Below are 55943 nucleotides of genomic sequence, written 5' to 3'. Positions count from 1 at the left end.
GGCCTCGGCTCGATCACGTTCGAGAACGAGGCGCCCGCCGGGGCCACCGGATACCAGGGGTCGGTCAAGCGCTTCGCGTCGCTGTCGATCCACCGCGACCTCGCGGGACCCTGGGTGCTCGCGTTCGCGACGCTGGCGACCCTCGGTCTGCTCGCGGCGCTGTTCGTGCCGCGCCGACGCATGTGGGTCAAGGCGACGACGCAGGGCGACACCGTGCAGGTGGAGTACGCCGGCCTCGCCCGCGGCGAGGACCCCACCCTCGCCGCCGCCGTCGACCAGATGGTCGAACGGCATCGCTCCTCGCTCCCGGCTCCGGACGACCAGAGCCGCCCCGACACCGGAAAAGTAGACTGACACCATGCCCGGAACCGATCCGATCCTCCTCGACGAGATCTCCCTGCTCCTGGTGTGGACGTCCGTCGCGATCTACGTGCTCGCGTTCATCGCGTACGCGATCGATCTCGCCCGGCGCTCCGACCTCGCGCTGAAGGCGAAAGACGAGGTCGTCGCGCGCGAGCTCGTCACCGCGGGCGGGGGCGGCGTGCTCGGCGGATCCGCTGGGTCGACGGCATCCGGAACCCCCGCGGCGAAGCCGCGCTACGTGTGGGCCCGCATGGGCACGGCGCTGACCGCCCTCGGCTTCCTGTTCCACCTCGGCGCGACGGTGTTGCGCGGGGTCGCGGCCGAGCGCGTGCCGTGGTCGAACATGTACGAATTCGCCCTCACCGGCGTGCTGCTCGTCGTGGCGGTGTACCTCGCCGTGCTCACCCGCTACGACCTGCGCTTCCTCGGCTCGCTCATCACGGGCCTCGCGGTCGTGCTGCTGGGCGGCGCGACGCTGGCGTTCCACGTCGAGGTCGTGCCGCTGGCCGACCCGCTGAAGTCGGTGTGGCTCGTCATCCACGTGTTCGTCGCCTCGCTGGCCACCGCCCTGTTCGCCCTCGCGTTCGGTCTGTCGGTGATGCAGCTGCTGCAGGCGCGGCGTGAGCGCAAGGTCGCCGCCGCCGCGTCGGAGGGTGCTGCTCCGCGCCGGAGCTTCCTGCAGACGCTCCCGACCGCCGACGCGCTGGAGTCGCTGGCCTACCGCTTCGCGATCGTCGGGTTCATCTTCTGGACCTTCACGCTCATCGCCGGCTCCATCTGGGCCAACGACGCGTGGGGTCGGTTCTGGGGCTTCGACACCAAGGAAGTCTGGACGTTCGTCATCTGGGTGCTCTACGCCGGATACATCCACGCCCGCGCGACGCGCGGCTGGCGCGGAACCCGCTCGGCGTGGCTGTCGATCATCGGCTTCGCCGCGGTGCTGTTCAACTTCACGATCGTCAACGTCTTCTTCAAGGGCCTCCACGCCTACTCCGGCCTAACGTCCTAGCCCCCCCCCGGCCCCGCCCCCCCGCCCCCCCGCTGAGTGTCCAAGACACGCCGCATCGGGGCCGTGGCATCCGGTGTCTTCTGGACACTCGCCTGTCGGGCAAGGGGCGTCACCTCGCGCGCGCGAGGAGAGCACGCCGAACCGGGGCGATGATGTCGCGATCGGGTGACTCGAGGTGGTGCGACAGGACACGCACGAGGATCCATCCCGCCTCGGCGATGGCCCGCCACCGGTCGGCATCGCGTCGGAATTGATCCGGTTGCGCGTGCTGCCGCCCGTCGTACTCGACCGCGACCCGAGCGTCGGGGTAGGCCATGTCGAGGCGTGCGACGAAGAGCCCCTCCGAGCGGAGGGTCCAGTTCAGCGCGGGCTCCGGCAGCCCGGCGTCGATCAGGAGAAGCCGGACCGCGGTCTCGCGGGGCGACTCCACGCCCGGCCGGATCCGTTCGCACGCGCGACGGAGAGACACCGCTCCCCGGCCGACGAAGGCCGCAGCCGCGGCGTCGAGCGTCGCCTTCGGGATGCCGTGGGACAGCATCCAGTCGCCGATCGCGACGAGGGGGGTTTCGGGGAGCGAATCCGCGAGATGCGTCCACGTCGCCACGGGCGTGGTGAGGGGGAGTCCGTGTGCGCGCGTGACGTCGGCTGGTTCGAGCGCGATCCGGTGTCCGACGACACCCACGGTCCGCGGTTCGCGAGCGGGGGGTGCGGCGCTCACGTGCAGCGCGTCCGAAAGGGATCGGAGCGGGAGAGGCGCCTCCCACAACGCGGCCGCGGTCTCATGACTGAACACCTGGCCGGGGCGGAGTCGCGGCGCGTAAAGACGGCACCGGTCGAGAGTGTCCCGTGCAGGCGTTCCGATCCGCGCGCGGACGCCGTGGAACGGGGACTGCAGGTCGGTGGCGACCAACCGTCGTCGGGGAACGCCGAGGCGGTCGGCATCCTGAACGTGGAAGGCCTCGGGGAGATGCTCGGGAAGGGGCCGGGGTTTCACCGTCCCATCACAGACGCTCCCGTGCCGCGGCGCGCAGATCCCTCCACATGAGGGCTTCTGTGGAGGAGCCGTCGCGCGGGTCTCCCACGTGCGAGTGTCCAAGACACGCCGCGCCGCCGAGGGGCGATGCGGCGTGTCTTGGACACTCAGCGGGGGGAGGGGGGGCTACGCGGGCTGGGCGGCGGCGCGGACGCTCGTCGTGCGGCGCCGCACCACGACGAGGGTTGTCACGATCAGCGCGAGCGCGGCCCAGACCAGTAGCCCCACGACGCCGGCCGCGATCCCGCCGGACGAGGCGAGGGCGCCGAGCATCGAGGCGTACGCCGGGGAGGTGGGCAGCAGCGTCGACAGGGCCGCGAGGAACGGCGGGACGGTCGAGACGATGTTGGCGGCGACGGCCAGTGCCCCGATGATCGCGGCGATCCAGCGCCCCGCGCCACCGAACACGGCGACGAGCGCCTGATTCACGGCGGCGAAGGCCACACCGGCGACGACGCAGACGAGGGCGAACAGCGCCCAGTCGCTCCAGTCGTACCCGGATGCCACCTGCACCACGCCCGCGACCAGGATTCCCTGTGCGGCGCCGATGATCCCCGCGGGGAGGTAGCCGCGGAGGGCGACGAGGCCGGACGCGCGACGGCTCACGAGCGCGCGGGCCGAGACCGCCTGGAAGACCACGAACGAGGCGAGACCGCCGAACCACAGCACGGCCATCGCCAGCAGCGGCACCGCCGCGGTACCGAAGAGCGAGTCGCTCACGCCGGTGGTCGAGACCGGGTCGGCGACGATGTCGGCGAGGTTCTTCGCCTGATCGTCGGTGTAGGTGGGCAGCTGCTGCACGGCGGTGTCGAGACCGTCGGCGAGGGAGGTGGTGCCCGAGGCGACCTGCGAGACGCCGTCGGAGAGCTGACCCGCGCCGGTCTCTGCGTCGGAGGCCCCGGATGCCAGCTGTGCCGAGCCGGAGCTGAGACCCGCGGCGCCCGCACCGAGCTGGCGTGTCCCCGTGGCGAGCTCGTTGGCGCCCCCGGCGAGGCCGTCGATGCTCCCGGCGATCGTGTTCAGGCCCGCGGCCGCCTTCGTGGCTCCGCCCGCAAGACCACGCGCACCGTCAGCGAGCTGCTGGTTGGCGGCGGCAATGGCGCGGATGCCGGCGGGAAGCTGGGCGGCCTCCCCGGCGAGAACGCCGATCTGGGTGACGGTCTCGGTGGCCTGAGGGAGGGCGGCGTTGGCATCGGCGGAGGCCTGGCGCAGCGCGGCGCACTGCTCGGGTGTGCCGATGCAATTATCGGCGGCCTGCTGCAGCGCGGCCGCGGCCTTGACGAGGGCATCGTTCACCTCGGGGGCGGCCTGCGACAGGTCGGTGGCGACCTGTGCGAAGTCCGGGGGAATCTGGTTCGCGATGCCGGTGACGGTGGCGGCGAGTTGTTCGTTGCCCTGTGCGATTCCCTCGGCCCCACCGGCGAGATCGCCCACGCCCGTGGCGGCCTCCCGGGTGCCGTCGGCGAGGGCCGTGGCCCCACCGGCGAGCTGGGAGGCGCCGTTGGCGAGCGGTCCCGTCCCTGCGGCGAGCTGCTGCGCACCCGTGGCCAGTTCCGACGCGCCGTTCGAGAGGGCGCCGAGACCGTCCTGCAACCCGGTCGCGCCGCTCGCGGCCTGACCCGCCCCGTCGGCGAGCTGGTGCGCGCCGTCGGCCGCCGTGCCCAGCTGTTGGCCCAGGGTGGTGAAGCCGAGGAAGACGTTCGTGAGGTACTGCGACGACAGCTCGCTGCCGAAGACGGAAGAAGCGGTGGATGCCAGCTGTGCGGTGATCGCGCCATCGACGACGCGCGCGTCGGGCGCGGTCTCGACGCCGATGGTGGCGCGCTCGGGAGTCTCGCCGGGGCGGGTCGACAGAGCGGCGGCGGTGAAGTTCTCGGTGATGGTCACGACGGCGGTGTAGGTGCCGTCCTCCAGCCCCGTGGCGGCATCCGCGTCGTTCGAGATGACCCAGTCGATGTTGCTCGGCTGGTCGTCGGCGCCCTTGACGAGGCCGCCGGTGAGCTGGCGGCCCAGCGGCACGAGCTGACCGTTGAGTTCGACGGCCTTGTCGTCGTTGACGATCGCGGCCGTGATGTTCTCGAGGCGGTCGGTGGGGTTGTACAGCGCGCCCACCAGGATGCCGCCGATCACGGCGGGCAGGAGCAGCACGCCGATCAGGGTCAGCCAGGTGACGGGGCGGCGCGAGCGGGAGCGCTCGACGGGGACGGTCATGCGAACACCTCGGAGAGATCGGCGGAGGACTCGGGTTCGGGACGGTTACGGTGCGGCGAGGGCAGCGCCAGCGACGTCACGTCGGGGCGGTGCGCGTCGGCGAGGAGCGAGAGCGCCCGGCGTTCGTCGCGGGCGGAGACGACGAGCGTGAACGGCGAGGAGGCGTCGCCGGAGCGTTCCTTCGCCTCGACGGCCGCGCGCCGGAGAACCTCGGCGACATCCGCGCGTGCGTCGTCGTCGAGACGGTCGACGTCGGAGATGACGACCACGCGCGTGCCCCCGGCGACAGCCCGGGCGACCTCGTCGGATGCCGCGGTGTCGTCGTCGAGGAGGGCGACACCGACGCGCGAGCGAACGGCGCCGGCGCGCTCGGGCACGAGGAGTCCGTCCACGCGCAGTCGACCGTCGACCGCCGACACGCGACCGGAAAGTGCCAGCAGGAGGGGGCGGGTGACACGCGTCTCGCCCGTCACGAGCAGGGTGTCCCCGTAGCCGACGCGCAGGTGCACGTCGGAGAAGATGCGCTCGCCTCCCTCGGTCGTCGCGGCGCCCAGGTCGTCGGCCGCGATCGCGATCGCGGGTCCTTCCGGCCAGGCGGTGAGGCCGAGCTCGCGCTGGACGGCCTCGCCCTCGACGTCGAGCTTGGGCAGCAGTCGGTCGAGCCAGCGCGGCATCCACCAGGCCTTCGCTCCGAGCAGCGCGAGCACCGCCGGGACGAGGGTCATGCGAACGAGGAACGCGTCGACCGCGACGCCGACCGCGAGGCCCAGCGCGATGGGCTTGAGGCTCGAGTCGCCCTCGGGCACGAACGCGACGAAGACCGAGAACATGATGACGGCCGCGGCCACGACCACGCGGGCCGATCCCCGGAAGCCGCTGCGGACGGCGCCGAGAGCGATCTCGCGCGGCGTGCGCCCCTCCCGCGCGGCGTGCACGTAGTCCTCGCGCATCCGCGAGACGAGGAACACCTGGTAGTCCATCGCGAGACCGAACAGCACGCCCATCAGCACGATCGGCATGAAGCTGATGATGGGACCGACCTTCGCCACGTGCAGGGCGTCGGCGAACCAGCCCCACTCGAACACCGCGGCGACGACACCGAAGGATGCCGCGACCGAGAGCAGGTATCCGCCGGCGGCGGTCAGGGGCACCCAGATCGAACGGAAGACGATCATGAGGAGGATCAGGGAGAGACCGACGACGAAGATGCCGAAGGGGAGGAGCGCCGCCCCCAGCTGGTCGGAGATGTCGATCGTCACGGCGGTGTAGCCGGTGACGAGCAGCCGCACGCCGAACTCGTCGTACAGCCGATCCTCCTGCGCGCGGAGGTCGCGCACGAGGTCGGCGGTGCGCGGGTCTTCGGGGCCCGTTTCGGGGACGATCTGCACGATGCCGGTGTCCGCGGTCTCGTTGGGGGTGGCGAGGGCCACTTCGGCGACACCGGGGATCTTCGCGACCTCATCGCCGATGTTCTGCATGAGGGTCAGCGGATCGTCGGAGGTGACGATGGTGCCGGTCATGATGAGCGGGCCGTTGGCGCCCGGACCGAAGTACTCCTCGGTGAGCTCGTACGTGGTACGCGCCTCGTTGCCGGGGGGAAGCTGCCCCGCGGTGGGGAGCGTCAGGGCGAGGCTTCCGGCGGGGATGGCAGCGACACCCAGCAGCGCGACGACCGAGACCGAGGTGACGACGGGGTGCTTCGTGACCAGGCCCACCCAGCGGGCAGCGGGGCCGTGCGACCGCGTCTCGGCGGTCGCGGCCTTGCGGCGCCGCCAGCCGACGACCCGGCCCTTGGCGAAGCCGAGGAAGGCGGGGGTGAGGGTCAGCGCGATGCACACCGCGATGGCGACGGCCACGGCCGCGGCGATGCCCATCGTGGTCAGGAAGGGGATGTTGGCGAAGCCCAGACCGATGAGCGCGATGAGCACGGTGATGCCGGCGAACACCACCGCCGACCCGGCCGTTCCGGTGGCGCGGGCGGCGGACTCCTCGGGGTCCATGCCCTCGCGTACCTGATCCTGATGTCGGGACACGATGAACAGGGCGTAGTCGATGCCGACCGCGAGCCCCAGCATCACCGCCAGGAGCGGTGTGGTCGAGGACACCGTCGCGAACCCGGTGGAGATGAAGATCAGGGCCACGGAGAGGGCTACGCCGAGGATGGCGGTGGCCAGGGGCATCCAGGCCAACCGGAGCGAGCGGAAGGTGAGCATGAGCACGATGGCCGCGATGACGACGCCCAGGGCTTCAGTGATGCTCGCGCCCGGGACCTCGTTGGCGAACAGCTGCCCGCCGAGCACGGCCTGGGAGCCACTCGGGAGCGCCGCGCCGAGCGTCTGCGCGTCTTCGCGGAGCCCGTCCTCGGTGGCGGTGGGCACTGCGGTGGCCTCGCCCGAGAACTGGACGTTGATGATCGCCGCGCGGTTGTCGTCGGAGACGCCGCCGGAGACGCGCGCGTCGTAGGGGTTGCTGACGGCCTCGACGAAGTCGAGAGTGCCGATGTCGTCGATGGCGGTGCCGATGGCATCCTGATAATCCTGGTCGCGCACGGACGCCCCGTCGGCGGCGACGACCACGATGGTGGCGCTCGCGCCGCTGACCTGGGGGAACGTGCGCGAGAGCATCTCGAGCCCGGCCTGCGACTCGGTGCCGGGGATGGTGAAGGTGTTGTCGGTGCCCTTGGCCAGGAGCGCGACACCGCCGATGCTGAGGGCGAGGATCACCAACCACGCCGAGAGGACGCGCCACGGGTGGCGGAACGACCAACGGCCCAGGGTGTACAGGAAAGTAGACACGGCGGCGGCTCCCACGTTCGGCGGACAGTCGATACAACACCGTATCGGATACAAGACTGTATCGTAGCGGGGGAGGGCGCGCGCGAACCTGAGTCTCGCCCCTGAACCGAGGGGGACGCATGACGGACACGGCACCGACGCCGTCGCGTCGACGCGAGAACACCCGCACCCGGTTGATGGATGCCGCCGCCCAGCTCTTCGCCGAGGTGGGCATCGAGGCCGCCTCGGTCGAGGCCGTCAGCGAGCGGGCCGGATTCACCCGGGGGGCGTACTACTCGAACTTCGCCTCGAAGGAAGAGCTGTTTCTCGCCCTGTGCGAGCGCTCTGCCGAAAGCACGATTGCCGCGGTGCGCGAACGCGTCGCCTCGATCGAGATCCGCGGCCTCGACGCCGACGGCGAGGTTCTGAACCTCGTGCAGGAGGTGCTCGAGGTGACCGCCCACGATCGTCTCGACGTCCTTCTGACCGCCGAGATCCGGGTGCAGGCGCTGCGCAACGCCGACTTCGCCGAGGCCTACCTGGCGCTGGACCGGGGGCTCTCCGAGAACGTCGCGCAGCTCGTGCACGACATCGCCGAGGCCCGCGGTCTGACGCTGCGGCTTCCGGTCGAGGGAGCGACCGAACTGCTGCTGTCGACGTGGATCTCGATCAGCGAGCGTTCCCTCATGACGCGCCAGGAGGCGACGGCGGCGCGCCGCGAGCTCGCCGAGCGCCTGTCGCACCTCGTGACGCTCATCCTCGAGTGAGCCCGATCTCGAGCGCGCGGTAGCACCGCCCGAGGCGGTCGAACCACCACTCCCTCCGCTCCTCCGGGGCGGCCACGCGGTCGAGGTCGGCGGACGACGGCTCCGGTCGGGTGAGCGCGAGTACCCCGCCCCGGGGCCGCAGAGGCTCGGCGACCACATCCGCCGTGAACAACGCGGCCGTGCCGAGGCCGCAGTCGTAGTCGAGGTCGGGCAGGGCGGCGGCGAGGGCGACGCCCATTGACAGGCCGATCGAGGTGTCCAACGCGCTTGAGACGACCGCGGGAAGCCCCGCCTCTGCGACGATGGCGAGGGCCGTGTGCACGCCGCCGAGCGGTTGCGCCTTGATCACGAGCAGGTCGGCGGCGCCGGCGCGCGCCACTCGCAGGGGGTCGGCGGCCTTGCGGACGCTCTCGTCGGCGGCGAGGGGGATGTCGAGGTACCCGATGCGCTCCCGGAGCTCCGCGAGCTCCTCCACCCGGGCGCAGGGCTGCTCGACGTACTCGAGGTCGAACTCCGCCAGCGCGTGCACGGCGCGTTCGGCCTCGTCGACGTTCCAGGCGCCGTTGGCGTCGACCCGCAGGCGTCCCTCGGGGCCGAGATGGTGCCGCACCGCCCGCACGCGCGCGACGTCGTCGGCGAGCGTCTGTCCCGGTTCAGCGACTTTCACCTTGGCCGTGCGGCATCCATCGAACCGCGCGAGCACGGCCTCGACCTCCGACGCGGCGACGGCGGGCACGGTCGCATTCACGGGGATGCTGTCCCGCCGGGCGGGGGGCGCGGGGTGCCAGCCGAAGTCGATCGCGGCGGCCAGCCACGTCGCCGCCTCGGCGTCGTCGTACTCGACGAACGGGGAGAACTCCGTCCACCCCTGCGGACCCTCGAACACCACGGCCTCGCGTGTACGGATGCCGCGGAACCGGGTCGCCAGGGGGAGGGCGACGACGCGGGCCGTGGACCGGATGTCGGCGAGGGCGGGGAGGGTGCTCATCGTCCCATCCTGGCCTCCGCCGAAGGCGCCGGGAATAGGCTGGCCGCATGCTCTTCGATACCCCGGTTCGGCTCGGCGTCCAGATCCAGCCGCAGCACGTGCAGTACTCCGACATTCGCGACGCCGTCCTTCGTCTGGAGGAGATGGGTGTCGATGTCCTGTTCAACTGGGACCACTTCTTCCCGCTCTACGGCGACCCCGACGGCGAGCACTTCGAGGCGTGGACGATGCTGGCCGCGTGGGCCGAGCAGACCGAGCGCGTGGAGTTCGGCGCCCTGGTGAACTGCAACAGCTACCGCGGCCCCGATCTGCAGGCCGACATGGCTCGCACGATCGACCACATCAGTGCCAAAGGCAGCGACACCGGCCGCTTCATCTTCGGCACCGGATCGGGCTGGTTCGAGCGCGACTACGCCGAGTACGGCTACGAGTTCGGCACGGCAGGCTCCCGCCTGAACGCGCTCGCGAGCGACCTCGACCGCATCGTCGACCGCTGGGGCAAGCTCAACCCCGCACCCACCCGCGCGATCCCCGTCATGATCGGCGGCAAGGGCGAGCAGAAGACGCTGCGCATCGTGGCCCGTCACGCCGACATCTGGCACAGCTTCGTCGCCCCCGACGAGCTCCCGCACAAGTTCGGCGTCATCGAGCGCTGGGCCGAGACCGAGGGGCGCGACCTGTCGGGCCTGGTCGTCTCGAACGAGCTGAAGGACCGCGACGAAGACATGGCCGACGCGCTCTTCGACGCCGGGACGCGCCTGTTCACGCTCGGCTTCTCGGGACCCGACTGGGACTACTCGCTCGTCGAGCGCTGGCTCGCCTGGCGGGATGCCAAGAACGCCTGATCCCATGACCGTCTCTGACATCTTCGATCCCGCCGAGTGGACCCTGGCCCCCGGGGCCGAGGAGTACACCGACATCACCGCGCACGTCACCCACGACGGCCGCGTCGCGCGCATCGCGTTCGACCGCCCGGAGGTGCGCAACGCCTTCCGCCCCCACACCGTCGACGAGCTCTACCGGGCGCTCGACATCGCCCGGCAAGACCACCGCATCGGCGTCGTGCTGCTCACCGGCAACGGGCCGAGCCCGAAGGACGGCGGGTGGGCGTTCTGCTCCGGCGGCGACCAGCGCATCCGCGGGCGCGACGGGTACAAGTACTCCGAGCACGAGGATGCCGTCGCCGACCACGGCCGCGCCGGGCGCCTGCACATCCTCGAGGTGCAGCGGCTGATCCGCTTCATGCCGAAGGTCGTCATCGCGGTCGTCCCGGGATGGGCCGCCGGGGGCGGACACTCGCTCAACGTCGTGTGCGACCTCTCGATCGCCAGCGCCGAGCACGGTCGCTTCAAGCAGACCGACGCCGACGTCGGCTCGTTCGACGCCGGGTACGGCTCCGCCTACTTCGCGCGCCAGATCGGGCAGAAGTTCGCGCGGGAGGTCTTTTTCCTCGCCGAGGAGTACTCCGCGCAGCGCGCGTACGAGCTGGGCGCGGTCAACCGGGTGGTCCCGCACGCGGAACTCGAACGCGAGGCCCTCGCGATGGCCCGCACGATCCTCACCAAGTCGCCGACGGCGATCCGCATGCTCAAGTTCGCCTTCAACGCCGTCGATGACGGCCTGGTGGGCCAGCAGCTCTTCGCGGGTGAGGCGACGCGGCTCGCGTACGGCACCGATGAGGCCGCCGAGGGGCGCGACTCGTTCCTCGAGAAGCGCGACCCCGACTGGTCCGACGTCCCATGGCACTACTGAGCACCGGATGCCGTCGGCCGGGCCGCTCGTGAGGCTCGCGTCGGTGGTATCCGACGATCCGCGCGACGTGCTGCGGGCGCTGCGCCACGCGGTGCTGGGTGCCGGGCCCGCTCTTGCCCTGGGGGCCGGAACCGGGATGCCGGGGGAGGTGCCCGCCGGGACGGCCGTCGTCATCACGACGTCGGGGTCGACGGGCGTGCCCAAGTCGGTCGCGATCGGGCGAAACGCCCTCATCTCGAGCGCGTTCGCGACCTCCGCCCGCCTCGGTGAGGGAGCGTGGCTGCTGGCGGTGCCGGCAACCTACGTCGCCGGGGTGCAGGTGCTCGTGCGCGCTCTCGTTGCCGGCCGAGAGCCCGCGGTGCTCTCGGGGCACTTCCGCCCCGAGTCCTTCACGGCGGCGGCACTCGGTATGGCCTCGCACGAGAACGGCGCACGCGTGCCGACGTACACCTCTCTCGTTCCGGCGCAGCTGCAGCGGCTGCTCGAGGCCGCCGAGAGCGAGCCGCAGGTCGCCCGGGCGCTGCGGTCGTTCGAGGCCATCCTCGTCGGCGGGCAGGCGCTGGCGCCGTCCGTGCGGGAGCGCGCCGCCGCCGCCGGGGCGCGGATCGTCCGCACCTACGGCTCCACCGAGACGAGCGGGGGCTGTGTGTACGACGGCGTTCCGCTCGACGGCGTCGATCTCGCGATCGTCGACGGCGAGGTACGGGTCGCTGGCCCCACCCTGGCCGACGGGTACCTCGGCGAGCCGGAGCGCACGGCCGAGGCCTTCGTGACGGATGCCGCCGGCACCCGGTGGTACCGCACGGGAGACGGCGGCGAGATCGTCGACGGCGTGCTGGCGATCACGGGGCGGCTCGACAACGTCATCGTCTCGGGCGGTATCAACGTTTCGCTCGACCGCGTCGAGTCTGCGGTGCGGGCGCTGCCCGGGCTCGAGTCGGCCGTCGTCGTGCCCGTCGACGATGAGCGGTGGGGCCAGGGGTCGGCGGTCGTCGTCTCCGCGGCGCCCGGCCTCGACGAGGAGCTGCTGCTCGACCGTGTCCGCGACGCCGTCGCCGCGGACGTCGGCGCGGTCGCCCGGCCGGCGCGCGTCATCCTGGTCGAGGCGCTTCCGCTCCTGGCATCCGGGAAGCCCGACCGCGCTACGCTCCGGCGTCGGTTCGGCTCCGCGAAGAATTAGGATGACCCTCCGTGTCAGCACAGTCTCGTAAGCGCTCGCGTCCGGCCCCGAAACGTCGCCCCGGCGGGAACCCCCAGAAGCCGAAGAGTGCCGCCCCGCAGGCGGTGGCCCCGGCGACGGCCCGCGACTGGATCGCCGCCGCGCGCCTGCGCACGCTGCCGCTCGCGATCACGCCGGTGCTCATCGGCACGGGCGCCGCGACCCTCGTCGACGAGAACCTGCACTGGGTGATCGCCCTGGCCTGCCTCGCCGTGGCCTTCGCCCTGCAGATCGGGGTCAACTACGCCAACGACTACAGCGACGGCATCCGGGGGACCGATGACGTCCGCGTGGGCCCCGGCCGGCTCACGGGTGGACGCAAGGCCCGCCCGCGCACCGTGCTGCTCGTCGCGCTGGCGTTCTTCGCGCTCGCCGCGGTCATCGGCCTCACGCTGGTGGTGCGCACGGAGCAGTGGTGGCTCCTCGCGGTCGGGGCGCTGTGCATCGTCGCGGCGTGGTTCTACACCGGCGGAAAACGTCCCTACGGCTACAACGCGATGGGCGAGCTGTTCGTCTTCGTCTTCTTCGGTCTGGTCGCCACCCTCGGAACGACCTGGCTCCAGGTCGGGTCGCTGCCGCAGGAGGCCTGGTTCGGCGCGGTCGCCGCGGGCCTGCTCGCGTGCGCCGTGCTGCTGGCGAACAACCTGCGCGACATCGATCAGGACCGCCTCGCCGGAAAGCGCACCCTGTCGGTGCTCATCGGCCGCCGCGCGACACAGGTGCTCTTCACGCTGTTCGTGCTGGCGCCGTTCGGGATCGCGGTCTTCCTCGCGCTGGTGTATCCCGTGGCGTGGCTCACCCTGATCGCGCTGCTGGGGGCACTCTCGGCGATCCTCATCGTGTGGACCTATCGCGCCCCGCGCGAACTGATCGTCGCGCTGCAGGTGACGAGCTTCACCTCGGTCGCCTACGGCGCGCTGCTGTTCTGGGCGTTCGTGGCCTGAGCGCTCAGCGCGCGGCGTCGGGCTCGTCGTCGCGGCGCGGGGCGTCGAAGACCGCGTCCTCGGCGTCGGCGTCGACCTCCGCGCCCGTGCGGCGGTTCGCCGCCCGGCGCGCTTCGCGGCGCTCGGCGAGAACGCCGGTCACGTCGTCGAGCGGGCGGCGCAGGAACAGCAGCGACAGGCTCAGCCCGATCAGTGCCGCGAAGACCGCGGCCAGCCACGGCAGTTCGCGGAAGATCGGGAACAGCAGCAGGATGCCGAGGGGCACGAGGAAGGCGAGCAGGCGCAGCACCGTATAGACCAGGGCGGAACGGGCACGCATCGCCCCAGTCTACGGCGGCCGTGCGACCACCCGGCGCCCGGCCCGTGTCCAGGGAGCACACGTAGAATCGGGACATGGCACGCCTGTTGCTGATCACCGCGCTCGTGGCGACCGCGTTCTGGGTCTACACGATCGTCGATTGCGCCGTCCAACCGGCCGCCCGTCATCGCGGGGTCAGCAAGCCCGCGTGGATGGTGATCGTGATCGTGCTGCCCGTGCTCGGCGGCATCCTGTGGTTCGTCATCGGTCGCGGACGCGCCGGCACTCCCGTGCGGCGACGCGCCCCCGACGACGACCCCGAGTTCCTCGGCGGCCTGTCCGAGCAGGCGCGCGCCGAGCAGGACGAGCGTATCCGCCGCCTCGAGGAGGAGCTCGCGCACCTCGATTCCGAGGCCGACGACCCACGCGGGGTCCCGCCGGAGACGAAGCCGACGACCGACGGTGACTCCGACGGCACGCCCGGCAAGGGCGACGACGACACGCGCGGTCAGCGCGGCGCCGTCGGCTGACCGTGGGCACGACCGAGCGGGGCGTCCGGGCCCCGGCCACGGACGCGGCTGCCGCGCTGCTGTCGGGTTTTGTCGCCCGCGGGGTGCGTCACCTCGTGGTGAGTCCCGGGTCGCGCTCGCAGGCGCTCGCCCTGGTCGCCGCCGAGCTCGAGAAGGCCGGCCTCGTTCGCCTGCACGTGCGCATCGACGAGCGCGTCGCGGGGTTCACCGCCCTCGGCATCGGTCGCGAGACAGGGATGCCGGCCGCCGTGATCTGCACGTCCGGCACGGCCGTGGCCAACCTCCTCCCCGCCGCTCTCGAAGCCCACCACTCCGGCATCCCGCTGCTGCTGCTGACCGCCGACCGGCCCCCGGAGCTACGCGGGGTCGGAGCCAACCAGACCACGCGCCAGCCGGGGTTGTTCCGCTCGGCCGTCCGGTTCGAGGCTGACCTGCCCGTCCCCGAGGTCGGCGACCCCGACGGCGCCACGGAGCAGACCGCCGAGTTCGACGCCCTCGCGGCCACCGCGCTTTCCGCAGCCCGCGGCGAGGGCGCCCGTCCGGCGGGGCCCGTACATCTCAACGTTCCGCTCCGCGAGCCGCTGGCCGGCCCCGTCCCCGCCTGGCTCGTGCCGCGGGCGACTCAGCGCGCCGAGGGCGACGCGGTCGACGAGACCCTCGAGGCCTCCGGCGCGCTGTACCAGGGCGGGGGAGGCATCGGCATCGCCGACGTCCCGCCCGAGCCCGAGGCGGCCCTCGTGCTGGAGCCCGGACCGCGCACGATCGTCGTGGCCGGGGCCGACGCCGGCGCCGCCGCCGAAGACCTCGCCCACCGGGGGAGTTTTCCGCTCGTCGCCGAGATCGTCAGTGGAGCGCGCTTCGGTCGGCACGTGGTGCACGGGTATCGCGCGCTGCTGCGCGAGCCCGCGCTCGGCGGCCGTATTGAGCGCGTCGTCGTCTTCGGACACCCCACCCTGACCCGTGAGGTGACGCGTCTGCTCTCCCGTGACGACGTCGAGGTGATCGCCGTCCGCGGGCCGGGCGAGCCGGTCAACCTCAACGGCGCGACTCAGGCGGTGGATGCCGTGCGCTCCGGCTCCGGCGATGTCGATCGCGCGTGGCTCGGGGAGTGGATGCGGGCCTCGCGCGCCGCGGCCGTCGACCTCAGCCCGCCCGCGCCCGATGCCGAGGGGCTGTCGTCGGCGGTGCCCCACGAGCGCCTCGGCGCCCTCAACGCCGAGGTCGAGGTGATGCGCGCCCCCGTCGACCGGGCCGCGCTCGTCGACGCCCTGTGGCGGGCCACCTGGCCGCACGACCGGCTCGTCTTCGGTTCGTCGCGACTGGTGCGCGTGGCCGACGAGGTGCTGGGTGGCAAGAAGGTCGCGGTGCACGCCAACCGCGGTCTCGCCGGCATCGACGGCACGATCGCCACGGCCACCGGCGTCGCCCTGGCCAGCCAGGATGCCGAGCGCCCCGGCGTGACCCGTGTCCTGCTGGGCGATCTGGCATTCCTGCACGACGTGGGCGCGCTGCTGCTGCCCCCGGGCGAGGAGGAGCCGCGCCTGCAGGTCATCGTTGGGAACGACGGCGGGGGCACGATCTTCGACGGACTCGAGGTGGCCGCGGTCGCCGGCGCCGAGGCCTTGGAGCGCGTGCAGTACACCCCGCAAACCGCGCGGCTGGAGCAGCTGGCCCTCGCGTTCGGCTGGGAGTACCGGCGGGCGACCACCCGCGTCGCCCTCGACCAGGCGCTCACCGCGCCCGTCGGCGGCCGGCAACTCATCGAAGTGCCCCTACCGCGCTGATTCGCGCCGTCAAGCCGTGGTGTCCGGGTGCCCGCGCGCGCCAGGATGTCCCGATGAGTACGAGCAGCAGATGGTCCATGCCCGCCGCCGAGGCGCTCAGCGTCGCGCCCGGGTTCCGCCTGGCCGACATCGACACCCGATCGACGCCCGGTTACAACGGCGACAAGGAAGCAGGAAAGGCCGACCTCGAGGCGGGGATCGAGCCGCTCGCCGAACTGCAGGAACGCCTTTTCGCCCAGAGCGTCGCGGGCACGGCCACCGGTTCCGTGCTCCTGGTGCTCCAGGCGATGGACACCGCGGGCAAGGGCGGCATCGTGACGCACGTGGTCGGATCCGTCAACCCGCAGGGTGTCGACCTGGTCTCGTTCAAGAAGCCGACCGCCGAGGAGCTCTCGCACGACTTCCTGTGGCGCATCCGCACGCGCCTGCCGGATGCCGGCCGTCTGGGCGTCTTCGACCGCTCGCACTACGAGGACGTGCTGATCGGACGCGTCCGCGCGCTCGCCCCCGCCGACGAGATCGAGCGCCGCTACGGCGCGATCGCCTCCTTCGAGGCGGAGGCCGCCGATCTCGGCATCCGGGTGGTCAAGGTCATGCTGCACATCTCGAAAGAGGAGCAGCGGGAGCGCCTGGCCGAGCGCCTGGACCGCCCCGACAAGCACTGGAAGTACACCCCGTCCGACGTCGACGAGCGCGCCCTCTGGGACGACTACATGGACGCGTACCAGGTCGCCATCGAGCGCACGTCCACGCCCCTCGCGCCCTGGCACGTCGTCCCGGCCGACCGCAAGTGGTACGCGCGGCTGGCCGTGCAGCAGTTGCTCACCGACGCCCTCGCGGGAATCGACCCCCGCTGGCCGGCGGCCGACTTCGACGTCGACACCGAGAAGCGCCGCCTCGCGGCATCCTGACGTTCTACGCCAGCGCCTCGACGATGGGGCGGAACTTCACGCGCGTCTCGAGCAACTCCGACTCGGGCACGCTGTCGGCAACGATCCCCGCACCCGCGTAGGCCGTGATGGGGGAGGTCGGCGAGGACGGGAGGGGGCGGTCGATCTGCGCGCACCGCAGGGCGATCGCCCACTCGCCGTCGCCCGAAGCGCCGATCCAGCCCACGGCTCCGGCGTAGCGGCCGCGGTCGAAGGGCTCGAGGCGCCGAATGACCTCCATTGCCGTGCGCGTCGGGGTTCCGGCGACCGCGGCGGTGGGGTGCAGAACGGTGACGAGATCGAGAGAGGATGCCGCCTCGGAGAGCTCGCCCTCGACGTCGGTGGCCAGGTGCCACACGTTCGGCAGCTTCAGGGTGAAGGGCTGCTCCGCCGCGGCGAGGGCGGACGTGTGCGGGCGGAGGGCCGCGAGCACGCTCTGGACGGCGAAGCGGTGCTCCTCCTGGTCTTTCGCGCTCTCGGTGAGAGCGAGCGAGGCCGCGACGTCGCTGTCGGCGTCGCCCCCGCGCGCGGTGGTGCCGGCCAGGACCCGCGCGGTGACGGTGCCGTTCGATACGGTGACCAGCGTCTCGGGGCTCGCGCCGATGAGGCCGTCGACGGCGAACACCCAGCAGTCCGGATACCCCTCCAGGAGCGAGCGGACGAGGCGGCGCAGGTCGGAACCGGCCGGCAGCGTGCCGACGATGTCGCGCGCGAGGACGACCTTGCCCACCTCTCCCGCGTGGATCGCCTCGACCGCCTGGCGGACGGCATCCTGGTACCCCTCCGCAGTCTGACGACCGGGGCCGAGGGTAGCCGACCAGTGGGGTCCGAAGGGGGAGCGTGGCGGCAGATCGGGTTCGGGCTCGTCGGGGGTGTCGGCGAAGGCGAGGCGCGTCACCCACGCGCGTCCGCCGTGGCGACCGACGATGGTGCCGGGAACGCGCAGCACGCTCTCGCGCTCTGACCGCGGGTCGAACACGAACGACCCGAACGCGACCAGCCCGGTGCCGGGAAGCTGCACGGGGTCGTCGATCTCGGCGGCGGCGGCGATCCGACGCCAGCGGTCGGCGATCGTGGCATCGCCGGGCTGCGCGCCGGTGTAGCGCAGCGTGAGCAGGTCTCCGAAGGCGGCGAGCGTCTCGCCACGGCGACTCCAGAACAGCGGGTCGTACCCGGTCGTGTAAGCCAGGACGTCGTCCATCGGGGGGAGTTCGCGCGTCACCACGCGCAGATGCGGCACGAGGTCATCCGCGGGTTCCAGCACGGGTCCACACTAGACCGCGACTTAGACTCGCGGCATGACCTCCCGTCCCGCACCCGGCACCCGGCTCGTGTTCCGCTGGCGCAAGTGGGACGGCTCGCCGCACTGGGAGCAGGACTCCGTCTACCTCGGCTCCGACGAGTGGGGCGACTGGTTCGGACAGCAGGTGGGGTGGCGCAGCGTCCGCCCCGGCCGGGAGTTCGTGTGCCGCGAACCCAACGTGACGCTGGTCCCCGCGAGCGGCGACTGGGCCTTCACCCACAACGCCGCCCCGCACCCGGTCGCGGTGTACATCGACCTGGCGTGGGGCGCCGGCTTCGATGACGACGGCACGCCCACCGGCATCGACATGGACCTCGACGTCGTCCGCCGCACCGACGAGCGCGGGACGTGGATCGACGACCGCGACGAGTGGGACGACCACCGCGTGCGGTACGGCTATCCGGCCGAGGTGGTCGCCCACCTGGAGGCCGTCGCCGTCGACCTCGAGCAGAAGGTCCTCGAGGGGCGGGCGCCGTTCTCGGACGCGGTCACGGGCCCATGGCTCCAGCGCCTCGCCGACCTCGCGGAGGCCGGGACCGACGAGCCGCCGCGCGCCTAGACTCGACGCGTGAGCAGCGACCCCAACCGCGCCGATCTCGGCAAAGACCCGCAGCGCGTCAGCGGCATGTTCGACCAGGTCGCCGCGGCCTACGACCGCACCAACTCGGTGCTGAGCCTCGGCAACGACCGGTTCTGGCGCGTCGCGACGCTCAAGGCCGTCGCGCCGCAGCGGGGCGAGCGCATCCTCGACCTCGCGGCCGGTACCGGCACCTCGTCGATGGCGTTCGTGCCGAGCGGCGCCCACGTGGTCGCCGCCGACTTCTCCCGCGGGATGATCGCCGAGGGGCGCCGCCGTCACGGGCACGTTTCGAACCTGGAGTTCGTCCAGGCGGATGCCACCGACCTGCCGTTCGCGGACGGGGAGTTCGACGCGGTCACGATGTCGTTCGGTCTGCGCAATGTCAACGATCCCCGACGGGCTCTGCGCGAACTGCGCCGGGTGACGCGTCCCGGCGGACGGATCGTCGTATGCGAGTTCTCGCATCCGCCGTCCCGGGTCTTCAACGGCCTGTACCGCTTCTACAACGGCCGGGTGCTGCCGGTGGTGGCGAAGGCCGTGAGCTCGAACGCCGAGGCCTACGACTACCTCAACGAGTCGATCCGCGACTGGCCCGACCAGCCGACCCTGGCGGCGTGGATGCGCGATTCAGGGTGGGACGATGTGGCGTACCGCAACCTCACCTTCGGCATCGTCGCGCTTCATCGCGGGACGAACCCCGGCGCCTAAGGCCCCCTGTCAACCGTCGAGATACCGGCGGCGGCCCCCAACCGCGCCAGGATAGGCTGAAACCGTGACCCCGAGACCGCCCGCGGCCGGCACCCGCCTGTCGGGCAAGCTGGGCCTGAGTGACCGCATCTTCGGCGGGCTGCGCGCGCGCACCCTGCTGTCGACCGTCGAAGCCGGCCTCGACCGTGTCGAGAGCACGCTCGAGCGCGAGGTGCGCAGCGCCGACCGGCTCGCCGATGTGACCGCCCGGTACCTCTACGAGGCGGGGGGCAAGCGCGTTCGACCGATGCTCGCGATCCTCACCGCGCAGCTCGGTCGGGGGACGACCGCCGAGGTGGTCGAGGTCGCCACGGCGCTCGAGCTGACGCACCTGGGCTCGCTCTATCACGACGACGTCATGGACGGTGCCGACAAGCGCCGGGGCGTGCCGAGCGCGCAGACGGTGTGGGGCAACAACATCGCCATCCTTACCGGTGACCTGCTGTTCTCGCGGGCGAGCCAGCTCATGGCCCGCCGCGGAGAGCGCGCGATCCAGCTGCAGGCCGACACGTTCGAGCGCCTCGTCCTGGGGCAGATGCACGAGACCGTGGGGCCGCAGGAGGGCGACGACCCCGTCGAGTTCTACCTCCGCGTGCTGGCCGACAAGACCGGGTCGCTCATCGCCGCCGCCGCGCAGTCGGGTGTCATCTACTCGGGCGCTCCCGAGGAGTTCGAGGAGCCGATGGTCGTGTTCGGCGAGAAGGCCGGAGTGGCCTTCCAGCTGCTCGACGACGTCATCGACCTCTCGCCCGATCCGTCCGAGACCGGAAAGGTGCCCGGCACCGACCTGCGCGCCGGCGTTCCGACCATGCCGTACCTGCTGCTCGGACACCGCACCGATCAGACGTCGACCGATCTGCGGGCCCGCATCGACGAGGGGCAAGACCTCATCGCCGCCGGCGCCGATCCTGCGATCCTCGACGACGCGCTCACCGAGCTGCGCGAGCACGAGACCACTCGCGAGACGCTCGATCTGGCCCACCGCTGGTCGCAAGACGCCATCGACGCTCTCGCCCCCCTTCCCGACGGCGCCGTGCGCGAGGCTCTGACGCGGTTCGCCCGCGCGGTCGCCGACCGTTCCGCCTAGTTTTTCCCCACCCCCCGATCTCGATCGAGAGGACCCCCATGACGAAGTTGCGCCTTGCCATCGTCGGCGCCGGCCCCGCCGGTATCTACGCCGCCGACATCCTGCTGAAGGCCGAGCGGCAGTTCGACGTGTCGATCGACCTGTTCGAGCAGCTCCCCGCCCCCTACGGTCTCGTGCGCTACGGCGTTGCCCCCGACCACCCGCGCATCAAGGGAGTCATCACGGCTCTCCGCGAGGTGCTCGATCGCGGCGATATCCGCATCTTCGGCAACGTGCGCTTCGGTGAAGACATCACTCTCGACGACCTCAAGCAGCACTACAACGCCGTCATCTTCTCCACCGGTGCGATCCGCGACGCCGACCTCGACATCCCGGGCATCGACGCGCACGGCTCCTACGGCGCCGCGGACTTCGTGAGCTGGTTCGACGGTCACCCCGACGTGCCGCGCGAGTGGCCGCTGGATGCCGAATCGGTCGCGGTGATCGGCAACGGCAACGTCGCGCTCGACATCACGCGCATCCTCGCCAAGCACGCCGACGACCTGCTGCCCACCGAGATCCCCGCGAACGTCTACGAGGGGCTGAAGGCCTCGCCCGTCACCGACGTGCATGTTTTCGGTCGCCGCGGTCCCGCGCAGGTGAAGTTCACCCCGCTGGAGCTGCGTGAGCTCGGCGAGCTGCGCGACGTCGACATGGTCGTGTACGACGAGGACTTCGACTACGACGAGGCCTCGCGCACCGCCATCGAGACCAACAAGCAGGTCAAGGTCATCGACCGCGTGCTGCAGCAGTGGCGCACGCGCCCGGGTGTGAACAATGCCGGGGGAGAAGCGTCCCGCCGCCTGCACCTGCACTTCTGGGCCAAGCCGCTCGAGGTCGTGAAAGACGCCGACGGTCGCGTCGCCGCGTTCCGGTACGAGCGCACGAAGCCCGACGCCGAGGGCGGGGTCGTCGGCACCGGCGAGATCCGCGAGGTGCCGATCCAGGCGATCTACCGCGCCGTCGGTTACTTCGGCTCCCCCGTGAAGGACGTCCCCTTCGACGAGCGACACGGTGTGATCCCCAACCACGAGGGTCAGGTGCTCCACCACGACACGAACGAGCGGGTTCCGGGCGTCTACGCGACCGGCTGGATCAAGCGCGGCCCCGTCGGACTCATCGGTCACACCAAGTCGGATGCTATGGAGACGGTGCGCCACGTCATCAACGACCAGAGCGAGTGGTGGCGGCCGGCTCACCCCGAGGAGGAGGCCATCCCGGCGCTCCTGGCCGAGCGCGGCGTGCGCTGGACCGACCTCGAGGGGTGGCACCGCCTCGACGAGCACGAGATGGCCCTGGGCGCCCCGCACGAGCGCGCCCGCATCAAGGTCGTCCCGCGCGACGAGATGATCCGGGTCTCGCGCGGCGAGTAGGTCCCGCGGGAACCAATCCCCCTCGCGTCCCCGCCCTAGGCTGAGACCATGGGGGACTGGCATCCGGACATCCTTGGCGACGGGTTCGCGCAGCGGACGTTGCCGCTCGGCGCCGATGACGAGGGCGAGGTGGTCGCCACCCTCGTGCGGGCGATGCCGAACCCGGGGGAACGGCTCTTCGGGGCGTGGCGCGATCTCGACGTGCTGTACGTGCACGGGTGGTCGGACTACTTCTTCCAGACCGGCCTCGCGCGCTTCTTCACCGACCGGGGTGCGCGCTTTCACGCCCTCGACCTGCGCAAGTACGGCCGGAGCATCCGCCCGGGGCAGACCCAAGGGTATGTCGCCGCGCTCGACGTGTACGACGCCGACATCGAGGCGGCCCTGGAGGCCATGGGCACCGAGGCTCAGGGCCGACGGCTGGTGCTTCTCGGCCACAGCACCGGCGGCCTCACGCTGACGCTGTGGGCCGCGCGGCACCCGGGGCGCGCGCACGCGCTCGTGCTGAACAGCCCGTGGCTGGAGCTGCAGCTCGGCCCCCGCGGGCGTCAGGCTCTCGCCCCGATCCTCAACGCTCGCGCGCGCATCGACCCGCTCGGTGCGCATCCCGTCGTGGACCTGGGCTTCTACACCCGCGCCCAGCGCGAGGTCGGCACCCTGCCCGACAGCCCCGACGGGTGGCGGCCCGAGCGGGGCTTCCCGACCCACCCGGGCTGGCTCGCCGCCGTCGTTGCGGGCCACGCGCGGGTGGCATCCGGGCTCGATGTGGGGTGCCCGGCGCTCGTGCTGCTGTCGCAGCGGTCGGCCTCGGCGCTGTCGTGGAACGAGGCGATGCGGCACACCGACTCGGTGCTCGTCGTCGACGACATCGCTCGCGCGGCCACCCGCATCGCGCGCACGGTCACGATCTCGCGCATCGACGGGGCCCTGCACGACGTCTTCCTGTCGGAGGAACGTGCTCGGGATGCCGCCTACGCCGGGCTCGCGCAGTGGTTGCGGTGGTTAGCGTAGATCCTGAGTGAAGGAGCACCATGACCTCGACCCCCACCGACCGGTACCGCGCCGCGCGCGATGAGCTGCTCGCCGCACGGACGGACCCCGCGCGGGCGGCGTCGTTCTCGTGGCCACGCTTCGACGGGCCCTTCAACTGGGCGATCGACTGGTTCGATCCGATGGCGCGGGGGAACGACGCCCCCGCTCTGGTCGTCGTCGATGACGACGAGACGCATCACGAGCGCACGTTCGACGAGCTCGCCCGGCGGTCCGACCAGCTCGCCGCGTGGCTGGCCTCCCGCGGGGTCCGCCGGGGGCACGCGGTGCTGCTCATGCTCGGCAACCAGGTCGAGCTGTGGGAGTCCATGCTCGCGATCATGAAGCTCGGCGGCGTGATCGCCCCGACCACGACCGCGCTCGGTCCCGGAGACCTCGCCGACCGCATCGTCCGCGCCGAGATCCGTCACGTCATCGTCGGCACAGCGGATGCCGACAAGTTCGACGATCTGCCGGAGGGTCTCGGCCGCATCGTGGTGGGGGAGGAGCGTGCGGGGTGGGCCCGGTACGACGACGCGTTCCTCGTCGAGGCGCCGCCCGCGCGGCATCCGGGGACGCTCGCCGACGACCGGCTCCTGCTGTACTTCACCTCGGGCACGACGTCGAAGCCGAAGCTCGTCGAGCACACGCAGGTTTCGTACCCGGTCGGGCACCTCAGCACGATGTACTGGCTGGGCCTCGAGCCGGGCGACGTGCACCTCGCGATCAGCTCGCCGGGGTGGGCGAAGCACGCGTGGAGCTGCTTCTTCGCGCCGTGGATCGCGGGGGCGACCGTGCTGGCCCTGAACTACTCGCGGTTCTCGGCCGAGCGTCTGCTGCACGAGCTCGAACGCGACCGGGTCACGACGTTCTGCGCGCCGCCGACGGTGTGGCGCTTGCTCATCCAGGCCGACCTGTCGGGCCGCCGGGGCGCGCTGCGTGAGGTGGTCTCGGCCGGAGAGCCGCTGAACCCCGAGGTCATCGCGCACGTGCAGCGCGCGTGGGGGCTCGACATCCGCGACGGCTACGGTCAGACCGAGATGACGGCGATCGTCGCGAACACGCCGGGGGCTCTCCTCGTGCCGGGGTCGATGGGGCGGCCCCTGCCGGGGTGCCCCGTGGTGATCGTCGATCCGCTCACGGGTGCGCTCGCCGACGAGGGCGAGATCTGCCTCGACCTCACCGACCGGCCGCTCAACCTCATGACGGGGTACGTCGGCGATCCGGAGCGCAACGCGGAGGCCTTCGTCGACGGGCTCTTCCACACCGGCGACGTCGCTCGTCGCGACGAAACCGGGAGCATCACCTACATCGGGCGCACCGACGACGTCTTCAAAGCGTCGGACTACAAGATCAGCCCGTTCGAACTGGAGAGCGTGCTCATCGAGCACCCGGCCGTCGTCGAGGCCGCCGTCGTGCCGGCACCCGACGAGCTGCGTCTGTCGGTGCCGAAGGCGTACGTCGTGCTGGCCACCGGCCACGAACCGGGCGAGGAGGTCGCGCTCGACATCCTGCGCTTCGCCCGCGCGAACCTGGCGCCCTTCCAGCGCCTGCGACGGATCGAGTTCGCGGAGCTTCCCAAGACCATCTCGGGCAAGATCCGTCGCGTGGAACTGCGCGATCGCGAGGAGCGCGCCGCGCGCGGTGAGGTCGTCGTCGTCGAGTGGCGCGACGACAGCCTCCGCGGCTGACGGCAAGCCCCCTCGCGTCCGCCGCGTTCTCGTGTGAGCATCGGATCATGAGCAACGAAAAGAAGCAGCCGTTCGAGAACCCCACGGTCGACGACGACAGCGACCTGCCCCGACGTCAGGAGGACCGCGGCATCGGGCGCGAGACCGAGCGCGAGATCGACCAGTTGATCACCGGCTTCGAGGGCTGACCCCCTAGCTCGGCTCGGTCGTGCGGATCAGCCCGCACGTCACGCACGACCACGCCACGAGGAAGCGTTCGTCGTCGAGGACCTCGAACCGCAGCGGGTCGCCGCACGTCGGGCACCGCGGCATCCCGTCGGGGGTGCTCAGCGGTAGTTGATGAACTGCAGGTCGACGTCGAGGTCGGCGGCCTTGAGGAGGCGCTGGACCTCCTGCAGGTCGTCGCGCGACTTCGACTGCACGCGCAGTTCATCACCCTGGATCTGCGACTTCACGCTCTTGGGGCCTTCGTCGCGGATGATCTTGCCGATCTTCTTCGCGTTCTCCTGCGAGATGCCCTCCTTCAGCGTGGAGGTGATGCGGTACTCGCGACCGCTGGGGGTCGGCTCGCCGGATTCGAGGCTCTTCAGCGAGATGCCGCGCTTGATGAGCTTCGTCTGGAAGACGTCGAGGACGGCGTTGGCTCGCTCCTCGGAGTTGGCCTTGATGAGGATCGCTTCGCCGCTCCACTCGATGGACGCGTCGGTGCCCTTGAAGTCGTAGCGCTGCTCGACCTCTTTACGGGCCTGGTTGAGCGCGTTGTCGGCTTCCTGGCGGTCGATCTTGGAGACGATGTCGAATGAGCTGTCGGCCATTCCGCGATTCTACCGAGCGTCGACGATCCTGGCCCGGTGTTCTCTCCGCGCTCGTAGACTCGCTTCCCATGCGAGCACTCACCGAAGAAGAGGTCCGCGACGCGTTCGTCAACGCCGCCCCGGACGAGCTCCGCGTCGTCGCGCTGCCGCACGACTTCGTTCTCACCGACTGGGATCACCTCGACTTCCTCGCCTGGCGCGACCCTCGCACGCGTGGTCGCGGGTATCTCGTCACCGAGCGCGAGGGGCGCCTGACGGGCGTCGTGCTGCGGGTGGCCGACGGGCAGTCGCACGCGCGGTCGGCGATGTGCAACCTGTGCCACACGATGCAGCCGGGCGATCAGGTGGCGCTGTTCACCGCGCGCAAGGCCGGCGCTGCGGGCGAACACGGCGACACGGTCGGCACGTACATGTGCACCGACATGTCGTGCCACGAGAACGTGCGCCTGGCGATGCCGCTGGCGCCGAGCGAGATTCGCGGGAGTGTGGACAGGAAGATCGACGGCACGAAGCGCCGCACCGAGGAGTTCGTCGAGCGCGTGCTCGAGACGGCCGGGGTCGACCGATGAGCGGGCGGGTCGTCGTCATCGGAGACGCCCTGATCGACGAGTTGCGCGACGACACCGGTGTGCGCGAGTTCGTCGGAGGCGCCGCGCTCAACGTCGCCGTCGGCCTCTCGCGTCTGGGCGTGCCGGCGTCCCTCATCGCGATGGTCGGCGACGACGCCGCGGGTGAGCAGATCCGCGCGTACCTCGCCGAGTACGACGTCGAGCTGCTCTCGAGCCCGTCGGAGCACGGATCGTCGCGCGCGGTCAGCACGCGCTCGGCCGGCGGGGAGCCGGAGTACGTCTTCAACGACGCCGCGCAGAACCGTCGCGTCCGCTACGGCGCTGCCGAGCGGGCGGCGCTTGCCGACGCGGCGATGGTCGTCGTGAGCTGCTTCCCCTTTGACGACGCCGAGCAGACCGGCGCGCTTCTGGATGCCGTGGGCGCGGCGTCTCTCGCGATCGACCCCAACCCGCGCGCCGGGATGCTGCACGACCGTGAGGAGTTCGTGCGTGGCTTCGAGAAGGCCGCGGCCCGCGCGCAGCTGGTGAAGGTCGGCGAGGACGACTCCCAGCTGCTCTACGGCGCCCCGCTTGAGGAGCTTCGTGAGAAGCTCGCCGGTCTCGGCGTGAATGCCGTACTCGCCACCTACGGCGCCGGGGGAGCAGCCGTCGACGCCGGAGACATCGCCGTGTCACGCGGAATCGCCGACCTTCCCGGACGCATCGTCGACACGATGGGCGGCGGGGATGCCGTGCTCTCGACCACCGTGGCACTGGTGCGCGCGGGGCTCCCCAGCGACGAGGCCGGATGGGCGTACGTGCTCGATCGCGCCATGGAAGTGGCCGCGGCGACGTGCCGCAGCGAGGGAGCCTTGCTGCGCATCCCGGAGTGACCCTGACCCGTGTTGGAAGCATGCCCTCGGGGAGGGTAAGCTAGGTGATCGCGCCTCTGGTCGACTGAGAAAGCCGGGCGGGTGCGCACTTGGCGAGTTACCCAAGCGGCCAAAGGGATCTGACTGTAAATCAGACTGCATTGCATTCGGGGGTTCGAATCCCTCACTCGCCACCACGAACAACAGCGACAGCCTCGGGAGACCGGGGCTTTTCGCTTTCTCTGGTGAGTTTCTCCTCGAGAATCCGCCCGCCCGCCATTCGCACGACGAGGTCGGCCTCGGCGATGAGGCGCTCGTCGTGGCTCACACACACCACCGCGGTGCCCCGCGCCGTCTCCTCGGCGATCGCGCGGCGGATGAGCGTCGCGCTCGCGGCATCCAGGCCCGTCGTCGGCTCGTCGAGCAGCAGCAGGTCGGCGCCGCGTGCCAGACCTTGCGCGAGCAGAGCGCGTTGACGCTGGCCGCCCGAGAGCGCGGCGAACGGTCGGCGTCGGAGTGCCGTTATGTCGAGGCGGCGGAGGGCGTCGTCGACCGCGGCTCGGGCGTCGCGATCGAGGCGGCGCAGCGGGCCGACGCGCCCCCACGCGCCCACGGCGACGACGTCGCGAACGGTGAGGGGGAGCCGCTCGGCGACGGCGGTGCGCTGTGGCACGAAGGCTCGGGCCTGGGCCGTCACGCGGACCGAGCCCGCTGAGGGCGTACGTGCCCCGGCCAGCACCTCGATTAGCGTGGATTTCCCCGACCCGTTGGCTCCGACGAGCACCGTCAGGGCGTTCCGGGCGATGTCGAGGTCGACGTCGGCGACGGCGCATGTCTCGCCGAAGTCGACGCGGATGCCGCGCAGCTCGGCGACGGGGGGAAGGAGGGGCGTCCGGGGCATGGCATCCATTCTACGAGTTTGAGAATCATTCTCATTACGGATACGGTCGTGCCTCGTGTCCTGGTTCACCGATCCCTTCTCGCTCGAGTTCGTCCAGCGTGCGCTCGTGGGCGGCGTGCTCGTGGCCGTGCTGTGCGCGGTCGCCGGGACGTGGGTGATCGTGCGGGGGATGGCCTTCCTCGGTGAGGCCCTCGCCCACGGAATGCTCCCCGGCGTGGCGCTGGCCACGGTCCTGGGTCTCCCCGTGCTGCTCGGCGCTGCCGTCAGCGCCGTCGTGATGAGTCTCGGCATCGGCGTGGTGCAGCGGCGCGCGCGGCTGTCGTACGACACCAGCATCGGTCTGCTGTTCGTCGGCATGCTGGCCCTCGGCGTGATCGTGATCTCCCACGCCGGAAGTTTCGCGACGGATGCCACGGCGATCCTGTTCGGCGACATCCTCGCGATCGGCACCGACGACCTCGTCGTGCTCGTCGTCGCCGTGGCGCTGGGCGTTGCCGCGGCGGCGGTGTTCCACCGGTCGCTCGTGGCCCTCGCCCTCGACGAGCGCATCGCCCGCGTGCTCCACCTGGGTCCGCGCGTCGCCCAGACGGTGCTGGTGGGGCTCGTGACCCTCGCCGTCGTGGCCTCGTACCAGGCCGTGGGGTCGCTGCTCGTCGTCGGTCTGCTCGTAGCTCCGGCCGTGGCCGCGCGGCAGTGGACCGAGCGGATCCCCACCACCATGGCGCTCGCCGCCGTCATCGGTGCCGCCGCCGTGGGGGTGGGACTCCTCGTCTCCTGGCACGCGGCCACCGCGGCCGGGGCCACAATCGCCGCCACCGCGATCGCCGCCGCGGGGATCTCCTGGGCGGTCCGCACCGCCCGCGACGCCATCCTCCGTCCGGCGTTCACCTCCGATCTCGTTTCCGCCTGACCCAGAGAGTTCTCATGCGTTCCCGCTCCACCCCCCGACTGTTCGCGCTCGCCGGCATCGTGGTGCTCGCCCTGACCGGGTGCGCCGCGAACGCGCCGACGGAGGCCCCGACCGACTCCGCCCCCGACACCCACGGCGCCATCGACGGTGCCGCCGAGCTCGCCGAACCGGCGCTCGGCCTCACCTCGGTCGACGCCGAGGGTCGGGTGTCGCACCTTGACCTCCTCGACGAGACGACGGTCGATCTGGGGACGGTCCGCGCTCCCTCCGCGATCCACAGCGACGGCCGCTACCTCTTCGCGATCGATGAGGCCGGGGTGTCCGTCGTCGACAGCGGCGTGTGGACGTGGGACCACGTCGATCACTTCCACTACTACCGGGCCTCGCCCCGCGTGCTCGGTGACGTCGACGGTGCGGGCGAAGCGGTCGTCGCGACATCGAACTCGTCGACGACGGGCGGAACGGGCGTGTTCTTCCCCGAGTCCGGCGACGCCGTGCTGCTGGACACCGAGGCGCTCTCGACGGGGCGTATCGAGGAGGCCTTCCGCCTCACGCGCGAGCCGGGACCCGGCATGGTCGTTCCCGCGGGCTCCTTCGCCGCGATCGCGTCAGGCGACGAGGTGACGCTGCATACGGCTGCCGGTACCCCCACCGGCGACACCGCCGCGTGTGTCGATCCGGCCGGGACGATCACCACGCGCGTCGGCGCGGTCATCGGATGCCAGGACGCCGCGCTCCTCATCCACGTCGAGGACGAGCGGCCCGTCGTCGAGCGCATCCCCTACCCGGACGACGCAACGGCGCCGCGGGCCACCGCGTTCGCGAACCGGGAGGGCCGGCCGCGCGTCGCAGCCCTTGCCGGTGACGCCGGCATCTGGATTCTCGACACCCGCGCCCGCTCCTGGGCCCTCCTGCCCGTCCCCGAGCCCGTCGTGCAGGTCACCGCGGTCGACGATGCCGACGCGACCGTGCTCGCGCTGACGCCGGACGGGCGCGTGCTCGTGCTCGACGGCGAGACGGGCGCCGTGCGCGCGGCATCCGTTCCCCTGGTGGGGGCGAGTCTCGCCGCCGGCGAACCCGTGAACCTCGTCGCCGATCAGCAGCGCACCTACCTGAACGGTCCCGCCGAGGGGCGCCTGTGGGAGATCGACTTCGCCGACGATGCGCGCATCGCCCGCGAGTTCGTCTCCGAGCGCACCCCCGCGTTCTTCGCCGAGACGGGACGCTGACATGAGGCTGCTCCGCATCGCCGCTGCTCTGCTCCTCGGCGGGGGAGTCCTCGCCGGATGCGCGACCAGTGCGAGCGAGCGTCCGCTCGTGGTGGTGTCGACGAACATCCTGGGCGACGTCGTATCGAACCTGGTCGGTGACGACGTCGAGGTGATGACGCTCATGCGCCCGGGCGCCGATCCGCACTCGTTCGAGGTCTCGGCATCCGAGGCGGCACGTCTGCGCGCGGCCGACCTCGTCGTATCGAACGGGCTGGGGCTCGAGGAGGGACTGCAGCAGCATCTCGACGGCGCCGCCGACGCGGGCGTCGCGACCTTCGTCGCGGGTGACGCGGTCGAGGTGCTGCCGTACACGTCTACCGACGCCGACGGTGCCGACGACCCGCACTTCTGGACCGACCCCGCGCAGACCCTCGCGGTGGTCGATGCCCTCGTTCCCGCGCTCGAAGCGATCGACGGCGTGGATGTCGCCGCGGTCACCGCTCGAGCCGCCGGCTATCGCGCCGAGCTCGAGGCCCTCGACGCCGAGATGAGCGCCGCTTTTGCGGCCATCCCCGAGGCGCAGCGCGCGCTCGTCACCAACCACCACGTCTTCGGCTACCTCGCCGAGCGCTTCGGATTCCGCGTGGTGGGAGCGGTCATCCCGGGCGGCACGACCCTCGCGGCCCCCAGCGCGAGCGATCTCGCCGACCTGGTCTCCGCGATCGACGAGGCGGGCGTTCGCACGATCTTCGCCGAGTCCTCGCAACCCGACCGCTTGATGAAGGCGCTCGCCGAGGAGGCGGACGTCGACGTCATCGTCACCGAGCTCTTCACCGAGTCGTTGACGGATGCCGCCGGGGGAGCCCCCGACTACCTGACCATGATGCGCGTCAACACGGAGCGCATCGCCACCGGCCTGTCGCCCTGAGCGCCCGGCCACCCCAGAGAAGAAAGAGGAATCACATGCGCACCCTTCCCCTCCGCCGTGCGGGGCTGCTCGCCCTTGCGGTCGGCGCGACCGTCGGTCTGACCGCCTGTGCCGGCGGCACCGGCTCGACCGCTCAAGCCCCTGCCCCCGCCACCAGTTCGTCCGCGTCGGACGAGACCGGAACCCGCGTCGCTCTGTCGTACCCGGGCGGCATCGTCGTGCTCGACGGTGGGACGCTCGAGGTCGTCGGTGACGTGGAGTCCGAGGAGTTCACGCGTCTGAACTCCGCCGGCGACGGCCGGCACATCATGGTGACCACGACCGCCGGCTTCCAGGTGCTGGATGCCGGAACGTCCGAGGAGGCGCCCGTTCTCACCGACCTGGTGTTCGACGCCGACAAGCCCGGACACGTCGTCGTCCACGGCGGCAAGACGGTGCTGTACGCCGACGGCACGAGCGACACCACCGTCTTCGACACCGATGCGCTCCTGGCATCCCCCGACGAACTCCCCGAGACCGAGACCATCCCGGGGGTCGAAGCGCACCACGGCGTCTCGATCGTTCTCGAAGACGGCTCCTTCGTCACGACCGTGGGCAACGCCGACGGACGCACGGGCATCGCCGTGAAAGACCCGTCGGGCGCGACCGTCGCCGAGAACGCCGACTGCCCCGGCGTTCACGGTGAGGGCACCGCGCAGGACGAGGTCGTGGTCTTCGGCTGCGAAAACGGCGCGCTGATCTTCGACGGCGGCGAGATCACCAAGGTCGCCGCTCCCGACCAGCCCTACGGGCGCACCGGCAACCTGTTCGTGAGCGAGACCAGCCCGCTGGTGGTCGGCGATTACAAGGACGACCGCGACGCCGAGGGCTACCTGCTGCACCGTGTCGCGCTGATCGACACCGCCGCCAAGACGCAGACGGTCGTTGACATGCCCGAGGGTGCCGAGTACACCTTCCGCGACCTCGCGCGCGGCCCCGGAGACCTCGGCTACATCCTCGCCTCGGACGGGGCGATCCACGTCTTCGACCCCGAGGCGAGCGCCTTCACCGATGCCTTCCCCGTCATCGACGCGTGGGAGGGGCCCGTCGAGTGGCAGGACGCGCACCCCGCGATCAAGGTCAGCGGCGACATCGCCTACGTGACCGAGCCCGCGAAGAACATGGTGCACGCCGTCGACCTCACCACCGGTGAGGTGCTTACCAGCGCGACCCTCGAGGTCACGCCCAACGAGATCGCGCTCACCCGCTGATCTTCCCGGCCGCCCCGGCCGGACCGCGATCGAACGCCGTTTGCAGGGCCGCCCGTACCGCCCGGATACCCGGACGCTCGGCGGTTCCCCTGCGAACGGCGGTGAAGATTTCGCGTCGCGGACGGCCGGGGAGGTCGATCAGCCGCACGGTCGGCTCGTCGTCGCCGAACACGAGCGCGGGGATCATGCCGACCGCGTGACCGGATGCCACCAGCCGCACGTGCGCGGTGAGGTCGGTGAGCTCGAACCGCACGTCGGGCTCGAACCCGGCGGCGCGGCACTGCTGCGTCGCCCACTGGCGGGCGGCGGTTCCCTCGGGTTCCATGACCCACGCCCGGTTGCGGAGGTCGGAGAGAGTCGCGGCGGCGTCGCCGGGGGCGACGGCGAGCCGGATGGCATCCTGGCCCAGGGCCCGGCGCTCCAGGATCGCCCGCTGCTCGCGGGTGTGGCCCGGGTACTGCTCCGCGACGGCGAGGTCGAAGCCGCGCGCCGTCACCTCGAACAGGCTCTCTTCGGGGGCGAGCTCGGCGATCTCGACGCGCAGGCGCGGCTCGGTCTCGGTCAAAACACCGAGGGCGCGCGGCACGAGTCCGTGCGCGGCGGACTGCATGACGGCGAGGCGCACGGGCGCCATCGAGGGCTGCAGGCGCTCGATCTCGGCGCGGGCGGCCTCGTCGGCGGCGAGCATGCGGGCCGCGTGCGCGGCCAGAGCCTCGCCCTGCGCGGTAAGGCGGACCCGCCGGCCGTCGGGTTCGAGCAGCGGGACGCCCGCCTCGCGCTCGAGGAGCGCGAGCTGCTGCGAGATCGTCGAGGGGCTGAACGACAGCGCGTCGGCGACCGCGGCGAGTGTGCCGCGCATCGACAGCTCGTGCAGGAGCCGCAGCCGGCGCAGATCAAACATCGCTCACCCTTCGGTTCTGTCGACCATTATCCGTCGATAACCGTCGCTTTTCCCGATCTGATCTCGCGCGCACACTGAGGGCATCCGAGGAAGGATCCGCATGTCGCTCACCGATGTCGCCCCCGCCGCTGTCGCTCCCGCCGATCTGGCCGATGAGGCCATCGCCCTCGTGCGGCGCTGGTTGGCCGAGAGTCGGGCGGAGCCGGTGGATGCCGCGGCGACACGCCTCGCGGGCGTGCTGCGCGATCCGAACGGTCTCGCGTTCACGGTCGGCTTCGTCGACGGCGTCGTGCGCCCCGAAGACCTGCGGGTCGCAGCCCGCAATCTCGCGGCGCTTCCGCCGCTCGTCCCCGGATTCCTGCCGCTCCACCTGAAGGCCGCGATCCGCCTGGGCGCCCTGACCGCCCCGATCCTGCCGCGCGTGGTGGTTCCCGCGGCGCGCACGGCCCTGCGCTCGATGGTGCGCCACCTCATCGTCGACGCGAGCGACCGCAAGCTGGGCGGGGCGATCTCCGCGATCCGCGGCCGGGGTGACGGCATCCGGCTGAACGTGAATCTGCTCGGGGAGGCGATCCTCGGCAAGAAGGAGGCCGCGCGACGGCTCGACGGCACGCGTCGGTTGCTCTCCCGCGACGACGTCGACTACGTCTCGATCAAGGTCTCCTCCACGGTCGCGCCGCACACGCCGTGGGCGTTCGAGGCGGCCGTCACCGATGCCGTCTCGGCCCTGCGTCCGCTCTACCGCGTGGCGAAAGAGACGGGGACCTTCCTCAATCTCGACATGGAGGAGTTCAAAGACCTCGACCTCACCCTCGCCGTCTTCGAGACGCTCCTCGGCGAGGCGGAGTTCGCGCGGGTCGAGGCCGGGATCGTCTTGCAGGCCTACCTTCCCGATGCCCTCGCCGCGATGATTCGCCTGCAGAAGTGGGCCGCCGCGCGGGTGGCATCCGGGGGTGCGCCCATCAAGGTGCGCGTGGTGAAGGGCGCGAACCTGCCGATGGAGCGAGTGGATGCCGAGGTGCACGACTGGCCGCTGGCGACCTGGCCGTCGAAGCAGGCGACGGATGCCTCCTACAAGGCGGTGCTCGACTACGCCCTGCGCCCCGAGCACACCGCGCACGTGCGGATCGGGGTCGCCGGACACAACCTCTTCGACGTCGCCCTCGCGTGGCTGCTCGCCGAACGGCGCGGGGTGACCGACGGGATCGAGATCGAGATGCTCCTCGGCATGGCCACCGCCCAGCAGGCCGTGGTGCGGCGCACGGTGGGCTCGATCCTGCTGTACACCCCGGTGGTGCATCCGCAGGAGTTCGACGTGGCGATCGCGTACCTCATCCGCCGGCTCGAGGAGGGGGCGTCGAGCGAGAACTTCATGTCGGCGGTGTTCGACCTCGACACGCACGAGGCGCTGTTCGCCCGGGAACGCGACCGCTTCCTCGCCTCGCTCGTCGACCTCCCCGCGGGCGTTCCGTCGTCGCACCGCGTGCAGGATCGCACGGTGCCCGCTCCTCCCGCGCCGGGCACGGGATTCCACAACACCCCCGACTCCGACCCCGCGATCGCGGCCAACCGGGAGTGGGCCGCGGGGATCGTGTCGCGGATGGCCGCGTCGACCCTCGGCGCCGACACGATCGCCGCACACACCGTCACCGCCGCCGCCGCCCTCGAGAGGGTGATTCATGATGCCGCGGCCGCCGCCGCCGCGTGGCGCGACCTCGGTGCCGACGCGCGCGCCGAGATCCTCCACCGGGCGGGGGATGCGCTCGAGGCCCGTCGCGCCGACCTCCTCGAGGTGATGGGCGCCGAGTGCGGCAAGGTGATCGAGCAGAGCGACCCCGAGGTGTCGGAGGCGATCGACTTCGCCCACTACTACGCCGAGCAGGCGCGCCACCTCGACCGGGTTGACGGCGCGCGGTTCACGCCCGTGGGGCTGACGGTGGTCACCCCGCCGTGGAACTTCCCCGTCGCGATTCCCGCCGGTTCGACGCTCGCCGCGCTCGCCGCGGGGTCGGCCGTGGTGATCAAGCCGGCCGGGCTGGCCGAGCGCTCGGGTGCGGTCATGGTCGAGGCGCTGTGGGAGGCCGGTGTTCCGCGCGAGGTGCTGCGGCTCGTGCAGGTCTCCGAGGGCGACCTCGGCCGCGAGCTGCTCACGCACCCCGCCGTCGAGCGGGTGGTGCTGACCGGGGCGTACGAGACCGCCGAGCTGTTCCGCTCGTTCCGTCCTGATCTGCCGCTCCTGGCCGAGACGAGCGGCAAGAACGCCGTGATCGTCACGCCCAGCGCCGATCTCGACCTGGCGGCCAAAGACGTCGCGCTGTCGGCCTTCGGCCACGCGGGCCAGAAGTGCTCGGCCGCCTCGCTCGTCGTGCTGGTGGGGTCGGTCGCGACCTCGCGCCGCTTCCGCGAGCAGCTCGTCGACGCGGTCACCTCGCTCGAGGTGGGGATGCCGTGGGACGAGGCGGCCCGCGTCGGACCCCTCATCGAGCCGGCCCAGGGCAAGCTCCTCCGGGCGCTCACGACCCTCGAGCCCGGGCAGCGCTGGGTCGTCGAGCCGCGCCGCCTCGACGACGACGGACTGCTGTGGCGTCCCGGCATCCGCGAGGGGGTCGAGCCCGGCAGCGAGTTCCATCGCACCGAGTACTTCGGTCCGGTGCTCGGCATCATGACCGCCGCGACCCTCGACGAGGCGATCGACCTGGTCAACGCGGTCGAGTACGGCCTCACCACCGGTCTGCACGCGCTCGACGAGGCGGAGATCCAGCGGTGGCTCGCGCGCATCGAAGCGGGCAACCTCTACGTCAACCGAGGGACGACCGGGGCCATCGTGCAGCGCCAGCCCTTCGGCGGGTGGAAGAAGTCCGCGGTGGGCGCGGGCACCAAGGCCGGCGGCCCGCACTACCTCTTCGGGTTCGGAACGTGGACGGATGCCGACTCCTCGGCGCCCCGCGGCGCCGACGCGCTCGCCGCTCCGGCGCTCGCCGCCGTGCCCGCGGAGGACCGCGCGTGGCTGGCATCCGCTCTCGCTTCGGATGCTGCGGCCTGGGGCTCGGAGTTCTCCCTCGCCCGCGACGTGACGGGGCTGGGGTCGGAACAGAACGTGCTGCGGTACGCGGTGGTGCCCGTCACCGTGCGGCTCGAGGACGCGTCGGAGACCGCGCTCGTGCGGGTCGTCGCCGCGGGGGTGCGCGCCGGGGCGCCCGTCACGGTGAGCACCGCGCGCGTTCTCTCGCCCGCGGTGCGCGCGTGGCTCGGGGGCGTCGGTGCCGGCGGAGTTGTGGAGGCCCCGCGGGAGTGGGCTCGCCGCGCGGCCGAGCTCGCGCGAACCGGCGGCCGGGTACGGCTCCTCGGCGGGTCGCCGGAGTCGTTCGCCGAGGCCACCGACGGATCGCCCGCCGTCGCCCTGTACGGCAATGACGTGACCCGGTCGGGCGAGGTCGAGCTGCTGCCGTTCCTGCGGGAGCAGGCCGTGTCGGTCACGGCGCACCGCTTCGGCACCCCACGTCGTTACACGGTGCCGCCGCTCGTGACGCGCTGAGCCGCGCGGAGGACGGAGCTGGGCACGGCGGTTCCCCGCCGGGTCTGGGGCGAGGTCTCCGGGACGCCGGCGACCATGCGCAGCGGGAGTGTGCCGGCCCACACCGACCGGTCCTCCCCGTCATCTTCCTCTTCGACGAGCGACCCGGCGTTGTCTTTCACGCTCGCCTCCGACAGCGGGATGCGCAGCACCATCGTGGCCGCGAGCTCCCGCGCCGTCATGGGGCGCACCTCCGCGCCGCGCCCGGGCATGAGGTGGTCCGACAGCGTCAGTAGCGCCGCCTCCTTCTCCTCTGCGGGGACGACGGATGCCACGCCGTGCACGACCGCGCACCGATAGCGCATCGAGCTGTCGAAAAGGGAGCGAGCGTACTTCAGCCCCAGCAGCTGCGTGATGGTGAGGCAGACGGGGGCACCCGCGGCGATGCGGCGGAAGAAGTCGCTGCCGGTCGAGCCGTGGATGAGGACGTCGTCGCCGTCGCGGCCGATTCCCACCGGAAGCGCGACGGGGCGGTCGTCGCGCACGATCGCCAGAGTGGCGGAGAGGGCGCCGTCGATCACCTCGTACAGCGCGGCGCGGTCGGTGCGCTGGTAGGCGGCGCCGCGGTGGATACGAGTCAGGGGCGTGATCGGCAGATCGGACATGGTGCTATTCCAGTCCCGCGACTGGTCTGATACGTAGTCCGGTTCTGGCGGTGATCGATGGACCAGTGACAGGATGCCGGAATGATCGCTCTCGGCATCCTGGACCGCTCGTCGCCGCTGCCCCTGCACGAGCAACTCGCTCGAGGAATGCGCGCGGCCATCGTCGAGGGGCGCTGGGGTGCGGGCGAGGTCGTTCCGTCGACGCGGGCGCTCGCGGTCGATCTGGGAGTCGCGCGCGGCACGGTCGTGACCGCCTACGAGATCCTCGCCGGGGAGGGGTACCTGCTCACCCGCGGCGGCGGTCGCACGACGGTGGCGCCGCGGGCGTGGCATCCGGTGCCCATCGAGCCCGCTCTCGCGCCGTCGGTGCCCGCGGCGTCGTCTCGCGTCGTCGATCTGCAGCCCGGACGTCCCTCGACCCGGGGAGTCGCGGATGCCGGGTGGCGGTCGGCGTGGCGGCGGGCGAGCGCGGTCGATCCCGCGGCCGACGTCGATGACGAGGCCGGGCTCCCCGCCCTGCGCGCGGAGATCGCGCGGCACCTGTCGCGCACTCGCGGCGTCGACGTCGATCCGGCCGAGGTGATCGTGACCGCGGGCACCAGCGACGCGCTGCTGCTGACCCTGCTCGCGCTGACGCCGCGCGCGGGAGGGCGCCTGCGCGTGGGCGTGGAGAACCCGGGGTATCCGCGTGTGCGGATGGTGCTCGCCCGGCTGGGGATGGAGGCGGTGCCCGTGCCGGTGCGTCCGGACGAGGGCCTGGATCTCACCGCGCTCGAGGCGCACGGCGACCTGGACGCGATCATCGTGACGCCCCACCACCACTACCCGTTGGGGACCCGGCTGGATGCCGCGGGCCGGGCGCGTCTGTTGGCCTGGGCGGCGCGGACGGGCGCGGTGGTCGTCGAAGACGACTACGACAGCGAGTTCCCGCACGGACGCGCGCCGCTGCCACCCCTGCGGATGCTCGACCCCGCCCGGGTCGTGCTCGTGGGCAGTCTGTCGAAGGTGCTCAGTCCCGCGCTCCGGTGCGGGTGGGTGATCGCCTCCGGCGACCTGCGCGATCGTGTGGTCGCGGCGCGGGCCGACCTCGACTCGCCCGTTTCGCTCGTGGAGCAGGAGGCCCTGGCCCTGTATCTCGCGGACGGTGCGCTCGCTCGGCACACCGCGCGTCGGCGGCGCGAGTATCGCCATCGCCGGCGCCTGTTGGTCGAGGCGTTCGTGGGCGTCCCCGGGGTGCAGCTCACGGCGATGGAGGGGGGATTGCACGCCGTGGTGCTCGTTCCCGGCGCCGAGGAGCGTGCCCTCGAGGAGGCGCTGGCGGCTCGCGGCATCCTGGTGTCGGGGCTCTCGCGATATGCGGTGCCCGGAGCGCCCACGGACCTCCCGGCCGGCCTGGTCATCGGATACGCCGAACCGCCCGTCCCCGCGCTCGTCGAGGCGGTGGAGGCGATCGTCGACGAGGTCGCGGCGATGGCGCAGCGCCGGGGTGTGCGCGGGCGGTGAGCCCGGGCGGCGTGCCCGGGTGGCGTGCGCGGGCGGTGAGTGCGGGTGGTGTGCCCGGGTGGTGCGTGCGGGTGGTGCGTGCGGGTGGTGAGTGCGGCTGGTGTGCCCGGGTGGTGCGTGCGGGTGGTGCGTGCGGGCGGTGAGTGCGGGTGGTGTGCCCGGGTGGTGAGTGCGGGCGGTGAGCCCGGGTGGTGAGTGCGGCTGGTGTGCCCAGGTGGTGCGTGCAGCGTGAACGCGGGTGGTGCGCGCAGCGGGGGTGCGCGCGGGCGGGAAGTGCAGCGCGGAGTGCGCGCGCAGAGCCGGGCAACGAAGTCGCAACGCCCTGGAGAGAAGAGGTCCCGGTTAGAACGGGGGAGCGGCGGGGAGGGGATCCGGCGCGAACATGACCCTCGGCGGTGGCTTCTCGCTGAATCGCTGCCCGAGCGGGCTCCGGAAGTGCAGAGTTCCGTCGGGATCCTGCGCGACGGTCCACTCGGTCTCGGTCTTCAGAGTGTGATGACGAACGCAGAAGTTGCAGAGATTCGTCACCCGCGTGGCGCCGCCGTGCTGCGCTTCGTGGTTGTGATCGATCTGGCAGCGGGCGATGGGGGCACGGCATCCGGGAGCCCGACAGTGCCGATCGCGCGCCGCGAGGAACCTCCGTTGTGCCGCGGTGGGGGCGTATCGGTCGACGTCGAGCACGGTGCCGGTGACCGGATCGCACAGCACGCGATCCCACCCCGGAGCGTGCGCGGCCAGGCGCCGTGCGGTCTCGGGGTCGATGGGAGTGTGTCCGTCGACGGTCGCGCCGGCGTCGAGGTGGCCCAGCAGGGTGAGAACGGGCACGGTGATCTGCACGTGCCCGCGGATTGCGCCGAGCCCGCCGGGGCAATCCACGTCGTTGGTGGGGTCGATCGACGGCGCTGCCGTGAGCAGAAGGTCGGCGCACACATCAGCCCCGATCTGAGCGAGAGTGCGCTCGTCGACGACGGCGGGGCCGGCGGAGCGGTCGCCGGACGGGACGGCCGCGACATCGCCGGAGTCAGCGCCGTCGCCAGTCCCCGTCGCCGCAGGTGGGTTCTCCACACCGGTTCCCGCTGCCCCCGCCTCCTCCGCCGCCGCCTCCGCTGCGCCCGCCTCCGCCGCGGCGCGAATGGCAGCCGCCTGCCGACGCAGACGATCGCGGATTCCGTACGCCACCGTCGCGGGAAGCACGACGGCCAGCTCTGCCATGCCGTCGGCGAGATCGCGCACACTGACCCCGCGCGTCGCGGCGGCGCGTGCATGCCGTTCCGTCATGCCGACGGGATGAACACTCTCGGCGAGTTCGCGCCCGAACGCGCGCACGCGGCCCGGGGAATCGCGCTCGGCACGAGCCAGGACGACCTGCTCCCACCCGGCCCGGGTCGTGTCGTCGTCGAGCACGATGCCGGTGTCGAGAATCGCCTGCGCGTGACGCGCGCCGATCCGGCCCCCGGCGAGTGCATCGACGGTGGCCGCGAACTTCGTGACCATCGTGTAAGCGTCGCCCAGCTCTTTCTGCACGGTCTGATCGTGGGCGTGGGTGGCCACCGCGATCTCGAGGGCGACCGACCGCACCGGGAGTTCCCGATCGCGCGAGGCTCGCGACCTCGATCGCGCGACCTGATCGAGCGCGATCTGCATGACTTCGGCTCGACGGCGGATCAAGCGCGCGTGAACGCGCGCCGCCTCGGCGGTGTCGGCACGAATGGCATCGACGAGCGACCTCAGCACACCGCCGCTATCGCCATCGGCATCCGGTGCCGAGGGGGAAGGAGCGGGGAAGGTCATGCGTCCAGATTAGAAGATATGTTCGAAACTTGGGGGTGAGGTCACCCCGCTGGCGGTGCCTTTCACCCGCGGCGTGGGCGCCCCAGCTCAAGCCCCAGCGCCTCACCGCCCTCAAGCTCGGCGCCCCAGCCCACGCCTCAGCGCCCCGCCGCCCCCAAGCCCCGACGCCCGCACACCTCACGCCCCAGCCCCCAGCGCCGAAGCCCCGCCGCCCGCACACCCCAGCCCCCGGCGCCGAAGCCCCGCACGCCCCGGCCCCGCATCCCCCGTCACCCCTCCAGAATCTCCAGCGCCGCCATCGCCGCGTTCTGCCCGCCGATGCCGCTCACCGCGCCGCCGCGCCGCGCGCTCGACCCGCACACGAGCACCCGCGCGTGCGCGGTCTCGACGCCCCACCGCCCGGCCGGGCCCGACGCGGGAGTCTCCAGCCACGGCCACGACAGCGCGCCGTGGAAGATGTCGCCGCCGATCATGTTCAGCGACCGCTCCAGGTCGGTGGTGGTGCGCGCTTCGATGCACATTCGCCCGTCCGGGGCGACGGCGATGCACTCGCGCAGCGGCTCGGCCAGCACCGCGTCGAGCGATTGTTGCGCGGCGGCGAGCAGGCGTGCGCCCGCGGCCACCGGGTCGACGCCGTCGATGAGGCGGTGCGGCACCTGGAGCCCGAAGAGGGTCAGCGTCTGCGCGCCGGACGCGCGCAGGTCGTCGCCGAGGATCGACGGGTCGGTGAGCGAGTGGCAGTAGATCTCGGCGGGGAGCGGCTCGGGAAGAAGGCCCCCGGATGCCGCGACGTAGGCCGCGTCGAGCTGCGTCATCGTCTCATTGACGTGGAAGGTGCCGGCGAAGGCCGCCTCGGGGGCGACCGACGTGTCCTTCAGCCGGGGCAGGCGGGTCAGCAGCATGTTCACCTTGACCTGGGCGCCCTCGGGGGTCTCAGCCGCGGTCGGGGCGCCTCCCGCGGTGAGTAGGCGTGCGAGCACCGCGTCGCCCACGCCGCTGAGCACGAGCTCGCCCACGTAGGCCTCGGAGCGGTCGGTGACGATGCGCACCTCGCCCGACGGTGAAACGGAGATCACCTCGACCCCGGTCCGGATCTCGGCGCCGGCCTCGCGCGCCGCCCGCTCGAGCTCGGCGGTGACGGCCCCCATGCCCCCGACGGGAACATCCCAGTGCCCGCTCTCGCCACCGATGACGTGATAGAGGAAGCAGCGGTTCTGCGCGAGCGAGACCTCGTCCGACGACGCGAAGGTGCCGATGAGGCCGTCGGTGAGCGCGATCCCGCGCGCGAGATCGCTTTCGAGCGAGGCGCGGAGGAGGTCGCCAAGGGGGCGTGTCGTGATCGCGGTCCACAGTTCGTCGTCGCCGACCCGCTCGCGCATCTCGTCGGACGTCGGCAGCGGGTCGGTCATCGTCGGGAAGACGGCGCGTCCGAGCGGCGCGATGCGCTCGCCGAAGGCGGCGAACCGCTCGGCCTCGCCGGTGTCGCCGAGCGTCCGGACGAACGAGGCGGCGGTCGCCTCGGCATCCTGAGTGTCGATCAGGATGCCACGGGTGGGGTCGGCCGGATCGGGGGTGTACGAGGAGTACCGCCGGCGCCGCAGGTCGATGCGCAGCCCCAGGTCGTCGATGATCTTCTGCGGCAGCAGGCTCACGAGGTAGGAGTACCGCGACAGGCGGGCGTCGACCCCCGCCCAGGGGCGCTCCGACACGGCGGCGCCGCCCACGGCATCCTGTCTCTCGAGCACCACCACCGAACGCCCGGCGCGGGCGAGGTAGGCCGCGGCGACGAGGGCGTTGTGCCCTCCGCCCACGATGACGACGTCGAAGCGATGGGTGTCGCGGGGGTTCATGGGTCCACGCTATCCACGGCGATCGGATCAGCTGAAGGGGGTGGCGCAGTAGCGTGGATGCCATGACTCTCGCCGCTGACCTCCTCGACATCGCCACGCGCATCGCCCGGGAAGCCGGAGAACTGGCCGCCCTCCGCAGGCGGGAGGGGCTCTCGATCGCGACGAAGTCCGTCGCCGCCGACATCGTGACCGCCGCCGATCGCGAGGTGGAGGCGTTCATCCGGGCCGAGCTCGTGCGCGAGCGCCCGGGTGACGGTTTCTACGGCGAGGAGTCCGGCGCCGAGGAGGGGACGAGCGGCATCACGTGGGTCGTGGATCCGATCGACGGCACCGTCAACTACGCGTACGGGATCCCGGCGTGGGCCATCAGCATCGCCGCGGTCGAGGGCGCGCCCGACCCGGCGACGTGGTCGGCCCTGGCCGGCGTCGTGTACAACCCGGTCTCCGGCGAGATGTTCCGCGCGTCGCGTGACGGCGGAGCCTGGCTCGGGGAGGAGCGGCTCGCCGTGACCGCCGACGTGGGCGAAGCCGGGGGCCTCGTCGCGACCGGCTTCGGGTACGACCCCGCCACGCACGCCCCGACGCTCGAACGACTGGCGCGCGTCATGCCGATCGCGCGCGACATCCGCCGCATCGGGGCCGCGTCGCTCGACCTGGCCTCGGTGGCCGCGGGGCGCGTGGATGCCTACTACGAGAAGGGCACCCACCCGTGGGACCACGCGGCCGGCGTGCTGCTCGTGCAGGAGGCCGGTGGCATGGTCGGTGGCGCGCCCGGCGGGCGTCCGGGCAAGGGAATGGTCATCGCGGCCGGAGCCGACTTCTTCGGTCGTCTGCAGGCGGTGCTCGACGGCGAGGAGTGAGACCGAGGGCCCGTTCATGGCTTTCTCAGCCCGGCGGGGGTAGTGTGTTTACCTGATCGTTATTTTCGCGACCCGAATTCGCGGAAGTGGTAGAAGCCCCGAAAGCCCGAAGCCGTCGCGCTCGCGACACGACACGAGAGCCCCGCGCGTTGCCGTCAGAAGCCTACGAGACTGAGCCCGCCCGAACCCGGCGAACCAGTCGACCCACCGCCGCGCCCGTCGCCCCGCAGCTCACGCGGGCCGAGATGCGCCGCCTTTCTGCCTCGACCCCCGCCCTCGACGAGGCACCCGCCGACGAGGTCGTCCGCGACCCGGCCCCCGCCGGCGCCGAGAACGCCTCCCAGCCGGAGATCGTCGAACAGGTCGCCGCGGCCGTCGTCGAGACGGTGATCGCCGCCACCATCCACCCGACCCTCCCCGCTCCGCGTCGCCGCTCCTCGCGTGCCACCGCATCTTCCGTTACCTCCCCGACGCAGGGCGAGTCGGCCGAGTCCACGGCATTCGATGCGCTCCAGGTGACCGTCGTCGACGAGAGCCGCTCCGACGACCGTGAGGTCGCCGTCATTCTGCAGAGCGCCGAGATGACGGATGCCACCACCCCGGTGTCGCTGCCTACCTCGCCCATCACGCTCCCGTCGACGCGCCGCAGTCGGCGTCGCCCGGCGGAGCTCTCGGACGCGAAGGTCCCCGAGGCGGAGCTGCCCGTCGCGGCGGAAGACGCTGACGGGCAACCGCGTGTCGAGCCCTCCGCCGACAATCGTGACGAGGCGGCCGACGCCTCCGACACGGTCGCCGACGAGTTCGAGGCCGCCGCGCGCCTGTTCGCTTTCACCGGTGAGACTCCCGTGCAGGCGCAGGCGCAGGCGCCCGAGCCCGTGGCTGAGCCGGAGCGCCCGATCGCTCAGGGGCTCCCGGTCGATGCGGCCCCCCGCGGTCGTCGAAACGGTCGGCGCGTGGCCGCGGCATCGTTCTCGGTCGGCGTCATGGGGCTCGTCGGGCTCCTGACGGTCGGCATGACCATGCCGGTGAGCGCTCTGGCCTCGGCCAGCGGCACCGCCAACGTCGCCTCCATCGAAGCCCCGACGGAGAACCTCGTCGCCGGGGGAGACGTCTCCGGTGACGCCATCCAGGCCTATGTCGCCCCCGCGGAGTCGCAGGCCGGAGTGGTCGACCGCGCCGACGGCTACAGTGCCGCCACGTACGCGCAGATGGCCGCCGACTCGGGCATCTCGAACTTCTCCAACCTCTTCGTCAACGACCCGACCGCGCCGATCCAGTGGCCGTTCGCCGTCGGTGTGCCGATCACGTACGGCTTCGGCATGCGCGACGGCCGTCTGCACGAGGGCGTCGACTTTGTGCCGGGCGACGGGTCGCCGATCCAGGCGATCGCCGATGGAACCGTTCGGATCGCGACCGAGAGCGGCGGCGCGTTCGGCGTCACGGTGCTCATCGACCACGAGATCGACGGGCAGCTCATCTCCAGCCGCTACGCGCACATGCAGTACGGCTCGCTCCAGGTCACGCCCGGCCAGCGCGTCACGGTCGGTACCTTCCTCGGACGCACGGGCAACACCGGTCGCTCGTTCGGAGCCCACACGCACTTCGAGCTGCTGCAGAACGGCTCCACGCCGAGCGACCCGCTGCCGTGGCTGCACCAGCACACGGGAGGCTGACTCGATTCGAGGATGGGGCCTTGGCTCTGATATCCTCTTCTAGTTGCCCGGAGTGATCCGGGTACGCCCCGATAGCTCAGTGGCAGAGCACTTCCATGGTAAGGAAGGGGTCGTCAGTTCAATCCTGACTCGGGGCTCACAGCATCTCCTTCGCGGGGGATGCCGCGCGGCGGGGTAGCTCAGTTGGTGAGAGCGCACGACTCATAATCGTGAGGTCGCGGGTTCAAGCCCCGCTCCCGCTACAGAGACCCAGATCAGCCCCGGCTCCGGCCGGGGCTGGCCTCGTTATGGGGCCATGTTCCCGCATGCGGGTTATCGGCCAAAAAGTGTGTATGGGTCGGGCGTGTTAGCCGCGTCCTGCCCATCCGGTTCGGGTCCAGAGGCCTTCCTCGGGGTTGAGGGCGGTGTCGTAGAGGGCGGGCCCGAGGGGTTCGTCGACGTGCGCTGCGGGGATGGGGGTCTCGGTGGGGCGTGCGAGGTCGAGGGCGTGCTCGAGGGGAAGTTCTCGGAGGGTGAGGAACCATTCGACTGCGCGGCGGCGGTGCTGTTCGCTCATTCCGCGGTGTCGGCGTATCAGGTCGCGGATTTGGGCGTTGAGGCTCTCTAACGCGGAGGTCGTGCGCGGGGTGCCGTAGACGATGTGAGTGAACAGGGTCTGACGGCGTGTGACCAGGCGCATCAGTAGCCAGGCTTTGCGGAGGCGGTCGTGGGTGAAGCCCCACTGTCCGTTGCGGAACATGGTGCGTTCCCGGGTGAGGTGACCGAAGGCCTGCCACCATTGCTCGAGGCGAAGCTGCCACTCGATCGCGGCGGTTTCGTCGCGGACGGCGCTGAGGTCCATCACCAGGCGTCGTAACGCTTTGCCGGCGGTAGTTCGCGGGTGTCGCGTCAGATGGCGGGTGATGTTCATTTGCAGGTGGAAGATGCAGCGTTGATGCGCGGTCTCTGGCCAGCATCGTCTGAGCGCGCTGGGTAGACCGGAGCCGCCGTCGGAGACGAGGACGGCGGGCGCGGGAACCTGTTCCACCAACGCAGCCCACGCGGCGGTCGATTCGCGGGCGCACCACTGCCAGGCCAGGACGCGTCCGGTGTCGCTGAGAGCGATCAGTAGGCACCACGTTCCTACCCAGACACCGTCGACGAGGACGGCGTGGTGGACCGTCTCGACTTTCCCGAGATCGGGAACCAGCTCCCAACACCACGCAGACCGGCGGCGGAAGGATCGTCCCGACGCCGTCCCATCTGTTTCGGCTTGGGTGCTCTTGCCTACGATCCAGTTCACGAACCGGCGGAGCTGTTCTCGACGCGCGACGTCGGGACGGCGCCTGGTCGACGATGCTCCGCACGACGGGCACCGCCACCGCTGCGTCCCTGCCGACGTCCGCCCGTTCTTCACCAGCAGCGACCCGCATACCAGACAAGTCGTCGAGTTCGTCGGAAGGTCCACGACTAAGGGTCGCGGACCATACCGATCCCCGATTCACCGCGAAATCACGCGGCTAAACGACCATCCCATACACACTTTTTGGCCTATAACCCCCGCATGCCGTCAGTCTCGCGTCGACCGTTTCGGGCACGGTTATGGAAGCTCTCAACTCCCAGCTGGCCGTCGAAGCTGATATCAACGCGGATGGGGTCGCTGTCGCAACTGATACGCCGCGGCTTGCGTATTCTGCGGACTCGGAAATGCGCTTCAGCGGACGACTCTCGACATCCAGTGAGTACCGTACAGCGGTGGGCCCTCAGCCTTTCCATTGCGAATCATCGACTCAGCGAGCCGAGTTCGACGTGACCTTCGAGCAGCCCTGGGCGAGCGACAACCTCTTCCGCGTGCAGGAGGCCATCACCAAGGCGAGCGTTGTGTGGCGGGTGCTGCCAGACTCCGCAGATGCGAGTACGCAACGGTCTTCAGCCGCTTTGGAAATCGTCGGTGGCGATCTCGAGACCACAACCTATCCCGCGCGTTTGCTTCGCTCGACCGAGCCGAATCTGCTTCTGCTGGCACGAACGACGAATGGGGCAGCCCGGACTCTCGCACCACTCGCGCCGGGAAAGTTCATCGGTCAACGCCTCACAGTGTCTCCCTCGAGCCTCAGCGGATCCTTCACCGTTCGACACGGCGTCTCCCACCGCACTTCGCTGATGGACGCCTCCGACAAGGTGATCACCGTCGGGCAGTTCCTTCGACTGATCTGGCTGGGAACGGCTTGGGCGCAGGAGGGTGCGCTGTAACGTCGGCTTCGATGGGGCGTACGGGGGTGTTTCCCGAACGGGGACCATCACGCCCCCACCGGGGCATGTGTCCTTCCCGCGCGCGACGCCCCCGCCAGAACTCCGGCTCCCGCCCTCGTCAGCCCTGCGGAAGAAACTGATTCAGCGAGATCTCGCGCCGGTCGAACGGCCCACGACGGGCGAGCACCATCGTGTAGCCCTGCGCGCGGAGTTCTTGGGCATACTCCACGTCGAGAGCGCGGTGGCGCACCTTCTCCCAGCCTCCGGCCAAGCGATACGCGTGTGTGACAGTGCGTGGGCGAGTCATGCAGCACCTCCCGGGACCAGCGTGACACGGTGTGCTTTCGACAGGAGGGCGAGCGCGTTGCGAACGCATGAACGCGCTGGCATCCGGTCATTCCCGTCGTCGTGCGTGACCGGTGAGTTCGCCCCAGTCGGCCGCCGGCCCGCCCCCGGGGCGCAGCGATGACAGGAACGCCATGTGCACCTTGAAGCACGCCAGACGCAGGGTGCTCGCCCACCCGATGACCTCGTCACCGTGCACGGCCTTGTACATGACGCCGTCGCCGGGGGAGACCCGGCGGATCTCGACCCGGCCGTACACGTGCCCGTGCGGATCGACCATGCGCCACGTGCCGGTCGGTCCCTCGACGGCGGCCAGCACGGGATGCCACTGCGTCATGGTGTGCCGGATCCTTCCTCCGGCCGAGTGAGCACGACGGTACCCCCACCCGCCGACATCGCGCCCGGGGCCGGCAGCGCCGTGCTGCTACGGTGTCGGTGACTTCGGGTCGAAGTCGTCACGTGTTCGGGGGAGCAACGGGTGGGGCGTTCGGTGAGGGCTGCCGCGGGAATCATGATGGCCGCGGGTATTTTCGGATCGACTCTCTTCTCGGGCGGTGCCGCGCTCGCGGTTCCCGATGCGGCGGGTGATCCGTCGGACAAGCTCTCGGGGCGCCTGTCGGAAGTGGTCGAGCTCGACCTCTCGACGGACCCGGCCGAGGCGAGCGCCCAGATCGACGCGGAAGCGGTGACGCTCGGCAAGGTCGGCGCGGGGCCGGCGAGCCTGCAGGTATCTGCCGAGGGCATCGCCGTGACGGTCACCTACCGCACGCCCCCGACCGCGGCCGACATCGCTGCGCTCGCGCGCCTGGGGACCGTGGATGACGTCGCCGCGAAGTACCTCGTGGTGGGCGCGATCGTGCCCGCCGCGGCCCTGCCCGAGGTCGCGGCGCTGCCGAACGTGCGCCGGGTCGTGGAAACCGTGTCTCCGGTGTCTTCCGGTGGCACGCGGTTCGCCCTGGCCTCTGCCTCCGCCGCGGACGACGACTGCCGCTCGGTCCCGGCGAACCTGGTCGAGCCGCTCGCTGTGCCGGCGGCGTGGGAGAAGTACGACGTCGACGGCTCCGGCATCCGCGTGGGCATCATCTCCGATTCCTACGACACCGCCACGGACGCCCCGACGACCGCCGAAGACGACATCCTCTCGGGCGTGCTTCCGGGGCCGGGCAACCCCTGCGGCTGGGAGCAGCCGGTGGAGGTGGTGCAAGACGCTCCGTTCGCGGCATCCGACGAGGGTCGAGCGATGGCGCAGCTCATCCACAGCATCGCCCCGGGCGCGACGCTCCTGTTCGCCTCGGGCGTGAACGGTCAGGTGGGTTTCGCGAACGCCGTCGAGAAGCTCATCGCGGCGGGTAGCGACATCATCGTCGACGACCTGGGCTATGTCGACGAGCTGATGTTCCAGAACGGCGTGGCGGCAAATGCGGTGACGGATGCGGCCGCCCTCGGCATCCCGTTCTTCACTGCCGCCGGCAACGACACCTCGCTGGCGACCGTCGGTCCGAGCACCGGAAACGTCATCTCGTCATGGGAGGCCCCGGCCTACCGACCCATGGACTGCCCGGAGGTCATCGACGCCCTCCTCGAGGAGGACGACGAGACGGGGGACTGCCTCGACTTCAGCCCGACCGGCGCCGGAGACCCGACGAACACGCTGACGTATCCCAACCTGTCGGCACAGGAGACCACCACCGCGGAGATCATGCTGCAGTGGGCTCAGCCCGACGGGGCCTCGGATACGCAACTGATCGCGGCCGTCATCGACCCCGACACCGACGAGATCGTCGGCCTCACCCCGATCCAGCCGCTCGGGACGCCGTGGCAGGTCGCCGTGTTCGAGCCGGTGAAGGGCGACACGCGCACGGGCGGGGACTACGACTTCGTCGTGGTGCGCGTGACCACCGACGGGGTACCCGCCTCCCTTCCGCGGGTCAAAGCGATCTTCCTGGGCAGCTACCTGCGCGGCGCGGAGCATTTCCGCAGCGACGGCGGTGACCTCGTGGGCCCCTCGATCTACGGGCACGCAGGAACCCCCGCGACGATGAGCATCGTCGCGGCGAACGCCGAAACCCCGTCGACGCTGGAGTACTTCAGCGGGACGGGCCCGACGACCCTGTACTTCGAGCCATTCCCCGGCACCTCGCCGCTCCCCGAGCCGATCAGCGGTGCCCCCGACGTCACGAGCCTCGACGGCGGGTGGACGAGCTTCTTCGGCGGGCCTGTTGCCGACCTCGACGACACGTACTCGTTCACCGGGACGTCGGCCGCGGCGCCCTCCGCCGCGGCCGTCGCGGCGCTCGCACTGCAGTACGACCCGGAACTGACGCCGGACCAGATCCGCGAGCTCCTGACCGCGACGGCCGACCCCATCACGACGGTCTTCCCCGGTGTGCGGGTGCAGGATGCCGCGGGGGCGGGGCGCGTGAACGCGGAGGCGCTGCTCGACGCGATCGCCGGCCCGACGCCGACCCCCACGCCCACCCCTGAGCCCACTCCCACCCCGACCGCCTCGGCCTCCGCCGTGCCGATGCCGGCGGCGATACCGGCCGGGACGCGGCGCGGCGCGTTGCCGCAGACCGGGACCGACGGCGCCGCGGCGTTCGTGGGAATCGGCGTCGGTGCTGCCCTGCTGGCCGTGGGGGCGGGAGCCGTGCTCGTGGCGCGTCGTCGCCGCCGCGACCGGGTCTGAGCGCCGCCCTCCGCGGGCGTGGGAACGGTTTCATGGAAATGCCGGGAGACGCCTCCCGGATCCCCTAATGTCAACCCTATGCGGGCAGCTATTCAGGCCACGGGAGTGGTCAAGAAATTCGGCGATGTCACCAGCGTCGACGGATTGAATCTCACGATTCCCGAGGGGTCTTTCTACGGGATTGCGGGGCCGAACGGCGCCGGAAAGACGACCTCGATCCGCATGATCACGGGCCTCCTCGAGCCGGATGCCGGAACGATCGAGGTCGCCGAAACCTCGGTGTGGCCGAATCCTCGGCGTGCGAAAGCCCTGCTGGGCTACGTCGCCGACAATCCGCCGCTGTTCGGTCGATTGACCGCGCGGGAGATGCTCGATTACGCGGGAATGCTGCGCGGAATGGCCGCGGCGGATATTCGCGACCGCGGAAACGACCTCCTGCGAGTGCTCGATCTCGAAAGCGACGCCGGTCGGCCGATCGCGGACTTCTCCCTCGGCATGACCAAGCGCGTAGGACTGGCGGTGGCGATGCTGCACGCGCCCCGCGTGCTCGTGCTCGACGAGCCCTTCGGTGCGCTCGACCCGGTCAACACCCAGGTCATGGAGCAAATGCTTCAGCGGTTCCGCGAAGGGGGCGGCACCGTGGTGTTCTCCAGCCACGTGCTCGACGTGGTGCAGAAGCTGTGCGATCGCGTCGCGATCATCGCCCGCGGTGCGCTCGTCGCCGAGGGCACCGTCGCCGAGCTCTCGCACGGCGGATCCCTGCAGGATGCCTTCGTCGACATCGTCGGCGGACGCGAGCTCGCAGAGGGGGATCTGTCGTGGCTCTCGTCCTCGCCCGCCTGAGGCTCGCGATCCAGATCGGCGGGGCGCGCACATCGGGCCTCGGCGTCGCCGTCTTCGTGCTGGGCTGGGCCCTCGGCATCATCGTGGGGCTCTGCGGGGGCGTGCTCGTGGCCGCCCTGGACTCGGGGGTCTCCCCGTTCGGCGACCTGCTGGTGATGCTGCTGTTCATTGCCCTCTTCGGCGGATGGCTCGTGCTTCCGATCGCGACGCCGGTGCCGACGGCGAACATCATCGACCCCGCGGTGCTCGAGCAGTATCCGCTGACGCGCACGCAGCAGGTCGCGGGGCTCCTCCTCGGGGGGCTGATCTCGCCCACGGCCGTGGCCACGTTCCTCACCGCCGCCGGAGGCGTCGCGGCGATCAACGTCGACCCTGCCGCCCGCGCGGTCGCCGTGGTGGCCGCGATCCTCTTCACCGTGATGTGCGTTGCGTCGTCGTACGCCGTGCGTGCACTGTTCGCCGAGGCGCTGTCGGCCCGCCGTGGCCGCGACATCGCGGTCATCCTGTCGACGCTCGTCATCCTTGCGCTCTACGTCCTTCCCCACCTCCTGCGCCCCCTCCTGGGAGCGGCGGAAGATGCCGGGGCGATCTTCGTCACGATCCTCACCTGGACACCGCCGGGCGCGGCGGGAGCGATGGGCTACGTCCTCGGGGCGGGCGATGTGGTGGGGGCACTCGGCCGTGCCGGTGTCGTCGTCGCGACCATCGCGCTCGCCGCCGTGCTGTGGGGCGTCGCCCTTCGTCGTCATGTGAAGGGCCACACCGCACGGGCGGTCTCCCCGAGCCGCCGGCGTGAGGCTACGGGGCTGACGCTGGTGCCGCTCGTCCTGCGCGCTCTGCCGTCGGGCGCCGCGCTGGGCGCGGCCAGTCAGCACCTGCGGTACTACTTTTTCCGTGCGCCGCGCGCGGCGCAGTTCGTAGTGCTCGGTCCCGTCGTGGGAGTGATGTTCGCCGGAGCTCAGGTCCACGCGACGGGTCTGCCCTTCGCGGCGGCCGTCGGCGCGGTCGCCATGGGCGCGAGCGCCCTGTTGAACCTCTTCGGGTTCGACGGCCGCGGCGTGGAGCTGACCGTCCAGACCGGCGCGTCGCTCGGTGCCGTGCTCCGAGGCAAGCTGCTCGCGGTGTCGGTGTTCGTCGTCCCCGGCGTCGCCCTGTTGACGATCGGGCTCGGCATTGCGACCGGGCTCGCCGATCAGATCCCGCTCGCCCTGGTCTCGGCTCTGGCGGCGCTCCTGCTCGCGTTCGCCGTGGGGGCGGCCGCGAGCGCGTGGAACCCCTATGACCAGGAGGCGCCGCAGGGCGACCGCAGCACCCTGTCGGTGCGCATGCTCGCCGCCTTCGCCCTGTCTTTCGCTGTCGTGTATGGCGTTGGCTGGCTGAACACGTGGGTGCAGCCCGTCGTCCCGATCGAGGTCGTGCTGGGCGCGGCCCTGGTGCTGGCCGCCCTCGCCGCGGTCGTCTCCACGCGCGCGAGTGGCGCGTTCCTCGACCGCCACCCCGCCCGACTTCTCGCGGCCTTCACCCCGCGTTGACCCCCCGGCCCGTCCGTTTCCACCAGAGGAGAAAACCGTGTCCACCGCTCCCTCCACCCCCCGCAAGGGCCGCATCCTGGCGAACAGCTTCCTCATGGCGCTGTTCGCCAGCGGCGGCTATCTCATCGTTGCGCTGATGAGCCAGCACCAGGCGCTGACGATCGCGATCGCGATGGTGTCCATCACGGTCGTGCTCACGCCGATCTTCTACTGGACGAACGTGCGCCGCGCCCGTCTCGCCGCGGCGCCGCGCCGAGACTCCTGAGACGACGGGTGGCCGCGCACACGCGGCCGCCCGTTACGGTCGAGGAATGAACGACGCACCGGAACGCGCGGCGGCGCTCGGGCTGGGACTCGCCGCCGTCGGACGCCCCGCCTACATCACGGCCGGACGCGACGACGACCTCGGCGATCCTGCCGAGCGATCGATCGAGGCGATGCGCGCGCGCAGCCACGATCTGCTCGATGCGGCGTGGGAGCTCGGCATCCGGTACATCGATGTGGCGCGGTCGTACGGCTACGCCGAAGAGTTCCTCGGGACCTGGCTCGCGCGGCACCCCGGACGCTCGCGCGAGCTGACCATCGGGTCGAAGTGGGGCTACGCGTACGTCGGGGGCTGGCGAATGGATGCCACCGTCCACGAGCGCAAAGAACACTCGGGGGAGATGTTCCGTCGGCAATGGCCCGAAACGCTCGCGGCGTTGGGGCGCGCACCCGACTACTACCTCATTCATTCGGTCACGCCCGAGAGCCCCGCGCTGCACGACGCGGCGCTTGTGGATGACCTCCGTCGTCTCGCCGAGACGGGGGTGCGCGTGGGCCTATCTACGAGCGGTCCGCACCAGGCCGCGGTGCTCGATGAGGCGCGCACCCTCGCGCGGACGCCGTTCTCGGTGGTGCAGGCGACCTGGAACCTTCGGGAGTCGACGGTGGCTCCAGCCCTCGCGCGCGCCCACGCCGACGGCTGGACGGTCGTCGTCAAAGAGGCGCTGGCCAACGGGGAGCTGGCCACGGCCGACCCGGCCGACGACCTGGCCGCCTCCGCGGCGGGGCTCGCCCCGGATCTGTTCGCTCTCGGGGCCGCACGGGCTCAGGCCGGGGTCGATATCGTGCTCAGCGGCGCCTCCACACCCGCGCAGCTGCGTCGCGGTGTGGGGGCCTCTCCGGTGCGGGTGGACGACGATGCCCTGCGGCTGCTGGCCGTCGAGCCCGAGGAGTACTGGCGGCGGCGGTCGGAGCGGGCCTGGCGCTGAGCGGCGGAATCAGAACCGCTCGTACAGATCGGTCGCCCGGAGGCCGGTGCCGCCGACCGCGCGCACGCCCGGCGCGGGGTGGAGGTCGAAGACGTCTCCGCGGCGCGTCAGCACCGCGGTGTAGTCGCCCCGGCTGTCGAGCTTGAGTTCGAACCGGTCGGTGTCGATGAGGCGAAGCGTCACGACAGCACCACTCCGGGCGAGAAACTTCACTTCCTTTTCGCGCGCCGTCGGCAGGGGGATGAGGGGTTCGTCGGCGTCCATGCCCCGAGTGTCGCACGCCCGCCCGTGCGGGCCCTCGGCCTCAGCGGTGGTTCCGCCAGGAGTGCTGCGGGTCGTAGCCGAGCAGACGCCGTGCCTTGTCGATCGACAGCAGCGTGCCGGTACCGTCGAGGTCGCCGCGGGTCTCGACGTTCGGGAACACCTCGGCGACCAGCTCCGCGTTGGAACGCGTCGTGACAGTGTCGGCGGCGGCGATGATGAAGCGGTCGAATCCCGCCGGAGCGTTCTCGAGAGCTCGCTGCACCGCCTGCGCGCCGTCGCGTGCGTCGATGTATCCCCACAGGTTCCACTTGCGGGTGCGCGCATCGTCGTCGAACGGGAACTCGGCGTAATCCTCGGGCACCATCACGTTCGAGAAGCGCAGCGCCGTGATCGACAGCTCCGGATGCCATCGCACGAGCTCGCTCGCCAGGTGCTCCTCGAGCACCTTGACCAGCGAGTACACCGATTCGGGGCGCGGGGCGTACTCCTCGTCGACGGGGATGTAGGGCGGGTCGATGTCGAAGGGCAGCCCGAGCACGGTCTCGCTCGAGGCGTAGACGATGCGGTCGATGCCGAGGCGGACGGCGGCCCAGAACACGTTGAACGTGCTCGTCATGTTGTTGTGGAAGGTGGCGATGTCGGACCGGATGCCGGGGGCCGGGATCGCCCCGAGGTGCACGAGCGCATCGATACCGTCGTGCTGATCGTTCACGCCAGCGAGGGCGTCGATGACCTGTCCGTAGTCGGTGAGGTCGACCTGGACGAATCCGGGACCACGTTCCCCTCGCACATCGAGGCCGATGACCTCGTGACCCGCGGAGCGGAGCTCGCGGGCGACGACGGTGCCGAGTTTTCCGGAGGAGCCGGTGAGAGCGATGCGCATGGGAGTCGTCCTTGAGTCGGGGGCGTACGCCCGACGTTACCCGTCCCCGCGGAGGCAGAGCCTGTCCGGCAGCCGCGCCGCCCCCGGGGCGCTTCTGTGCCATGCGGCTGGTGCTCTCGTCAACCTCCCCTGCGTTCGGGTGGCGGGGTGTTTCTCTAACTAGAGGAACCGGTGTCACGAAACGTCGCGACCCCGGCCGGAAAATCTGCCGACAGGACCAGGTATGCCCTCGTTGTCTTCCGCGACTGACGCGTTCCTCGCGTCGCGGGCGGCGGACGGCGATCAGATCGCGTTCGGAGTTCTGGTCCGGCGCCACGCGCCGTTCCTCGTCGCCTTCGCCACCAAGCTCACCGGATCGCGCGCCGATGCCGACGACTGCGTCCAGGAGGCGCTCATCACGGCGTGGCGCCGGTTGCCCGATCTCGCTGATCCGGAGAAAGTGCGGAGCTGGCTCACCACGATCGTGTCGCGCAAAGCGACCGATCGGCTGCGCGCGCGGAAGATCTCCGAGCAGATCGACGAGCAGATGGTGGCCTCGGGCAGTGACCCGGAGGGCGCGACTGTGGCATCGTCGCAGATGGCCGCGCTGAAGAAGGTCCTCGCCGATCTTCCCGAGGAGATGCGCGTCGTGTGGGTGCTGCGCGAGATCGGCGGTCACAGCTACGACGAGATCGCGGCCGAGGTCGGCGAGACGGCCGCCACGGTCCGCGGGCGATTGGCTCGGGCCCGGAAGACGGTCGTGGAACGCATGCAGGAGTGGAGGTGATCGAATGAGCGAGAACGACGACGACGTGGGCGGCTCGGGCTACTCGCTCGAGGAGCTCTCCGCGTACCTCGATCGAGGGCGCACGCCACCCATCGCGGCGATCGACCGCAATGCCGAATGTCAGGCCCTGCTGGCCTCCATGGAGCGCATGGGGCGGCTCTCGCGCGAACTCGTCGAGGAGCAGGCGGCCGAACCGCTCGCGGAGTCCTGGTACGACGGGATCATGCGCGAGGTGAGGCGAGAGTTCCGCGCGGGCCGAGACCTCCCCCTGTCACACACCGACGACGGCGTCGAGATCGTCGTGACCGAGGGGGCGCTCTACGAACTCATTCGCAGCATCGGCGACGACATCCCCGGGCTGCTGGTCGGGCGAGTCCGCCTCGATCAGCCCGACTCACGGGCGCCCCTGGACGTGCGGGTCACCGTGAGCGTGCTCTTCGGGCGTCCGATGCGCGAGACGGTAGAGCGGATGCGGGGCGACATTCGCGAGGCCATCG

52 protein-coding genes and 3 tRNA genes (2 of these 55 running past the window's edge) are annotated in these 55943 nt (G+C 71.3%); 38 read left to right on the top strand and 17 right to left on the bottom strand.

Annotation, left to right across the window (positions count from 1 at the left end; translation table 11 throughout):
- Positions 1–354, top strand: the 3' portion of a protein-coding gene (resB, locus tag ACU6WY_RS12060; RefSeq protein ID WP_483819885.1) for a cytochrome c biogenesis protein ResB. It extends 1356 nt beyond the left edge of the window; 354 of the gene's 1710 nt are visible here — the last part of the coding sequence; its start codon lies beyond the left edge, outside the window; the stop codon is at positions 352–354.
- A gap of 4 nt (positions 355–358) precedes the next feature.
- Positions 359–1372 (top strand): c-type cytochrome biogenesis protein CcsB, encoded by a 1014-nt coding sequence (gene ccsB / locus ACU6WY_RS12055; protein WP_483819884.1) that lies wholly within the window; start codon positions 359–361, stop codon positions 1370–1372.
- Positions 1373–1481: 109 nt separating this feature from the next.
- Here ccsB and ACU6WY_RS12050 read toward each other — a convergent pair whose 3' ends face one another.
- From ACU6WY_RS12050 to ACU6WY_RS12040, 3 genes are all read right to left on the bottom strand, one after another.
- Positions 1482–2090: an endonuclease domain-containing protein gene (locus tag ACU6WY_RS12050; protein WP_483819883.1), complete on the bottom strand. Its 609-nt coding sequence runs from the start codon at positions 2088–2090 to the stop codon at positions 1482–1484.
- Positions 2091–2531: 441 nt separating this feature from the next.
- Positions 2532–4616 (bottom strand): YhgE/Pip domain-containing protein, encoded by a 2085-nt coding sequence (locus tag ACU6WY_RS12045; RefSeq protein ID WP_483819882.1) that lies wholly within the window; start codon positions 4614–4616, stop codon positions 2532–2534.
- Positions 4613–7411 (bottom strand): MMPL family transporter, encoded by a 2799-nt coding sequence (locus ACU6WY_RS12040; RefSeq protein WP_483819881.1) that lies wholly within the window; start codon positions 7409–7411, stop codon positions 4613–4615. The genes ACU6WY_RS12045 and ACU6WY_RS12040 overlap by 4 nt, the downstream gene beginning before the upstream one ends.
- Before the next feature lie 119 nt (positions 7412–7530).
- Here ACU6WY_RS12040 and ACU6WY_RS12035 point away from each other — a divergent pair, with 119 nt between their 5' ends.
- Positions 7531–8157: a TetR family transcriptional regulator gene (locus ACU6WY_RS12035; protein ID WP_483819880.1), complete on the top strand. Its 627-nt coding sequence runs from the start codon at positions 7531–7533 to the stop codon at positions 8155–8157.
- Here ACU6WY_RS12035 and ACU6WY_RS12030 read toward each other — a convergent pair.
- Complete coding sequence (locus ACU6WY_RS12030) at positions 8144–9145, bottom strand: o-succinylbenzoate synthase (RefSeq protein ID WP_483819879.1); 1002 nt, start codon at positions 9143–9145, stop codon at positions 8144–8146. The genes ACU6WY_RS12035 and ACU6WY_RS12030 overlap by 14 nt on opposite strands.
- Positions 9146–9192: 47 nt before the next feature.
- Between ACU6WY_RS12030 and ACU6WY_RS12025 the strand changes: the two genes are divergently transcribed.
- The 4 genes from ACU6WY_RS12025 to ACU6WY_RS12010 are packed head-to-tail and all read left to right on the top strand — an operon-like array spanning position 9193 to position 13060.
- Entirely contained in the window at positions 9193–9990 is a 798-nt protein-coding gene (locus ACU6WY_RS12025) for an LLM class F420-dependent oxidoreductase (protein WP_483819878.1), read from the top strand.
- A 4-nt stretch (positions 9991–9994) separates the two neighbouring features.
- On the top strand, positions 9995–10897 hold the full coding sequence (locus tag ACU6WY_RS12020; RefSeq protein ID WP_483819877.1) for a 1,4-dihydroxy-2-naphthoyl-CoA synthase: 903 nt from the start codon (positions 9995–9997) through the stop codon (positions 10895–10897).
- Between the two features lie 28 nt (positions 10898–10925).
- On the top strand, positions 10926–12077 hold the full coding sequence (locus tag ACU6WY_RS12015; RefSeq protein ID WP_483821921.1) for an AMP-binding protein: 1152 nt from the start codon (positions 10926–10928) through the stop codon (positions 12075–12077).
- 11 nt (positions 12078–12088) lie between these two features.
- Positions 12089–13060 (top strand): 1,4-dihydroxy-2-naphthoate polyprenyltransferase, encoded by a 972-nt coding sequence (locus ACU6WY_RS12010; protein ID WP_483819876.1) that lies wholly within the window; start codon positions 12089–12091, stop codon positions 13058–13060.
- Between the two features lie 4 nt (positions 13061–13064).
- Here ACU6WY_RS12010 and ACU6WY_RS12005 read toward each other — a convergent pair whose 3' ends face one another.
- On the bottom strand, positions 13065–13379 hold the full coding sequence (locus tag ACU6WY_RS12005; protein WP_483819875.1) for a DUF4229 domain-containing protein: 315 nt from the start codon (positions 13377–13379) through the stop codon (positions 13065–13067).
- Between the two features lie 74 nt (positions 13380–13453).
- Here ACU6WY_RS12005 and ACU6WY_RS12000 point away from each other — a divergent pair, with 74 nt between their 5' ends.
- The 3 genes from ACU6WY_RS12000 to ACU6WY_RS11990 are packed head-to-tail and all read left to right on the top strand — an operon-like array spanning position 13454 to position 16583.
- Complete coding sequence (locus ACU6WY_RS12000) at positions 13454–13888, top strand: PLD nuclease N-terminal domain-containing protein (RefSeq protein WP_483819874.1); 435 nt, start codon at positions 13454–13456, stop codon at positions 13886–13888.
- A 2-nt stretch (positions 13889–13890) separates the two neighbouring features.
- Positions 13891–15672 (top strand): 2-succinyl-5-enolpyruvyl-6-hydroxy-3-cyclohexene-1-carboxylic-acid synthase, encoded by a 1782-nt coding sequence (gene menD, locus ACU6WY_RS11995; protein ID WP_483819873.1) that lies wholly within the window; start codon positions 13891–13893, stop codon positions 15670–15672.
- 53 nt (positions 15673–15725) lie between these two features.
- On the top strand, positions 15726–16583 hold the full coding sequence (locus tag ACU6WY_RS11990; RefSeq protein ID WP_483819872.1) for a polyphosphate kinase 2 family protein: 858 nt from the start codon (positions 15726–15728) through the stop codon (positions 16581–16583).
- A gap of 4 nt (positions 16584–16587) precedes the next feature.
- Here the strand turns inward: ACU6WY_RS11990 and ACU6WY_RS11985 are convergent, their stop codons facing one another.
- The gene (locus ACU6WY_RS11985) at positions 16588–17802 is read right to left on the bottom strand and encodes an isochorismate synthase (protein ID WP_483821920.1); all 1215 of its coding nucleotides are present in this window, start codon (positions 17800–17802) and stop codon (positions 16588–16590) included.
- Positions 17803–17899: 97 nt separating this feature from the next.
- On the opposite strand from ACU6WY_RS11985, the gene ACU6WY_RS11980 reads away from it, so the two are divergent.
- The 7 genes from ACU6WY_RS11980 to ACU6WY_RS11950 all read left to right on the top strand — a co-directional run bounded on the left by ACU6WY_RS11980 (position 17900) and on the right by ACU6WY_RS11950 (position 24638).
- Positions 17900–18463, top strand: a complete 564-nt coding sequence (locus ACU6WY_RS11980; RefSeq protein WP_483819871.1) for a DUF402 domain-containing protein — start codon at positions 17900–17902, stop codon at positions 18461–18463.
- 66 nt (positions 18464–18529) lie between these two features.
- A complete protein-coding gene (locus ACU6WY_RS11975; RefSeq protein ID WP_483821919.1) occupies positions 18530–19192 on the top strand; it encodes a class I SAM-dependent methyltransferase in 663 nt (220 codons plus the stop codon).
- A 64-nt stretch (positions 19193–19256) separates the two neighbouring features.
- Positions 19257–20318, top strand: coding sequence for a polyprenyl synthetase family protein (locus tag ACU6WY_RS11970; RefSeq protein ID WP_483819870.1), 1062 nt, complete (start codon positions 19257–19259; stop codon positions 20316–20318).
- Between the two features lie 38 nt (positions 20319–20356).
- Complete coding sequence (locus ACU6WY_RS11965; protein WP_483819869.1) at positions 20357–21730, top strand: FAD-dependent oxidoreductase; 1374 nt, start codon at positions 20357–20359, stop codon at positions 21728–21730.
- Between the two features lie 48 nt (positions 21731–21778).
- A complete protein-coding gene (locus ACU6WY_RS11960) occupies positions 21779–22741 on the top strand; it encodes an alpha/beta hydrolase (protein ID WP_483819868.1) in 963 nt (320 codons plus the stop codon).
- Between the two features lie 20 nt (positions 22742–22761).
- Positions 22762–24450 carry an AMP-binding protein gene (locus ACU6WY_RS11955; RefSeq protein ID WP_483819867.1) on the top strand — a complete coding sequence of 563 codons (1689 nt, stop codon included), beginning with the start codon at positions 22762–22764 and terminating at the stop codon, positions 24448–24450.
- Between the two features lie 47 nt (positions 24451–24497).
- Positions 24498–24638 carry a hypothetical protein gene (locus tag ACU6WY_RS11950; protein ID WP_483819866.1) on the top strand — a complete coding sequence of 47 codons (141 nt, stop codon included), beginning with the start codon at positions 24498–24500 and terminating at the stop codon, positions 24636–24638.
- Between the two features lie 138 nt (positions 24639–24776).
- Here ACU6WY_RS11950 and ACU6WY_RS11945 read toward each other — a convergent pair whose 3' ends face one another.
- On the bottom strand, positions 24777–25265 hold the full coding sequence (locus ACU6WY_RS11945) for a YajQ family cyclic di-GMP-binding protein (protein WP_483819865.1): 489 nt from the start codon (positions 25263–25265) through the stop codon (positions 24777–24779).
- A 68-nt stretch (positions 25266–25333) separates the two neighbouring features.
- On the opposite strand from ACU6WY_RS11945, the gene ACU6WY_RS11940 reads away from it, so the two are divergent.
- The 3 genes from ACU6WY_RS11940 (at position 25334) to ACU6WY_RS11930 (ending at position 26882) form a co-directional block, all read left to right on the top strand.
- Positions 25334–25834 carry an FBP domain-containing protein gene (locus ACU6WY_RS11940; RefSeq protein ID WP_483819864.1) on the top strand — a complete coding sequence of 167 codons (501 nt, stop codon included), beginning with the start codon at positions 25334–25336 and terminating at the stop codon, positions 25832–25834.
- Entirely contained in the window at positions 25831–26706 is an 876-nt protein-coding gene (locus ACU6WY_RS11935) for a PfkB family carbohydrate kinase (RefSeq protein ID WP_483819863.1), read from the top strand. Before ACU6WY_RS11940 ends, ACU6WY_RS11935 begins: the two co-directional genes overlap by 4 nt.
- A 91-nt stretch (positions 26707–26797) precedes the next feature.
- Positions 26798–26882 (top strand) — tRNA-Tyr (locus tag ACU6WY_RS11930).
- Here the strand turns inward: ACU6WY_RS11930 and aztA are convergent.
- Complete coding sequence (gene aztA, locus ACU6WY_RS11925; protein ID WP_483819862.1) at positions 26870–27586, bottom strand: zinc ABC transporter ATP-binding protein AztA; 717 nt, start codon at positions 27584–27586, stop codon at positions 26870–26872. The genes ACU6WY_RS11930 and aztA overlap by 13 nt on opposite strands.
- A 55-nt stretch (positions 27587–27641) precedes the next feature.
- On the opposite strand from aztA, the gene aztB reads away from it, so the two are divergent.
- The 4 genes from aztB to aztD are packed head-to-tail and all read left to right on the top strand — an operon-like array spanning position 27642 to position 31885.
- Complete coding sequence (gene aztB, locus ACU6WY_RS11920) at positions 27642–28496, top strand: zinc ABC transporter permease AztB (protein WP_483819861.1); 855 nt, start codon at positions 27642–27644, stop codon at positions 28494–28496.
- Between the two features lie 14 nt (positions 28497–28510).
- The gene (locus ACU6WY_RS11915) at positions 28511–29725 is read left to right on the top strand and encodes an ABC transporter (RefSeq protein ID WP_483819860.1); all 1215 of its coding nucleotides are present in this window, start codon (positions 28511–28513) and stop codon (positions 29723–29725) included.
- Position 29726: 1 nt separating this feature from the next.
- Positions 29727–30635, top strand: a complete 909-nt coding sequence (aztC, locus tag ACU6WY_RS11910; protein ID WP_483819859.1) for a zinc ABC transporter substrate-binding protein AztC — start codon at positions 29727–29729, stop codon at positions 30633–30635.
- Between the two features lie 35 nt (positions 30636–30670).
- Positions 30671–31885, top strand: a complete 1215-nt coding sequence (gene aztD, locus ACU6WY_RS11905; protein ID WP_483819858.1) for a zinc metallochaperone AztD — start codon at positions 30671–30673, stop codon at positions 31883–31885.
- On the opposite strand, the gene ACU6WY_RS11900 is transcribed toward aztD, so the two are convergent.
- Positions 31875–32786 (bottom strand): LysR family transcriptional regulator, encoded by a 912-nt coding sequence (locus ACU6WY_RS11900; protein ID WP_483819857.1) that lies wholly within the window; start codon positions 32784–32786, stop codon positions 31875–31877. The two genes, aztD and ACU6WY_RS11900, sit on opposite strands and share 11 nt — an antisense overlap.
- 100 nt (positions 32787–32886) lie before the next feature.
- Between ACU6WY_RS11900 and ACU6WY_RS11895 the strand changes: the two genes are divergently transcribed.
- Entirely contained in the window at positions 32887–36321 is a 3435-nt protein-coding gene (locus tag ACU6WY_RS11895; RefSeq protein ID WP_483819856.1) for a bifunctional proline dehydrogenase/L-glutamate gamma-semialdehyde dehydrogenase, read from the top strand.
- Here ACU6WY_RS11895 and ACU6WY_RS11890 read toward each other — a convergent pair.
- A complete protein-coding gene (locus tag ACU6WY_RS11890) occupies positions 36291–36965 on the bottom strand; it encodes a pyridoxamine 5'-phosphate oxidase family protein (protein WP_483819855.1) in 675 nt (224 codons plus the stop codon). The two genes, ACU6WY_RS11895 and ACU6WY_RS11890, sit on opposite strands and share 31 nt — an antisense overlap.
- Positions 36966–37046: 81 nt before the next feature.
- Here ACU6WY_RS11890 and pdxR point away from each other — a divergent pair, with 81 nt between their 5' ends.
- Positions 37047–38468, top strand: a complete 1422-nt coding sequence (gene pdxR, locus ACU6WY_RS11885; RefSeq protein WP_483819854.1) for a MocR-like pyridoxine biosynthesis transcription factor PdxR — start codon at positions 37047–37049, stop codon at positions 38466–38468.
- Positions 38469–38810: 342 nt separating this feature from the next.
- Here pdxR and ACU6WY_RS11880 read toward each other — a convergent pair whose 3' ends face one another.
- A complete protein-coding gene (locus ACU6WY_RS11880; RefSeq protein WP_483819853.1) occupies positions 38811–40259 on the bottom strand; it encodes an HNH endonuclease signature motif containing protein in 1449 nt (482 codons plus the stop codon).
- Positions 40260–40528: 269 nt separating this feature from the next.
- On the bottom strand, positions 40529–42109 hold the full coding sequence (locus ACU6WY_RS11875; RefSeq protein WP_483819852.1) for a phytoene desaturase family protein: 1581 nt from the start codon (positions 42107–42109) through the stop codon (positions 40529–40531).
- Between the two features lie 62 nt (positions 42110–42171).
- Here ACU6WY_RS11875 and ACU6WY_RS11870 point away from each other — a divergent pair, with 62 nt between their 5' ends.
- From ACU6WY_RS11870 to ACU6WY_RS11855, 4 genes are all read left to right on the top strand, one after another.
- Entirely contained in the window at positions 42172–42969 is a 798-nt protein-coding gene (locus tag ACU6WY_RS11870; RefSeq protein ID WP_483819851.1) for an inositol monophosphatase family protein, read from the top strand.
- Between the two features lie 245 nt (positions 42970–43214).
- A complete protein-coding gene (locus tag ACU6WY_RS11865) occupies positions 43215–44642 on the top strand; it encodes a M23 family metallopeptidase (RefSeq protein WP_483819850.1) in 1428 nt (475 codons plus the stop codon).
- A 65-nt stretch (positions 44643–44707) separates the two neighbouring features.
- Positions 44708–44779, top strand: a tRNA-Thr gene (locus ACU6WY_RS11860).
- A 31-nt stretch (positions 44780–44810) separates the two neighbouring features.
- A tRNA-Met gene (locus ACU6WY_RS11855) sits at positions 44811–44884 on the top strand.
- 104 nt (positions 44885–44988) lie between these two features.
- Here the strand turns inward: ACU6WY_RS11855 and ACU6WY_RS11850 are convergent.
- Complete coding sequence (locus tag ACU6WY_RS11850; RefSeq protein ID WP_483821918.1) at positions 44989–46038, bottom strand: IS1249 family transposase; 1050 nt, start codon at positions 46036–46038, stop codon at positions 44989–44991.
- A 392-nt stretch (positions 46039–46430) separates the two neighbouring features.
- Between ACU6WY_RS11850 and ACU6WY_RS11845 the strand changes: the two genes are divergently transcribed.
- Entirely contained in the window at positions 46431–46874 is a 444-nt protein-coding gene (locus ACU6WY_RS11845; RefSeq protein ID WP_483819849.1) for a hypothetical protein, read from the top strand.
- A gap of 118 nt (positions 46875–46992) precedes the next feature.
- Here the strand turns inward: ACU6WY_RS11845 and ACU6WY_RS11840 are convergent, their stop codons facing one another.
- Together ACU6WY_RS11840 and ACU6WY_RS11835 are read right to left on the bottom strand one after the other, a co-directional pair.
- Positions 46993–47181 carry an alternative tryptophan synthase beta-subunit gene (locus ACU6WY_RS11840; RefSeq protein ID WP_483819848.1) on the bottom strand — a complete coding sequence of 63 codons (189 nt, stop codon included), beginning with the start codon at positions 47179–47181 and terminating at the stop codon, positions 46993–46995.
- Between the two features lie 87 nt (positions 47182–47268).
- Positions 47269–47556, bottom strand: coding sequence for a hypothetical protein (locus tag ACU6WY_RS11835; RefSeq protein ID WP_483819847.1), 288 nt, complete (start codon positions 47554–47556; stop codon positions 47269–47271).
- 153 nt (positions 47557–47709) lie between these two features.
- Between ACU6WY_RS11835 and ACU6WY_RS11830 the strand changes: the two genes are divergently transcribed.
- The 5 genes from ACU6WY_RS11830 to ACU6WY_RS11810 all read left to right on the top strand — a co-directional run bounded on the left by ACU6WY_RS11830 (position 47710) and on the right by ACU6WY_RS11810 (position 53533).
- On the top strand, positions 47710–49905 hold the full coding sequence (locus tag ACU6WY_RS11830; RefSeq protein ID WP_483819846.1) for a S8 family serine peptidase: 2196 nt from the start codon (positions 47710–47712) through the stop codon (positions 49903–49905).
- A 78-nt stretch (positions 49906–49983) separates the two neighbouring features.
- Positions 49984–50748: an ABC transporter ATP-binding protein gene (locus ACU6WY_RS11825; protein ID WP_483819845.1), complete on the top strand. Its 765-nt coding sequence runs from the start codon at positions 49984–49986 to the stop codon at positions 50746–50748.
- Positions 50724–52280 (top strand): hypothetical protein, encoded by a 1557-nt coding sequence (locus ACU6WY_RS11820; RefSeq protein ID WP_483819844.1) that lies wholly within the window; start codon positions 50724–50726, stop codon positions 52278–52280. The genes ACU6WY_RS11825 and ACU6WY_RS11820 overlap by 25 nt, the downstream gene beginning before the upstream one ends.
- A gap of 37 nt (positions 52281–52317) precedes the next feature.
- Complete coding sequence (locus tag ACU6WY_RS11815; RefSeq protein ID WP_483819843.1) at positions 52318–52545, top strand: hypothetical protein; 228 nt, start codon at positions 52318–52320, stop codon at positions 52543–52545.
- A gap of 46 nt (positions 52546–52591) precedes the next feature.
- A complete protein-coding gene (locus ACU6WY_RS11810; RefSeq protein WP_483819842.1) occupies positions 52592–53533 on the top strand; it encodes an aldo/keto reductase in 942 nt (313 codons plus the stop codon).
- A 9-nt stretch (positions 53534–53542) separates the two neighbouring features.
- Here ACU6WY_RS11810 and ACU6WY_RS11805 read toward each other — a convergent pair whose 3' ends face one another.
- Both ACU6WY_RS11805 and ACU6WY_RS11800 read right to left on the bottom strand, forming a co-directional pair.
- A complete protein-coding gene (locus ACU6WY_RS11805; protein WP_483819841.1) occupies positions 53543–53797 on the bottom strand; it encodes a hypothetical protein in 255 nt (84 codons plus the stop codon).
- Between the two features lie 40 nt (positions 53798–53837).
- Positions 53838–54680 carry an NAD-dependent epimerase/dehydratase family protein gene (locus ACU6WY_RS11800; protein WP_483819840.1) on the bottom strand — a complete coding sequence of 281 codons (843 nt, stop codon included), beginning with the start codon at positions 54678–54680 and terminating at the stop codon, positions 53838–53840.
- Positions 54681–54903: 223 nt separating this feature from the next.
- Between ACU6WY_RS11800 and ACU6WY_RS11795 the strand changes: the two genes are divergently transcribed.
- A complete protein-coding gene (locus ACU6WY_RS11795; RefSeq protein ID WP_483819839.1) occupies positions 54904–55446 on the top strand; it encodes an RNA polymerase sigma factor in 543 nt (180 codons plus the stop codon).
- Between the two features lie 4 nt (positions 55447–55450).
- Positions 55451–55943, top strand: the 5' portion of a protein-coding gene (locus ACU6WY_RS11790) for an Asp23/Gls24 family envelope stress response protein (RefSeq protein ID WP_483819838.1). 80 nt of this gene lie beyond the right edge of the window; the window shows 493 of its 573 coding nt (coding positions 1–493); the start codon lies at positions 55451–55453; its stop codon lies off the right edge, out of view.

This window comes from Microbacterium sp. ZW3a (assembly GCF_057167165.1).
The sequence above is the reverse complement of the archived record's forward strand: the minus strand, read 5'-3'. Positions and strand labels throughout refer to the sequence as shown.

Excerpts from the sequence above, each read along its gene's own strand:
- ACU6WY_RS11825 (WP_483819845.1), top strand. The coding sequence starts at position 49,984 with ATGCGGGCAGCTATTCAGGCCACGGGAGTGGTCAAGAAATTCGGCGAT.
- ACU6WY_RS11810 (WP_483819842.1), top strand. The coding sequence starts at position 52,592 with ATGAACGACGCACCGGAACGCGCGGCGGCGCTCGGGCTGGGACTCGCC.
- ACU6WY_RS11800 (WP_483819840.1), bottom strand. The coding sequence starts at position 54,680 with ATGCGCATCGCTCTCACCGGCTCCTCCGGAAAACTCGGCACCGTCGTC.
- ACU6WY_RS11875 (WP_483819852.1), bottom strand. The coding sequence starts at position 42,109 with ATGAACCCCCGCGACACCCATCGCTTCGACGTCGTCATCGTGGGCGGA.
- ACU6WY_RS11965 (WP_483819869.1), top strand. The coding sequence starts at position 20,357 with ATGACGAAGTTGCGCCTTGCCATCGTCGGCGCCGGCCCCGCCGGTATC.
- ACU6WY_RS11990 (WP_483819872.1), top strand. The coding sequence starts at position 15,726 with ATGAGTACGAGCAGCAGATGGTCCATGCCCGCCGCCGAGGCGCTCAGC.
- ACU6WY_RS11840 (WP_483819848.1), bottom strand. The coding sequence starts at position 47,181 with ATGACTCGCCCACGCACTGTCACACACGCGTATCGCTTGGCCGGAGGC.
- ACU6WY_RS11950 (WP_483819866.1), top strand. The coding sequence starts at position 24,498 with ATGAGCAACGAAAAGAAGCAGCCGTTCGAGAACCCCACGGTCGACGAC.
- ACU6WY_RS11960 (WP_483819868.1), top strand. The coding sequence starts at position 21,779 with ATGGGGGACTGGCATCCGGACATCCTTGGCGACGGGTTCGCGCAGCGG.
- ACU6WY_RS12045 (WP_483819882.1), bottom strand. The coding sequence starts at position 4,616 with ATGACCGTCCCCGTCGAGCGCTCCCGCTCGCGCCGCCCCGTCACCTGG.
- ACU6WY_RS11795 (WP_483819839.1), top strand. The coding sequence starts at position 54,904 with ATGCCCTCGTTGTCTTCCGCGACTGACGCGTTCCTCGCGTCGCGGGCG.
- ACU6WY_RS12025 (WP_483819878.1), top strand. The coding sequence starts at position 9,193 with ATGCTCTTCGATACCCCGGTTCGGCTCGGCGTCCAGATCCAGCCGCAG.
- ACU6WY_RS11805 (WP_483819841.1), bottom strand. The coding sequence starts at position 53,797 with ATGGACGCCGACGAACCCCTCATCCCCCTGCCGACGGCGCGCGAAAAG.
- pdxR (WP_483819854.1), top strand. The coding sequence starts at position 37,047 with ATGATCGCTCTCGGCATCCTGGACCGCTCGTCGCCGCTGCCCCTGCAC.
- ACU6WY_RS12035 (WP_483819880.1), top strand. The coding sequence starts at position 7,531 with ATGACGGACACGGCACCGACGCCGTCGCGTCGACGCGAGAACACCCGC.
- ACU6WY_RS11835 (WP_483819847.1), bottom strand. The coding sequence starts at position 47,556 with ATGACGCAGTGGCATCCCGTGCTGGCCGCCGTCGAGGGACCGACCGGC.
- ACU6WY_RS11940 (WP_483819864.1), top strand. The coding sequence starts at position 25,334 with ATGCGAGCACTCACCGAAGAAGAGGTCCGCGACGCGTTCGTCAACGCC.
- ACU6WY_RS11900 (WP_483819857.1), bottom strand. The coding sequence starts at position 32,786 with ATGTTTGATCTGCGCCGGCTGCGGCTCCTGCACGAGCTGTCGATGCGC.
- ACU6WY_RS11870 (WP_483819851.1), top strand. The coding sequence starts at position 42,172 with ATGACTCTCGCCGCTGACCTCCTCGACATCGCCACGCGCATCGCCCGG.
- ACU6WY_RS11955 (WP_483819867.1), top strand. The coding sequence starts at position 22,762 with ATGACCTCGACCCCCACCGACCGGTACCGCGCCGCGCGCGATGAGCTG.
- aztC (WP_483819859.1), top strand. The coding sequence starts at position 29,727 with ATGAGGCTGCTCCGCATCGCCGCTGCTCTGCTCCTCGGCGGGGGAGTC.
- ACU6WY_RS11980 (WP_483819871.1), top strand. The coding sequence starts at position 17,900 with ATGACCTCCCGTCCCGCACCCGGCACCCGGCTCGTGTTCCGCTGGCGC.
- aztA (WP_483819862.1), bottom strand. The coding sequence starts at position 27,586 with ATGCCCCGGACGCCCCTCCTTCCCCCCGTCGCCGAGCTGCGCGGCATC.
- aztD (WP_483819858.1), top strand. The coding sequence starts at position 30,671 with ATGCGCACCCTTCCCCTCCGCCGTGCGGGGCTGCTCGCCCTTGCGGTC.
- ccsB (WP_483819884.1), top strand. The coding sequence starts at position 359 with ATGCCCGGAACCGATCCGATCCTCCTCGACGAGATCTCCCTGCTCCTG.
- ACU6WY_RS12020 (WP_483819877.1), top strand. The coding sequence starts at position 9,995 with ATGACCGTCTCTGACATCTTCGATCCCGCCGAGTGGACCCTGGCCCCC.
- ACU6WY_RS11915 (WP_483819860.1), top strand. The coding sequence starts at position 28,511 with ATGCGTTCCCGCTCCACCCCCCGACTGTTCGCGCTCGCCGGCATCGTG.
- ACU6WY_RS12030 (WP_483819879.1), bottom strand. The coding sequence starts at position 9,145 with ATGAGCACCCTCCCCGCCCTCGCCGACATCCGGTCCACGGCCCGCGTC.
- ACU6WY_RS11945 (WP_483819865.1), bottom strand. The coding sequence starts at position 25,265 with ATGGCCGACAGCTCATTCGACATCGTCTCCAAGATCGACCGCCAGGAA.
- ACU6WY_RS11985 (WP_483821920.1), bottom strand. The coding sequence starts at position 17,802 with ATGGACGACGTCCTGGCTTACACGACCGGGTACGACCCGCTGTTCTGG.
- ACU6WY_RS11880 (WP_483819853.1), bottom strand. The coding sequence starts at position 40,259 with ATGACCTTCCCCGCTCCTTCCCCCTCGGCACCGGATGCCGATGGCGAT.
- ACU6WY_RS11865 (WP_483819850.1), top strand. The coding sequence starts at position 43,215 with ATGCGCCGCCTTTCTGCCTCGACCCCCGCCCTCGACGAGGCACCCGCC.
- ACU6WY_RS11890 (WP_483819855.1), bottom strand. The coding sequence starts at position 36,965 with ATGTCCGATCTGCCGATCACGCCCCTGACTCGTATCCACCGCGGCGCC.
- ACU6WY_RS11895 (WP_483819856.1), top strand. The coding sequence starts at position 32,887 with ATGTCGCTCACCGATGTCGCCCCCGCCGCTGTCGCTCCCGCCGATCTG.
- ACU6WY_RS11975 (WP_483821919.1), top strand. The coding sequence starts at position 18,530 with ATGTTCGACCAGGTCGCCGCGGCCTACGACCGCACCAACTCGGTGCTG.
- ACU6WY_RS11935 (WP_483819863.1), top strand. The coding sequence starts at position 25,831 with ATGAGCGGGCGGGTCGTCGTCATCGGAGACGCCCTGATCGACGAGTTG.
- ACU6WY_RS12005 (WP_483819875.1), bottom strand. The coding sequence starts at position 13,379 with ATGCGTGCCCGTTCCGCCCTGGTCTATACGGTGCTGCGCCTGCTCGCC.
- ACU6WY_RS12000 (WP_483819874.1), top strand. The coding sequence starts at position 13,454 with ATGGCACGCCTGTTGCTGATCACCGCGCTCGTGGCGACCGCGTTCTGG.